61 protein-coding genes and 2 pseudogenes (1 of these 63 running past the window's edge) are annotated in these 55,532 nt (G+C 60.7%); 27 read left to right on the plus strand and 36 right to left on the minus strand.

Annotation, left to right across the window (positions count from 1 at the left end; genetic code table 11):
* From B7O88_RS16055 to B7O88_RS16065, 3 genes are all read right to left on the minus strand, one after another.
* The coding region (locus B7O88_RS16055) for a transposase (RefSeq protein ID WP_140418594.1) at positions 1-660 on the minus strand (660 nt) is incomplete at its 3' end.
* A gap of 654 nt (positions 661-1,314) precedes the next feature.
* Positions 1,315-2,772, minus strand: coding sequence for a DUF3336 domain-containing protein (locus tag B7O88_RS16060; protein ID WP_088277509.1), 1,458 nt, complete (start codon positions 2,770-2,772; stop codon positions 1,315-1,317).
* 52 nt (positions 2,773-2,824) lie between these two features.
* Positions 2,825-4,438 carry a wax ester/triacylglycerol synthase family O-acyltransferase gene (locus tag B7O88_RS16065; RefSeq protein ID WP_160003207.1) on the minus strand — a complete coding sequence of 538 codons (1,614 nt, stop codon included), beginning with the start codon at positions 4,436-4,438 and terminating at the stop codon, positions 2,825-2,827.
* A gap of 434 nt (positions 4,439-4,872) precedes the next feature.
* On the opposite strand from B7O88_RS16065, the gene B7O88_RS16070 reads away from it, so the two are divergent.
* From B7O88_RS16070 to B7O88_RS16100, 8 genes are all read left to right on the plus strand, one after another.
* Positions 4,873-5,988 (plus strand): DUF2855 family protein, encoded by a 1,116-nt coding sequence (locus B7O88_RS16070; RefSeq protein WP_088277513.1) that lies wholly within the window; start codon positions 4,873-4,875, stop codon positions 5,986-5,988.
* Positions 5,989-6,201: 213 nt separating this feature from the next.
* A complete protein-coding gene (locus B7O88_RS16075; protein ID WP_088277515.1) occupies positions 6,202-6,588 on the plus strand; it encodes a type IV pilin protein in 387 nt (128 codons plus the stop codon).
* Positions 6,589-6,593: 5 nt separating this feature from the next.
* Entirely contained in the window at positions 6,594-7,148 is a 555-nt protein-coding gene (locus B7O88_RS16080; protein ID WP_088277517.1) for a type IV pilus modification PilV family protein, read from the plus strand.
* Positions 7,149-7,150: 2 nt separating this feature from the next.
* The gene (locus B7O88_RS16085; RefSeq protein ID WP_235005824.1) at positions 7,151-8,125 is read left to right on the plus strand and encodes a PilW family protein; all 975 of its coding nucleotides are present in this window, start codon (positions 7,151-7,153) and stop codon (positions 8,123-8,125) included.
* Positions 8,094-8,267, plus strand: a complete 174-nt coding sequence (locus tag B7O88_RS18200; protein WP_235005823.1) for a hypothetical protein — start codon at positions 8,094-8,096, stop codon at positions 8,265-8,267. Before B7O88_RS16085 ends, B7O88_RS18200 begins: the two co-directional genes overlap by 32 nt.
* A gap of 11 nt (positions 8,268-8,278) precedes the next feature.
* The gene (locus B7O88_RS16090; RefSeq protein WP_088277519.1) at positions 8,279-8,761 is read left to right on the plus strand and encodes a pilus assembly PilX family protein; all 483 of its coding nucleotides are present in this window, start codon (positions 8,279-8,281) and stop codon (positions 8,759-8,761) included.
* Between the two features lie 20 nt (positions 8,762-8,781).
* Positions 8,782-11,892 (plus strand): pilus assembly protein, encoded by a 3,111-nt coding sequence (locus B7O88_RS16095; RefSeq protein ID WP_088277521.1) that lies wholly within the window; start codon positions 8,782-8,784, stop codon positions 11,890-11,892.
* Positions 11,889-12,410: a GspH/FimT family pseudopilin gene (locus B7O88_RS16100; RefSeq protein ID WP_088277523.1), complete on the plus strand. Its 522-nt coding sequence runs from the start codon at positions 11,889-11,891 to the stop codon at positions 12,408-12,410. The genes B7O88_RS16095 and B7O88_RS16100 overlap by 4 nt, the downstream gene beginning before the upstream one ends.
* A gap of 443 nt (positions 12,411-12,853) precedes the next feature.
* Here the strand turns inward: B7O88_RS16100 and B7O88_RS16105 are convergent, their stop codons facing one another.
* The 32 genes and pseudogenes from B7O88_RS16105 to B7O88_RS16265 form a co-directional block, all read right to left on the minus strand.
* Complete coding sequence (locus tag B7O88_RS16105; protein ID WP_088277525.1) at positions 12,854-13,483, minus strand: hypothetical protein; 630 nt, start codon at positions 13,481-13,483, stop codon at positions 12,854-12,856.
* Between the two features lie 28 nt (positions 13,484-13,511).
* Positions 13,512-14,303 carry a DNA adenine methylase gene (locus B7O88_RS16110; RefSeq protein WP_088277527.1) on the minus strand — a complete coding sequence of 264 codons (792 nt, stop codon included), beginning with the start codon at positions 14,301-14,303 and terminating at the stop codon, positions 13,512-13,514.
* Between the two features lie 26 nt (positions 14,304-14,329).
* Positions 14,330-14,466 (minus strand): annotated as a pseudogene (locus tag B7O88_RS16115) (Com family DNA-binding transcriptional regulator); the annotation flags it as partial.
* Between the two features lie 134 nt (positions 14,467-14,600).
* Positions 14,601-17,924: a LamG-like jellyroll fold domain-containing protein gene (locus tag B7O88_RS16120; RefSeq protein WP_088277531.1), complete on the minus strand. Its 3,324-nt coding sequence runs from the start codon at positions 17,922-17,924 to the stop codon at positions 14,601-14,603.
* Entirely contained in the window at positions 17,921-18,151 is a 231-nt protein-coding gene (locus B7O88_RS16125) for a hypothetical protein (RefSeq protein ID WP_088277533.1), read from the minus strand. Before B7O88_RS16125 ends, B7O88_RS16120 begins: the two co-directional genes overlap by 4 nt.
* Positions 18,148-18,369 (minus strand): hypothetical protein, encoded by a 222-nt coding sequence (locus tag B7O88_RS16130; protein ID WP_088277535.1) that lies wholly within the window; start codon positions 18,367-18,369, stop codon positions 18,148-18,150. The genes B7O88_RS16125 and B7O88_RS16130 overlap by 4 nt, the downstream gene beginning before the upstream one ends.
* 11 nt (positions 18,370-18,380) lie before the next feature.
* A complete protein-coding gene (locus tag B7O88_RS16135; RefSeq protein ID WP_088277537.1) occupies positions 18,381-19,424 on the minus strand; it encodes a phage BR0599 family protein in 1,044 nt (347 codons plus the stop codon).
* Positions 19,411-20,607, minus strand: coding sequence for a hypothetical protein (locus B7O88_RS16140; RefSeq protein ID WP_088277539.1), 1,197 nt, complete (start codon positions 20,605-20,607; stop codon positions 19,411-19,413). Before B7O88_RS16140 ends, B7O88_RS16135 begins: the two co-directional genes overlap by 14 nt.
* Positions 20,604-23,522, minus strand: a complete 2,919-nt coding sequence (locus B7O88_RS16145) for a phage tail length tape measure family protein (RefSeq protein WP_088277541.1) — start codon at positions 23,520-23,522, stop codon at positions 20,604-20,606. The genes B7O88_RS16140 and B7O88_RS16145 overlap by 4 nt, the downstream gene beginning before the upstream one ends.
* Before the next feature lie 292 nt (positions 23,523-23,814).
* Entirely contained in the window at positions 23,815-24,327 is a 513-nt protein-coding gene (locus B7O88_RS16150; protein WP_088277543.1) for a DUF6631 family protein, read from the minus strand.
* A complete protein-coding gene (locus B7O88_RS16155; RefSeq protein ID WP_088277545.1) occupies positions 24,327-25,064 on the minus strand; it encodes a phage tail tube protein in 738 nt (245 codons plus the stop codon). Before B7O88_RS16155 ends, B7O88_RS16150 begins: the two co-directional genes overlap by 1 nt.
* 3 nt (positions 25,065-25,067) lie before the next feature.
* Positions 25,068-25,271, minus strand: coding sequence for a DUF7210 family protein (locus B7O88_RS16160; protein ID WP_088277547.1), 204 nt, complete (start codon positions 25,269-25,271; stop codon positions 25,068-25,070).
* Complete coding sequence (locus tag B7O88_RS16165; protein WP_088277549.1) at positions 25,268-25,705, minus strand: phage tail terminator protein; 438 nt, start codon at positions 25,703-25,705, stop codon at positions 25,268-25,270. Before B7O88_RS16165 ends, B7O88_RS16160 begins: the two co-directional genes overlap by 4 nt.
* A 2-nt stretch (positions 25,706-25,707) precedes the next feature.
* Complete coding sequence (locus B7O88_RS16170; RefSeq protein WP_088277551.1) at positions 25,708-26,220, minus strand: gp436 family protein; 513 nt, start codon at positions 26,218-26,220, stop codon at positions 25,708-25,710.
* A complete protein-coding gene (locus B7O88_RS16175; protein ID WP_088277553.1) occupies positions 26,220-26,567 on the minus strand; it encodes a hypothetical protein in 348 nt (115 codons plus the stop codon). Before B7O88_RS16175 ends, B7O88_RS16170 begins: the two co-directional genes overlap by 1 nt.
* Positions 26,568-26,624: 57 nt before the next feature.
* Positions 26,625-27,551: a phage capsid protein gene (locus tag B7O88_RS16180; protein WP_088277555.1), complete on the minus strand. Its 927-nt coding sequence runs from the start codon at positions 27,549-27,551 to the stop codon at positions 26,625-26,627.
* 30 nt (positions 27,552-27,581) lie between these two features.
* Positions 27,582-27,965 carry a DUF2190 domain-containing protein gene (locus B7O88_RS16185; protein ID WP_088277557.1) on the minus strand — a complete coding sequence of 128 codons (384 nt, stop codon included), beginning with the start codon at positions 27,963-27,965 and terminating at the stop codon, positions 27,582-27,584.
* A gap of 6 nt (positions 27,966-27,971) precedes the next feature.
* On the minus strand, positions 27,972-29,183 hold the full coding sequence (locus B7O88_RS16190; RefSeq protein WP_235005822.1) for a peptidase: 1,212 nt from the start codon (positions 29,181-29,183) through the stop codon (positions 27,972-27,974).
* A gap of 210 nt (positions 29,184-29,393) precedes the next feature.
* Positions 29,394-29,879 (minus strand): phage virion morphogenesis protein, encoded by a 486-nt coding sequence (locus B7O88_RS16195; protein ID WP_088277559.1) that lies wholly within the window; start codon positions 29,877-29,879, stop codon positions 29,394-29,396.
* 110 nt (positions 29,880-29,989) lie between these two features.
* Entirely contained in the window at positions 29,990-31,246 is a 1,257-nt protein-coding gene (locus B7O88_RS16200; RefSeq protein ID WP_088277561.1) for a phage minor head protein, read from the minus strand.
* On the minus strand, positions 31,246-32,691 hold the full coding sequence (locus tag B7O88_RS16205) for a DUF935 domain-containing protein (protein WP_088277563.1): 1,446 nt from the start codon (positions 32,689-32,691) through the stop codon (positions 31,246-31,248). Before B7O88_RS16205 ends, B7O88_RS16200 begins: the two co-directional genes overlap by 1 nt.
* On the minus strand, positions 32,691-34,076 hold the full coding sequence (locus tag B7O88_RS16210; protein ID WP_088277565.1) for a terminase large subunit domain-containing protein: 1,386 nt from the start codon (positions 34,074-34,076) through the stop codon (positions 32,691-32,693). Before B7O88_RS16210 ends, B7O88_RS16205 begins: the two co-directional genes overlap by 1 nt.
* A 168-nt stretch (positions 34,077-34,244) precedes the next feature.
* On the minus strand, positions 34,245-34,790 hold the full coding sequence (locus B7O88_RS16220; protein WP_088277569.1) for a phage protein Gp27 family protein: 546 nt from the start codon (positions 34,788-34,790) through the stop codon (positions 34,245-34,247).
* Positions 34,791-34,792: 2 nt separating this feature from the next.
* Entirely contained in the window at positions 34,793-35,086 is a 294-nt protein-coding gene (locus B7O88_RS16225) for a VpaChn25_0724 family phage protein (protein ID WP_088277571.1), read from the minus strand.
* A gap of 7 nt (positions 35,087-35,093) precedes the next feature.
* Entirely contained in the window at positions 35,094-35,396 is a 303-nt protein-coding gene (locus B7O88_RS16230) for a DUF2730 family protein (RefSeq protein WP_088277573.1), read from the minus strand.
* Positions 35,386-36,003: a lysis protein gene (locus tag B7O88_RS16235; protein ID WP_088277575.1), complete on the minus strand. Its 618-nt coding sequence runs from the start codon at positions 36,001-36,003 to the stop codon at positions 35,386-35,388. The genes B7O88_RS16230 and B7O88_RS16235 overlap by 11 nt, the downstream gene beginning before the upstream one ends.
* Positions 36,000-36,632, minus strand: coding sequence for a transglycosylase SLT domain-containing protein (locus B7O88_RS16240; RefSeq protein WP_412779081.1), 633 nt, complete (start codon positions 36,630-36,632; stop codon positions 36,000-36,002). Before B7O88_RS16240 ends, B7O88_RS16235 begins: the two co-directional genes overlap by 4 nt.
* A 53-nt stretch (positions 36,633-36,685) precedes the next feature.
* Positions 36,686-37,039 (minus strand): putative holin, encoded by a 354-nt coding sequence (locus B7O88_RS16245; protein WP_088277579.1) that lies wholly within the window; start codon positions 37,037-37,039, stop codon positions 36,686-36,688.
* Positions 37,040-37,145: 106 nt separating this feature from the next.
* Entirely contained in the window at positions 37,146-37,637 is a 492-nt protein-coding gene (locus tag B7O88_RS16250) for a hypothetical protein (RefSeq protein WP_088277581.1), read from the minus strand.
* 24 nt (positions 37,638-37,661) lie between these two features.
* Complete coding sequence (locus B7O88_RS16255) at positions 37,662-38,081, minus strand: hypothetical protein (RefSeq protein WP_088277583.1); 420 nt, start codon at positions 38,079-38,081, stop codon at positions 37,662-37,664.
* Positions 38,082-38,124: 43 nt separating this feature from the next.
* On the minus strand, positions 38,125-38,727 hold the full coding sequence (locus B7O88_RS16260; RefSeq protein ID WP_088277585.1) for a hypothetical protein: 603 nt from the start codon (positions 38,725-38,727) through the stop codon (positions 38,125-38,127).
* 3 nt (positions 38,728-38,730) lie between these two features.
* Positions 38,731-39,135: a helix-turn-helix domain-containing protein gene (locus B7O88_RS16265; protein ID WP_088277646.1), complete on the minus strand. Its 405-nt coding sequence runs from the start codon at positions 39,133-39,135 to the stop codon at positions 38,731-38,733.
* Positions 39,136-39,232: 97 nt separating this feature from the next.
* Between B7O88_RS16265 and B7O88_RS16270 the strand changes: the two genes are divergently transcribed.
* The 15 genes from B7O88_RS16270 to B7O88_RS16340 all read left to right on the plus strand — a co-directional run bounded on the left by B7O88_RS16270 (position 39,233) and on the right by B7O88_RS16340 (position 48,952).
* Positions 39,233-39,445: a DNA-binding protein gene (locus tag B7O88_RS16270; protein WP_200818478.1), complete on the plus strand. Its 213-nt coding sequence runs from the start codon at positions 39,233-39,235 to the stop codon at positions 39,443-39,445.
* Between the two features lie 10 nt (positions 39,446-39,455).
* The gene (locus B7O88_RS17850; RefSeq protein WP_140418595.1) at positions 39,456-40,025 is read left to right on the plus strand and encodes a hypothetical protein; all 570 of its coding nucleotides are present in this window, start codon (positions 39,456-39,458) and stop codon (positions 40,023-40,025) included.
* Between the two features lie 100 nt (positions 40,026-40,125).
* The gene (locus tag B7O88_RS16280; protein ID WP_088277589.1) at positions 40,126-40,611 is read left to right on the plus strand and encodes a hypothetical protein; all 486 of its coding nucleotides are present in this window, start codon (positions 40,126-40,128) and stop codon (positions 40,609-40,611) included.
* The gene (locus B7O88_RS16285) at positions 40,604-40,918 is read left to right on the plus strand and encodes a helix-turn-helix domain-containing protein (protein WP_088277591.1); all 315 of its coding nucleotides are present in this window, start codon (positions 40,604-40,606) and stop codon (positions 40,916-40,918) included. Before B7O88_RS16280 ends, B7O88_RS16285 begins: the two co-directional genes overlap by 8 nt.
* A 9-nt stretch (positions 40,919-40,927) precedes the next feature.
* Positions 40,928-41,902: a hypothetical protein gene (locus B7O88_RS16290; RefSeq protein ID WP_088277593.1), complete on the plus strand. Its 975-nt coding sequence runs from the start codon at positions 40,928-40,930 to the stop codon at positions 41,900-41,902.
* Between the two features lie 14 nt (positions 41,903-41,916).
* A complete protein-coding gene (locus B7O88_RS16295; protein ID WP_235005821.1) occupies positions 41,917-43,683 on the plus strand; it encodes a DDE-type integrase/transposase/recombinase in 1,767 nt (588 codons plus the stop codon).
* On the plus strand, positions 43,677-44,867 hold the full coding sequence (locus B7O88_RS16300; protein ID WP_088277597.1) for an ExeA family protein: 1,191 nt from the start codon (positions 43,677-43,679) through the stop codon (positions 44,865-44,867). Before B7O88_RS16295 ends, B7O88_RS16300 begins: the two co-directional genes overlap by 7 nt.
* A gap of 1 nt (position 44,868) precedes the next feature.
* A complete protein-coding gene (locus B7O88_RS16305) occupies positions 44,869-45,198 on the plus strand; it encodes a hypothetical protein (protein ID WP_088277599.1) in 330 nt (109 codons plus the stop codon).
* Positions 45,198-45,644 (plus strand): hypothetical protein, encoded by a 447-nt coding sequence (locus B7O88_RS16310; protein WP_088277601.1) that lies wholly within the window; start codon positions 45,198-45,200, stop codon positions 45,642-45,644. The genes B7O88_RS16305 and B7O88_RS16310 overlap by 1 nt, the downstream gene beginning before the upstream one ends.
* Entirely contained in the window at positions 45,628-46,242 is a 615-nt protein-coding gene (locus tag B7O88_RS16315) for a DUF3164 family protein (protein ID WP_088277604.1), read from the plus strand. The genes B7O88_RS16310 and B7O88_RS16315 overlap by 17 nt, the downstream gene beginning before the upstream one ends.
* A gap of 1 nt (position 46,243) precedes the next feature.
* Positions 46,244-46,957 carry a DUF2786 domain-containing protein gene (locus B7O88_RS16320; RefSeq protein ID WP_088277606.1) on the plus strand — a complete coding sequence of 238 codons (714 nt, stop codon included), beginning with the start codon at positions 46,244-46,246 and terminating at the stop codon, positions 46,955-46,957.
* Positions 46,954-47,547: a gp16 family protein gene (locus B7O88_RS16325; RefSeq protein WP_088277608.1), complete on the plus strand. Its 594-nt coding sequence runs from the start codon at positions 46,954-46,956 to the stop codon at positions 47,545-47,547. The genes B7O88_RS16320 and B7O88_RS16325 overlap by 4 nt, the downstream gene beginning before the upstream one ends.
* A 169-nt stretch (positions 47,548-47,716) precedes the next feature.
* Complete coding sequence (locus tag B7O88_RS16330; RefSeq protein ID WP_235005820.1) at positions 47,717-48,214, plus strand: hypothetical protein; 498 nt, start codon at positions 47,717-47,719, stop codon at positions 48,212-48,214.
* Positions 48,211-48,582: a Mor transcription activator family protein gene (locus B7O88_RS16335; RefSeq protein WP_235005819.1), complete on the plus strand. Its 372-nt coding sequence runs from the start codon at positions 48,211-48,213 to the stop codon at positions 48,580-48,582. Before B7O88_RS16330 ends, B7O88_RS16335 begins: the two co-directional genes overlap by 4 nt.
* 37 nt (positions 48,583-48,619) lie before the next feature.
* A complete protein-coding gene (locus B7O88_RS16340) occupies positions 48,620-48,952 on the plus strand; it encodes a hypothetical protein (protein WP_088277612.1) in 333 nt (110 codons plus the stop codon).
* A gap of 779 nt (positions 48,953-49,731) precedes the next feature.
* Here B7O88_RS16340 and B7O88_RS18085 read toward each other — a convergent pair.
* Positions 49,732-50,235 (minus strand): RNA-guided endonuclease InsQ/TnpB family protein, encoded by a 504-nt coding sequence (locus B7O88_RS18085; RefSeq protein ID WP_200818477.1) that lies wholly within the window; start codon positions 50,233-50,235, stop codon positions 49,732-49,734.
* Between the two features lie 84 nt (positions 50,236-50,319).
* Here B7O88_RS18085 and B7O88_RS16350 point away from each other — a divergent pair.
* From B7O88_RS16350 to B7O88_RS16365, 4 genes and pseudogenes are all read left to right on the plus strand, one after another.
* Positions 50,320-50,916, plus strand: a pseudogene (locus tag B7O88_RS16350) (class II glutamine amidotransferase); the annotation flags it as partial.
* Between the two features lie 93 nt (positions 50,917-51,009).
* Positions 51,010-52,335 carry a nucleotide sugar dehydrogenase gene (locus B7O88_RS16355; protein WP_412779080.1) on the plus strand — a complete coding sequence of 442 codons (1,326 nt, stop codon included), beginning with the start codon at positions 51,010-51,012 and terminating at the stop codon, positions 52,333-52,335.
* 94 nt (positions 52,336-52,429) lie between these two features.
* Positions 52,430-54,370, plus strand: a complete 1,941-nt coding sequence (locus B7O88_RS16360) for an acyltransferase family protein (protein ID WP_160003206.1) — start codon at positions 52,430-52,432, stop codon at positions 54,368-54,370.
* 115 nt (positions 54,371-54,485) lie between these two features.
* Positions 54,486-55,532: the 5' portion of a glycosyltransferase family 4 protein gene (locus tag B7O88_RS16365; protein WP_088277618.1), read on the plus strand. Its footprint extends 36 nt past the window's final position; 1,047 of the gene's 1,083 nt are visible here — the first part of the coding sequence; the start codon lies at positions 54,486-54,488; the stop codon falls past the right edge of the window.

Raw genomic sequence — 55,532 nt, forward strand, 5'->3', positions numbered from 1 at the left:
GACGTAAAAACGGTCTTCTGCCCAGCGCCGCGGGTTATCAGCCACATACTCTGCGATACGCTGGTACTCTTCTTCGCTACGGATGAGGTGCTCGTAGAATCGGGGTTGCCACAACGCGTCAGCCCCCAGCAATCCGCGTGCCCGTGCCTCCCGCGTAACTGCAGCCTTGAATGAGCGGATAAGGGTTGGAAAGGACCCGGCTACCGGGGCGCCAAACGCTTCCTGCGTTGGTGCAATCGCTGGCTCGATGATTTGCAGTACGCCATGCAGGTGGTTTGGCATCACCACCACATCAAGCCAGTCCACGTGCGACGCGTGCTGAGCGCTATTGTCCCAGACAGTGCGGACCAAGCGACCCAGTTCATTGAGCAGCATCTGGCCGTCAATGATTTGTCCGAACAGGCAGCGTCGACCAGCGGTACAGAGGGTAACAAAACAGACCGCCGGTGCCCTGTAATCGTAATAACGCAGACGACACGAGCGCCGAACCGGTCTGCCTTGCAATCGCGTGCGCATGGAAATTCCTTTTCCGTCTGCAATCTTCAATATTTGTGCAGCGGCCACAGCATGCTGTGGCCCTACGCAATACGCAAAAATACAGGCCAACGGTGGCCATACCACCATCAGACCGCGCGCCTGACACCCGTAGGGACGCGACATGTCGCGTCCGCAAACCCGAACACATCAACCAACATATGCACAGGCAACCAGCCGAACCGCCCAACGTTGCCATCACCACCATCCATGGCACCGCGATGCACCCGTAGGAACGCGACAGGTCGCGTCCGCAAACCCGAACACATCAACCAACATGCGCAAAGGCAACCAGCGGAACCGCCCAACGTTGGCATAACCACCATCCATGGCACCGCGATGCACCCGCAGGGACGCGACAGGTCGCGTCCGCAAACCCGAACACATCAACCAACATGCGCAAAGGCAACCAGCGGAACCGCCCAACGTTCGCATCACCACCATCCATCGCGCCGCGATGCACCTGTAGGGACGCGACATGTCGCGTCCGCAAACCCGAACACATCAACCAACATGTGCAAAGGCAACCAGCGGAACCGTCCCGCGTTGGCATCACCACCATCAGACCGCGCGCCTGACACCCGTAGGGACGCGACATGTCGCGTCCGCAAACCCGAACACATCAACCAACATGCGCAAAGGCAACCGGCGGAACCGCCCAACGTTGGCATCACCACCATCCATGGCGCCGCGATGCACCTGTAGGGACGCGACATGTCGCGTCCGCAAACCCTCCGGCACAAACCAGAAACCCGGTCACCGTGCTGTCAAAACGTGACCCTATTTTTCCCAACCGCGTGTGTGCAGGATGGCATCCAGCGTCCGGCTGACGGCGGTGCAGTTGCGGACCATTTCGATCTTCTCCCAGGTGGAGCGCTCGCCTTCATGGATCAGGCGGTGCATCGCTTCGCGGCTTGGCGGTGCCAGCAGCCGCAGCGGGTGATCCCAGCGGTTGCGCAGGAAGATATTGATATCTGCCGTATATTCCTGTGCCAGCACGCCGTAGGTCAGATGTTGCATCAGACTGAGCACCGGCGACTTGATTCGGACGTTATCGCGGCTGAAGCGCATCGCTTCGGCGGCACCGATTTTCAGGAAGCGCGCCTGAAAATGAGCCAGATTGCGCAACCGGTTGCGCGGCGCATCCGGGTCGGGCGTGATGGCAAGCGCCGCCGGGTTGGTCATGCTGGAGATGAAGTGATTGACGCCGTACAGGCGTGCCAGACGCTTGGCCGGCAGATCATCGGCAAAGGAGCCGTCGATCCATTTCATACCCGGCAGGTAGGGTACCGTCTCGCCCGCTGCGTTGCGGCACATCAGCGTTACCGGCGGGTAGATGCCGTAGATCGCACATGAGGCTGTAACCGCAGAGCGAATCAGCACGTTGGGCGAGGTGATAGCGTTAAGCAGACGCGGGGCCTGCTGGGTCGACAGCCCGGTAACAGTGATATTGAGCTTGCGACCGGTCAGCTCAAACGCTTCCTGAAAGGTCAGATCCGGGATGATCTTGGCCAGGTAGTCACGCAGGTTGTCGGCATCCATCGCCCGACCGCCACCAAACAGGCTGAGAGAAGGCCGAATCGCGCTGGTCTGTTCTACTTCATGATGCAGGTTGTCGAGGCTCAGCCGCTCGCGCAGCTCCTCATCAACGTGGGTACAGGCGGTGGCGGCAAGGATAGAACCGGCGCTGCTGCCGGAGATGATTTCGGGCAGCAGCCCCTGATCGAACAGCGCCTTGAGCACACCGGCGTGGAAGAAGCCAAGTACGGCGCCGCCACTCAGCATCAGCGCGGTCCGCCCGTTGCAGTGGCTGGCACGCAGGAAGAAATCCTGCTTTTCAGCCAACGAGATGATCTTGTCATCCACCTCGTTCAAGTCGTTAAGCGCGCCGCACAGTTCGTCAATGTAGCGGGTAATGAGATTCTTGGTCCCAAGCCGGGCCTTGTTATACAGCGACGGCTTGCCCATGCCGCCGAGGTTGCCATGAACGCCCTCGTTAAGCACAAACAGCAATTGGTGGTAATCCTTGCGAAAACGCAGATCGCGAAGAACATCCAGGCGCTGACGAATCGAACGGTAGTCATAGCTCTCGCACGCGTCATCCTGCTTCCAGTCGTCCAGTCCCTCCTCGTGATCCCAGGCAGCAGCCAGCTCACTCCATTGCTCATAGCTTTCTGCCTTTTCCATCGACTGCAGCAGCGCCTTGCCCCTGCCACGCTGAAAGAGATTGACCACCATATTCCACTCCCATGGCGCCCGCAGGCGCCTCACCAATAGTTACCTTGCAGCGTCAGGCCGCGCCTGCCGACTTGGCGCCCTTCGTTTCGGAGACAGTCGACTCGGACGCCTTGGCAGCAGGCTTCGCACGGCCTGCCGCAGCCAGCTTGGGTTTTTTCTCCGCATCCGGCTCGGCATCCGCCTGTTCATTGGTTGCCGGTTTCGGCGCTTCGACCCGCGCGGGCATGGAGGCCGCCGTGGTTTGTTCCAGCTCGGCCAGCAACGCGCGGTATTCCTCTGTCGACGCCTGGATGCAGCTCATGTAGAAATCCATATCCGAGACGATATTGCGGTCTGCCAGAACCCCGACATTAAGATCATCGTAGATACCGGTCAGGCAGTGACTGATGCCCATTCCGTCGCTGACCGGTGCCAGCGGAAACACGTTGACGATGCGCGCACCGGCAAAATAGCGCGGCACCAGACCGGGAATCCCGGGCACGTTGGTGATCAGGGTATTGACCAGCGGCACTGTGCTTGCCAGCCGCGACTTGTTCTGCAGCCAGGCACCCAGGGCACGTACATAGGGCGGCATCATGTCGCCGACGGCGTTATTGAGGTCGCACAGCACGTCACGCGCAAGCGGCACCCCGCGCGCCGTACGACGGCGCACCGCGGACAAACGCTCAAGGGGCTCGCCGATGTCGGTTCCGATGCCGATAAACATCGCCGAAATCAGATTGCCGCAATCCTTCATCGCTTCACTTGGCCGGACCGACACCGGACACATGGCCACCAGCGATTCGCTGGCGGGCAACTGGTTGTGATGCGAGAGATAACGACGCATGCCCCCGGCGATGATGGAGATAACCACATCATTCAGCGTGGCGCCCGGGCACAACTGCCGCATGCGCTTGAGCTCGGGAATATTCCAGGTCAGCGCACCGTAGGAGCGGTGGGGTGATATCTGTACGTTGAAGATGGTGCGCGGTACCCGACGCTGTTCCGGCTTGGCTTCAGACCGCAAGCGGCGAGCCAGTTCGATACTCTTGCGTCCGGCGGTCAGCCCGGCGCGCATGCTGCGCCACGCCTGCCCCATCATCCGCGGCGTCGTGCGCGACCACATTTCCAGCCGGGTCGGCGCCCGCTCGGCCACTTCAACCCGGTCACGCCGGCCATACTCGTGGTCTGCGGTTTCTTCCATCATTGCGGTTGTCAATTCAAGGCTGGCCTTGCCATCCACATAGGCGTGATGGAACCGAATCAGCACCGCAAAGCTGTTCGGCGGAACGCCCTCCACGTTGTTGACCCCTTCAATAATGTAGATCTCCCAGGGCGCACGCTCCATATCTACGCTGCGCGACATGGTCCGCGCGGTGAAGATGCAGAGTTGCCGCCAGTCACCCGGCTGCGGCAGGCCAACATGGCGCACGTGATACTCCAGATCGAAATTCTCGTCATCCAGCCAGTACGGGTCATCAAGCTGGAAAGGCGCCTTCTCAAGTCGGCGACGAAAGTACGAAGTCGTGTTCAGGCGATCGGAAACGTATTGCAGGATGTCCTTGTGACGCACCAGGCCACCAGGGGCAGTGCTCTGGTCGCATAGCCACAGGCTCCCAATCATCATGGGTTGGTTGGGCGCCTCAAAATAGAAAAAGTGGGAGTCCATCGGGGTCAGCTGCTTCATGGTAGAGATCCTCATACCGATTGGGTGTATGCGCCACGTACTACACAGATCAGGCTTTGAACACGGATACCAACAAAACGAATCAAAATAGAAAAACGCACCACCTTTATAAATAAACAGCGAACGCTTTTAGTTGATCCAAAACAGGATAATGCAATTTTGTGACCAATAAGTCACAGAAAAATGCGACCGTTTCTACGACGCCAAATACCCTTATTATTGTGACCCGCATGCCAGACGCATTCCGTTGAAAAGCGAAAAAATCAGAATGCATATCGAGGCAAAATGTAAAAGTGATCATTGCAGTGCAGGACATCGATGAGCACCCCAATCGTGCCCTCTTATCAGGCGGCATTTGAACGATGATTGAACGCTGACCGTGCAGCGCTATCGCGGCAAGCTAGGGTCTGACATCACTGCCCACGGACCAGACCATGACCACCACTTGCACCAGCCTGCTGGTTAACAAAGGCAACATCCACGAGTGCACGCTGCAGGAGGCGCCCAGACTGCAAGAGCAAGACCTGCAGGATGGCGAGGTGCTGCTGGACATTGACCACTTCGCCTTCACAGCAAACAACATTACCTACGCAACGCTGGGCGACCGATTCGGCTACTGGGACTTCTTCCCCGCCGAAGCCCCTTGGGGCCAGGTGCCGGTGTGGGGGTTTGCCGATGTCAGCGCCAGCCGTCACCCGGACATTGCGGTTGGCACGCGGGTCTATGGATACCTGCCGATGGCCGGACAGCTGCGCGTGCGCCCAGGCAACCTCACCGCCAGCAGCTTCACCGACACAGCAGACCACCGCAGTCACCTGGCGCTGGCCTATAACCAGTACCAGTTCACCGCCACCGATCCGGCCTATCGCCCGGAACTGGAAGCGTTGCAGATGCTGCTGCGCCCGTTGCTGCTGACCTCATTCCTGCTGGATGATTTTCTGCAGGAAAATGACTGCTTCGGCGCCGAGCAAATCATCCTGACCAGCGCCTCCAGCAAGACCGCTCTGGGTCTGGCATTCATGCTTCAGCACCAGCGCGCCAGCAGAGACGGCAAGCCCCAACGCATCGTCGCCCTGACCTCCGCGGGCAACGTCAGCTTTGTCGCCGGGCTCGGCTACTACGATCAAACCATCGCCTACGACCAGCTCGACCAGCTCGATGCATCGATCCCGAGCGTGCTTGTCGACTTCGCCGGCAACGGGGGGCTGTTGGCCGATGTCCACACCCACCTGGGTGACAACCTGACCTTCAGCTCGCTGGTTGGAGCCGCGCACTGGGATCAGCGCAAAACGGAAAAGAACCTGCCCGGCGCCAGGCCCGAAGTCTTCTTTGCCCCCGGTTACTGGGCACAGCGCAGCAAGGCACTGGGCCCGGCCGAGCTAATGCAGCGTTTTGCCAGTCTGTGGATGCCGCTGACCCGATCGGTTGGCAGCTGGATGGAAATCAGAACAGCGGCAGGTGGGGAGGCTATCCGTCAGGGCTATCTGGATACCCTTAATGGGCTGATCAGGCCGGAAACAGGAATGATAATGAAAACACTTAGCAGGTAGCATGCCGCCTGGCCCCTTTTGCCACCCGTCTGGGTGAAAATGTGCATCAGATCGCTGGCAGTTTTATGCCAGCCGAACCATACTTGACACGGTGGATTAACTCGGCGTCTGTGATATCAGGATGAAATCGGTAGAGATGCCGCTTGGTGACCATCCCTGCAAGGCTGCGGGGCGGGAGTCGAACAGTACCCGTTATACGGAGCATTCAGGCCCATGAAGGCAGTGAAAGGGTTCACGCTGATCGAGGTGATGATCACAGTCGTGATCGTCGCCATCCTCGCGGCGATCGCCTACCCCAGCTATCGCCAGTACATCATTCGCTCGGACCGCGCGGCAGCGCAGTCAGTAATGATGGATATCGCCAATCGCGAACAGCAATTTCTGATGGCCAATCGGGCCTACGCCAGCAAGGCAACCGTGACTGCCTCAGGCTTCTCGCTCGACAGCGACCTGGCCAGCAAATACGACTGGGATATCACTGTCGGCACAGACGACGTGCCTTCGTTCACCATCACCTTTACGCCCAAAGGCTCCCAAGCCAGTGATGTCACCCTGACGCTCAACCACCAGGGGGTCAAGACCCCTGCTGACAAGTGGTGACAGCCATGCCGCTCGTCATTCGCCACCGTCAATCCGGGCTGACCATGATCGAACTGCTGGTCACCGTCGTCATTCTGCTGGTTGGCCTGCTCGGCCTGGCTGGCCTGCAATCGCGTCTGCAGCAGTCGGAAGTAGAGTCCTATCAGCGGGCGCAGGCGCTGATTCTGCTCAATGACATGTCCAACCGCATCATGGCCAACCGCAACGCGGCCGCAGACTATGTCACCACCGCCGTCGGCGCCGGTGCCGCCTGCCCCGCAGCCGGCAGCACACGCAGCAGCCAGGACATCAACGCCTGGTGTCAGGCGCTCAGAGGCGCCGCCGAGACCATCGGCACCAGCGAAGTCGGTGCCATGATTGGCGGGCGCGGCTGTGTCGAGGATCTGGGATCTGACACCTACATGGTGACCGTCGCCTGGCAGGGCATCATCCCGCTGCAAGCGCCTCCGGCCAGCGTCAGCTGCGGTCAGAACGCCTATAACGACACTGCCGCCTGCGCTAACGACCTGTGTCGTCGCACCGTGACCACCCTGGTGCGCATCGGTAACCTGGAGCCTTGAGCATGACCGCCAAACACAGCGCCAACCAAAAGGGTTTCAGCCTCATTGAACTGATGGTCGCGGTCACCATCAGTCTGTTGATTTTTGCCGCGGTATTGCGTCTGTTCCTGGATATCGGTCGGACCAACGACGAGCTGTCCAAGACCAACGAACAGATAGAAAACGGCCGGTTCTCGATCCAGCTGCTGCAGCTGGATCTGATGCATGCCGGTTTCTGGGATGGCTATATTCCCGAGTACGACGACCCGGCCGCCACTGGCGGACTCCCTCCTGCGGCCACAGCAGCGGTGTGTGACTGGGAAGACACAGACACCTACAAATACGCCCTGCTCTCCACGCCCATACAAATTTTCCCCGACGTGCCAACCGGCTGCGGCGGCGTGATAACCGACAAGCTGGCCGATACCGACGTGATCGTTACCCGCCACGCCGATACCTGCGTGGCTGGCAGCACAGGCTGCGAAGCAGACACCGCTGGCGAGCTGTATATCCAGGTCTCGCGTTGCGGCTCAGATACCGCGCGCTATGTCCTCGGCCAGACCGGAGATGCCACCTTTGACCTGCTCAAGCGGGACTGCAATCCCGCGGAGCTGGCCAGCAAGCGCCGCTTCGTCTCGCACATTTACTACATCAAGGACGAGGGCGGCGTACCCACCCTGATGCGCTCAACGCTTGAGGATGACGGCGGAACACCCACATTCTCCACCCCGCAGGCTCTGATCGAGGGTATCGAATCACTGCGCGTGGAGCTGGGTGTCGATGACTTCAACAGCCAGACCGGCGAGGCGGTGAACTACACCACCGGCGTGCGCGGTGATGGCGTGCCGGACCGCTACCTCAACACAGTCGACGATTGCGCCAGCGGCTGCACTATCGACGACCTGGTCAACGCAACCAGCGCCAGCGTCTACGTCCTGGTGCGCAGCACCCAGGCCAGCCCGGGCTATGAGCTATCAGCTCGGGCCATTCACGATTGATGCCGCCAACGACAACGTCAAGCGCCACGTGTTCAGCACCAACGTGCGCTTTCACAATATTTCCGGGCGCCGTGAAGTGCCTGCCGCGTTCACCGGCAGCAGCACCGAAACCGATCCCCCGGCTGAAGAACTGACTCCCTGAGGAGCGACCGCATGAAACGCATAGGTTCAACATCTCAACGCGGCGCCACCCTTCTGGTGGCCATGGTAATGCTCGTTCTGCTCACCCTTATGGTCAGCAGCGCCTTCACGCTGAGCACTACCAACCTGAAAGCAGTCAACAACATGCAGATGCGTGAAGAGGCCATGGCGGCAGCCAACAGTGCCATTGAGCTGGTGATCAGCTCGGCCTTCACTACCGCGCCCACAGCGCAGGATATCAATATCGACCTGAACAACAACGGCGCAGCCGACTACACCGTCAACGTCGCCACGCCCCAGTGCGTCAGCTACACCCTCGCCGAGTCAGCTTCTGAGAGCAGCGTGACCCTGGGAGTCATGTCTGACAAGACCTGGGACACCCTCTGGGACATAACGGCAACGGTCAACGATGCAGCAAGCGGCACCAACCTGACGATGCGCCAGGGCGTTCTTGTACGCCTTAATGATGCGCAGAAAACCAACCTTTGCTCCTGAGTAAGAGCCTGGAGATCGCCATGAAAACGCGCGCAATGAAAGGGTGGCTGATCAGTGCCCTGCTCTGCCTCAGCCTGCCGACTCAGGCAGAGGATATCGATCTGTTTGTCGGCGTGCCGCCGGATGCAGCAGACGACCTGCCAAACGTCCTGTTTGTGGTCGACAACACTGCGAACTGGGGCAATGGTAATACGCCACAACCCTTCACCAACCTCAAGGCGGCATTGAGCAGCACCTTTGCCGGGCTGCCGACCGACAAATTCCGGGTCGGCATCATGATGTTCAATGAAACCGGCAACCCGAACAGCAACGTCAGCGGCGGCTATGTGCGCGCGGCCATCCGCACCATGAACAGCACCAACAGCGCCACGTACGCGGCGATGATCAACAGCCTTGATCCGACCAACGATAAGGGTAATGGTGCTATCGGCAGCCTGGTCATGGCGGAAGCCTGGTATTACTTCACCGGCAAAAATGCCTACGCAGGCACAGAAAAGGAAAAGGCCGACTACAACGGCAACACGCGCAGCAACCTGAGCGCAGCCTCCAGGGCCGTGTACGCCCTGCCGGGTAACGCACTGAACAACTTCAAGGCCGATCCCAAATACAACAGCCCGTTGGCTGCCAACTCCTGCGCCCGCAACTTCATCATCTATATCAGTAACGGCGCTTCCACCGACAATAACTCGGTGATCAAGGAGTCCAGCCGCCGCTTGGCTCTGGAGCCGGGCAGCGATACCCGAACCATCCCGCTCTCACCTGCCGGCTTGCAGGACAACCCGATTGACGAGTGGGTGCGTTATATGAGCGACAGCACCCTCGACATCACCACCTACACCATCGACATCAACCCCGCGAGCACGGGTCAGGGTCCTGCATGGAGTGCGGTTCTGCAAAGCATGGCAGACGTCAGTGGCGGCAAGCGCTTTGAGGTGCAGAGTAATAACGGCGGTGCACCTGCAGCAGACGACATCAAAAAGGCGATCGAGACCGCCCTGTCCGAAATCCAATCGGTTAACAGCGTATACGCCTCGGTGAGCTTGCCGGTCAGCGTCAACACCCAGGGCACTTATCTGAACCAGGTCTTTGTCGGCATGTTCCGTCCGGCCCAGAACGCCCTGCCGCGCTGGGATGGCAACCTCAAGCAGTATCGTCTGGGCTATCCGGCCGGCAGCACCCAGCTGGAAACCCTTGATGCTGCTGGTGCCTCTGCCATTAACAGCTCCACCGGCTTTATCGCCGAGTGTGCCCGCAGCTACTGGACGCCCAGTACCGCAGATACATATTGGACCAATATCGAAGACCAGCAATGTCTGCCGGCCGAAACTGCCGGGATAAGCGCAGCCTCCAATACACCCGACGGCAATATGGTCGAGAAGGGTGGTCAGGGCTACAAGAGTCGCGGCACCAATCCGGCAAATCGCAACGTTTACGTTGAGGACATCACCGCGTCGACCACCGACGACGACCTGACACCGCTGACTTCAACCTCCCTCAGCGCTGCCGCTGTGGGGGCAGCGAACAACACCGAGCGCAACCTCATCCTCGACTGGATCCGCGGCTTCAACAACCGGGCCTCCGATGACACCGATCTGGACAGTTTTATCAGCAGCCTGACCGCCATGCGTCCGTCCGTGCACGCAGACGTGGTGCATTCCAGGCCGGTAGCCATCAACTTCGGCACCGACACCCAGCCTGACGTCACCGTGTTCTATGGCACCAATGACGGCTTGCTGCGCGCAGTTGACGGCGACCGCAATGGCGGCGAGGAGCGCTGGGCATTCCTGCCCCGAGAGTTCTACCCGCACATCAAGCGCCTGCGCGACAACGCTCAGCAAATCTACTACCCCGGGCTGCAGATTGAAGAAGAAGGCAACCGCAAAAACTATGGTTTTGACGGTCCTATCGTCGCCTATCAGGCGAAAGATACTCCCACCGATCCCACCCTCGGCACCGCCTGGATCTTCGCATCCATGCGCCGCGGCGGAGAATCGATTTACGCCTTTGATGTGATCGACCCGGAATCACCAGTACTCAAGTGGCGCAAGGGCTGCTTCAACGGCACCTGTGACACCGGCCTGGGCGATCTTGGCCAGACCTGGGCAGCCCCGACCATCGTCAAGGCTGCCGGCTATGAAAGCGGGCAGTCGCCGCTGCTGCTGGTCAGCGGTGGCTATGATCCGTGTGAAGACGCCTTCCCGCATACCTGCAGTGCCAGCAACAAGGGCAACGCGGTCTACGTCATGGATGCCGACACAGGGGCAGTGCTCAAGTCCTTCGAGACCACACGAGGCGTGGTAGCCGACATTACGCCGGTCACCAACGGCAACGGCATGCTGATGTATGCCTATACCGCCGACATGGGCGGCAACGTCTACCGCCTCTCCGGCCAGAATGGCGCACCTATCAACGATACCCTGCCGGCCAACTGGGTCCTGACCCAGATCGCCTCACTGGGTTGCGACACCGCCACCAGCACCTGCAACAACCGGAACCGCAAGTTCCTGTATGCACCAGACGTGGTACTGAAAAACAACACCTACTATCTGCTGCTGGGCTCCGGCGACCGGGAAAAACCACTCGGCGATGCATCAGAAGTCGACAACTACTTCTTCATGGTTCAGGATCGTCCGACCGAGCCCACCTGGCTGACATCGGAAAACGCCAACTGCGGCGTCAACCGGCTGTGCCTCAACTCGCTGACGCCCATCGCATCAGAAGCAGACCCCAGCGCCGAAGCACTGGCCAGCACCAAAGGCTGGTATCTGTACCTGAACGAAGGCGAGCAGGTTGTCACTTCGGCCATCACCGTGTTCGGCATCACAACCTTCAGTACCAACCAGCCGACACCGGCAGAACCTGGCGAATGCACCAACAACCTGGGCACGGCACGCGTCTATAACGTGAGCTATGAAAATGCAGCCGCTGCGAACGACACCCGTAGCGCCCAGATCCCGGGCGGCGGCCTGCCACCCTCACCGGTCGCCGGCATGGTCCAGCTGGATGATGGTACGACCGTGCCGTTCATTATCGGTGGCGATGCAGACTCACCGCTCGCCGGCCGGGAACCGGAAACCCCCGGCACTACCGCGGTACCCAAGAGCCGGATCTACTGGAACCTGGAAGAATGAGCGCGCTCAATGCCAACCGCCCGACCCTGGCTGCCCAGCGCAGCCGCGGGTTCACCCTGATCGAGCTGATGGTCACCATCACCGTCGCAGCGGTATTGCTGACCATCGCCCTGCCCTCGTTCGTCAATACCACACTGAACAGCAAGCTGCGCGCCACAGCCAATAATCTGTCAGCGGCCGTCATGCTGGCGCGTTCCGAAGCGATCAAGCGCAACGCGGCTACCCAGCTATGCCCCTCGGATAACGACACCAGCTGCTCGGGCGACTGGGAAGACGGCTGGATCGTTATCGCCAGCGACAACACCGTCGTGCACCGCGAAGGCCCGGTCCCCGAAGGCTTCAAGGTCAACACCACTGCAACCACGCTGAGCTTCGATCCGAGCGGCGTCGGCTCAACGGCAGCAGACTTCACCATCTGCCGCGCCACCCCCAGCGTCGGCTCCCAGGAGCGCGTGGTCTCAGTCACCGCTACCGGCCGCCCCTCCGTCACCCGCACGGAAACCGGCAGCTGCAGCTGATTACCTGATCCCCCGCACGGCCACGACATGTCGTGGCCCTACGAAAACAGAAAACACCGCTGCAATACCTGAGGGTCTCGACTTGCCCCGCCCGCAAATCACACCAAACACACCACCACAGCCGGTGACCTAATCTCCCGTAGGGCCACGACGCCTTGCCATCCGTCATCCTCGCGCAGGCGCACTGCTGTCCGGAATAAATTTGATCGTTCCCACGCTCCGCGTGGGAATGTCCCGATAGGGCGCTCTGCGCCAATCCCAGACGGCTTCCCCCCCCCGGGCACGGCATGCTGTGGCCCCCATCACCGCAACGCTGCTCAACATTGTCGTCGCCCAACAACTCGCCTTTCGCCTTCTTGTAGCGGCGCGCGATATTTGACGCGGCGGTGCGCGATATTTGGAACTCTTGGCAACTTGCTCACAGTGAAACGGAATTTCAATATCTAGCGACCGCCGAGCAGCTTGCTAACGACCTCTCCCGCTGGGGTTCTAAGTGTGATGGTGCCACCGTATCCCGCCTGATCACGGAAAAGGCCCAGAGATACCAGACCTGTCAACGACATAAGATCCTTGGTGTCAGAGGAGACGTAATGGACGCCTTCGTCCATTCGATGCGCGTAGTCCGTTGTGATAGATCGAGACCCTATGCGCAGCAGAAGCTCGGCTTCTTCCGGTGATATGTCGCGAACCGCACGGGCAATGAAGGCGGACTGTTCAAGCGGGATATCTACATTCAAGCTATTCGTTATCGCGAGCCGAAGGAACTCAAGCTTGCGCCTGTCCAACGTATGAAGAGCACTGGCCACAGCGTCCCCAATCAGTTGGTACTGGGCATCACTCAGCTCATCGAGCTTTTGCTCAAGCCCACTCAGATCGTTGCTGACATCATTGATGAACTTGGCTAGACGCTCCTCGTGCCGGCGCGCTGCGAGCGTGCCTGTCAGGATCGGGAGGAACACGGCAGCTCCAACTGATGCCCCAGCAGCCACCGCTGTTGCCGCCGCCGTGACTGCCGGGTGGCCTGCAACCTGCTCCAGTACGCTCGCCTTGTAGTCGTCCTTGTTGATCGCCATGCCTGCTGCCCTCACTTGGTGTGAGGGGTCAGAATAGCCCAGCAGGCTCGGCGCTGATATCCCAGCTGAAGATGAGAACCTCCGATGCGTTGCTGCCTTTACCACCTCCAACCGTGTACTTGATGTCGGTCGCTTCGATGTGGAAGTCGGCGAAGCACCGGCGGATGTTGGGGTGGTCGTTGAGGCTGATGATGGCTTTGCCTTTGAGTGATTTCAGCATCATGGCCATCTCTTCGTATTGCTCGAAACCGAATGGCACGCCGTACCCCTCGGTCTCCCAATACGGCGGGTCGCAGTAGAAGAAGGTGTGTTCCCGGTCGTACTTGCGCATGCAGTCCTGCCAGGCCAGGTGCTCGATATAGGTGTTGCTGAGGCGCAGGTGGGCGGCTGACAGGCTCTCCTCCAGCCGCAGCAGGTTCAGGCCCGGCGGGGTCGTGGTAGCGGTTCCGTAGCTCTGGCCGTCGACGCGGCCACCAAAGGCGCTCTGCTGCAGGTAGTAGAACCGCGCCGCGCGCTGAATGTCCGTGAGCGTTGCCGGGTTGGTGTCTTGCAGCCATTTGAAAACCTGGCGGCTGCTGAGTGCCCACTTGAACTGCCTGACGAACTCCTCCAGATGCACCTGGACGACGCGGTACAGGTTGACTAAGTCGCCGTTGACGTCGTTCAGCACCTCGACGTCGGCCGGCACCGATCGGAGGAAGTACAGCGCTGCACCTCCGGCGAAGGGCTCGACGTAGCAGCTGTGACGGGGAAACAGCGGGAAGATGCGATCGGCAAGACGTCGCTTGCCGCCGATCCAGGGGATGATGGGCTGTGCCATGTAAACCTCCAGTCGGCGCTCGGGGCGCTCACCTTGAGGCTCATGGCCTTCTTTGGTTGAGTGTCCCGCAGCGGGGGCACTTGATCTCGATGATGCTGCCCTGGCCGACCTTGGCCAGGAGCCGCGAACAACGACCACAACGTAGCTCTTTCAACATCTGCAAAGCCTTTTCAATTCTGATAGCCTTGCCCCGCACTCGCGAGTGTGGGGGGCCTTGGCTGGCTTGCAGCTACTTCTGCTTGTTAGCGTCCGGGTCAGGTGTTGGCGCACCTGGCTCGGTCGCCTCTTCTTTTGCAATCAGGACAAACCAGCGGCAGCGGCATGCTCGGCGATCTGAGCGGCGGATAACCGCGTGTTAAACCACGCCACCTCACACACCTTGCCTCGCAGTGTTGCCACGGACCCTCCAGGCCAACCGCTCAAATTACTTTTACCTATATGCAGGTAACGTGTGCCAGCAGAGTCTACTGATATCGCCCCCAGCGTGCCGACGGAGCCCCCATCGATATAAAGCTCAGATCCCTCTTCAGCGTTTTCACCAAAGGTAAAGTGGGCGATATGGGGCAAGCCGTCATTTATTGGCTCCGGACTGACAATAGTAGTCACCGAGCCTGACCATATGGTCCCAACAAGATGGCCAGAACTGTTCACGTACAGGCCCCTGTCCTTGCTTCCAGAAGTGCTGGTGGTGCTTGTAAGTTGATGGGGTGTGACAATCGTCCCAGCGGGCGCGCCGCTGTCTACCTGAAAAACGACCATCAATGTGGCGGACGCAACAGGCAATGTGAATGCCGAATTAGTTATGGCATAGGCCGAATCAGCTTTGAACCTGATACTAGCGTCACCCTCCTCACCAACCAAACTAGCCTGCTCCAAGTCGTAGCTCGAACCAGGCGTTCCAAATATCACTCCGTTCCTGGCATTCCCTGATGCATCCGCCAAGGCTGTTCCGCTTGTAGTGTCCATCCGCAACCAAATGAAAGGATTGTCTGCTGCGACAGACTCACTAAACACCAGGTCAGAAGCGCCACCAAGGAGCAGGGTATGGCTGAATTTTTGGGCGCTGGGTAGACCGTCACGCACTGCCCAAATATCTATTCGACCGGATCCAGCGCCACTAGTAACCCAGGTCGTGCTAGTCGTCGTCAGACCATCAGCCGAGTGATCGAGCACACCATCAAGGTAGCAACGTACGCTCCATGTGGTGCCTGCTTCTGGGCCGACAGAGGTCATACTTGTATCAAACAGCTGATCTGATTGAATGACTCGGTCTCGAGCAGACCATGTGAGCAGAACTTCCGTAGCAGCCAGCTCTTGCGGATAGTCTTGGCCATTGACTTTAACTCCGGCAGGCGGGTACGGCCGATAGTGCCGCTGATCCAGCTCGACAGTCAGCACCGTAGCGCTGGCAAGGGGCAGTTCGTCAATAGTGGTCCGGGTGAGCAATGCAGCGCTTACGGTCTCGCCGTCCAGATACTGCGCGCTGTCTGTTGATGCCCAGTCACCACAGAACCAGATCCGGCTGTTTGCATCGTGCTGCCACGGCACTGTGTCTGCGCAGCCCCGCCCCAGGGTTATAGTCAGCGCCTCCTCGTCGATGGCGTCTACGCGCACGATCTCGTCGTCCCACAGTGCCCAGCTGCCCACATCAACAAGGTCAAGCCTCGACGCTGCAGTTAGGGTGAACGCTGTATCAAGGTAGCCTGCCGCCTCGACAATCAGCGCCGACGGACACCATTCCCCGGAGCCTGTCTCGGTCAGCTCGCCCCCTTCTTGAGCTGTGTAAAGGGTATAGTCGAGGCCGCTGGATGGTTCAGTCGCCATAGCCATGATCACGCCCGTGTCATCGGGATAAACCGCAAGGTCGGCTGCAGACAAGTTGGCGACAACTTCGACGTATGGCGCCTCAATAAGGCGCTGAGCAGGTGGCGCTGCCGGTGGAGTGTAGAGCGGTGGCGTCTGACTTGGCTGGGACTCTACATAGGTTGTTTCAGGCATCGAGTAGACGTCCTCGACAACCTTCATCTTGATTTGCCCGTCCTTGACGTTCCCGTAGTCGATGTCACCCAGCACGACAATCATGTCGGCAACACCATCCTCCGGGGCCTGTAATCGGACCTTCTGTCCCTTCCTCAGGCGCCAGATGTCATTGCGCCGATTTGTTGTCAGCGTACCCTTGGTCAACGGTGTGGAGCGGGCGGAGAGATCTCGCGCCTGGACCCGCAGTGCGAGTGACTCAACGGGAATTTCCGGGTATTGGATGGTCTCCGAGATGACTTGGCCAGCAGCATGAACCGCACCACGCGACTGCATCGGCGGCGTGGACTTCTTGACGTTGTTCTCGACGTCGTACCACTCAACAACCAGTTCATTGACTTGCTCAGTAATCGCCGACGGCTCAAGTGTCAAAGACTTGATGTCATCGCTTTCGATCACCGGCAGTGACTCTGGATCGTCTGTCCGGCGGATGAGGTCCAGGTAGTACTGACCGTCCTCACGAGACTGGGTCAGAGCGCCGCCGATTACATCCAAAATCCGCTGCTGAAAGTCCTCAATGTCTTCGTCGAAGTCATAGGTTGTGCAGACCCCAAAGCCCTCTTCATAAAGCGTGTCAGCAGCTGCTCTGAAGGATGCATCGTTAATGAGTGCCGTTGGCTCTCCTTGCATGTCTCTTGACGCAATCGAATCGTAGAGGACATGTGCTGGGTTCATTGCCAACAGCTGGTACTCACCCTGATCTATGCTCAATGCAGCGAAGATGTTGGTTTTACTACCAGCCGGGATCGAGTCGAGAACTTTTAATGCAATGACATTTCGTGGCCCGACCAGTGAGCCTGGCACGACTGCAGTACCAAGAAAGTAATCGTCGGTTGGGGCTATAGGGATAGCCTGGCCATTAACCCAAAGCCAAGCGCCATCATCGTGCGCGACCCTGATATTCAGTGGCAATCCGGCAACAGCGTCGAAAGTGCGACGGAGCCAGATGCCTTTGCCTACATAGCCTGCCGATATGTAGGTTCCGACGCCAAACCCACCGTAAGAAGTGGATCCAAAACCACCTCTCCCGCTTGGCCACGCAGAGTCGTCATAGCTTGGAGAACTGTAATCAGCGTCACTACCAGGTGCCTCGACTCGATACTTCCATCCATCCTGGTCGTAATCGAAGTTTGCTTGCAGCAACTGAATCTCCGCCTTCTCCGGGTACCACGGCACATCACCATCCCACCCCTTCAAAATCCGGCGCACTTTAAACTCGGCACGTTTGGGATACGGATTCATCGCGCCCCAGGGCCCGCCCCTCCAAACAGCCAGCGCTTTACCGCGGTATGAGGGTTGGTCGCTGCCGAGCTTTGCCGCCAGATAGTCGTTCGGCTGTTGATCGGCGTCGCCCAGCTGCAGATCCATGTAGCCCTGCAACCCGCCTTCCTTTTTCTTGCCGCCCCACAGGTTGAGTGCGTTGACGTAGATCCGGCTTGTCTCTGTGACGATACCGCGCCAGGCAGTGCGGCCGCCTGCGCGGAACTCGAGCACGGCATCCAGCCGGCCCAGGGAGAGTGCGAACGCCTGCAGGTACTTGTACCAGTAGCCGACCGTTTGGGTTTTGCTGCCGCCACCGCTCATGCCTGACGCTCCTGCTCGATCCGCTCTGACTCATGCGCCCACTCAACCAACGCCAGGGCGAGACCATCGCCGGTTGCCAGGAAGTCCTGCTCATCAATGCCGCCATGGCGGAAGGCATACCAGTCCAGGTTGTGACGCTTGAAGAAGTCGCGGGCCTTGGTATTGCACCAGCCCGGCTTCTTGCCTGTACCTGGGATCGTATGCAGATGCTTGAGGGTGATTTTCACTTCTTACCTCCCTTGGAGCGGATCGGGATTGTGCCCATCTTTTTGAACGCGATCAGCGACGGCTCTTTGATCCAGACTGTGCCGTACACCTTGCAGAGCTTTACCCCTTCCTCTGTAGTAGGCGTGTTGCCTTCCTGGACTGCAGGCTGTTCTTGCTTCGGCCGGAGTGCGTTCACAATCGCGACTGCGAGCATCAGGCCCAAAATCAACCCGAACATGACTTATCTCCTCACCACACCGGGTCGCCGCTGTAGGGATTTTCCAGCGGCATGTGCAGGTTGCCGCCGTAGTTGATTTGGTTCTCCAGCTCGACGCAGGCGGCCCATGTATGGGCACAGCCGGGGTACGCAGTGACGACCAGGTCGACGGCCAGGTCCAGCGCGCCGTAGTCGATGGTGATGGTGTCGCCGGTGTGCTCGCGGATGGTGCGGATCTCGGTCGCGCCGTCTGCGCGCACCCACTCGATGAAGCCGCCGGCCAGCCGCCCGCTGGCGTAGGTGGTGAACTCGGCTGCGGTCAGGGTCAGGCCGCTGAGTGCGGTCAGGGTGGCGTCGAACTTGAGGGGCGCGGTGTAGGCGATCAGCTCAAGCCCGGCGAGCAGTTGAGCGTCCCAGCTTTCGAGGGTGATGGTCTGGCCGCTATGGCTGACGATCGGGATCTGGTGGAGTACTTCCTCGGTATCGGTCCACTCGATCCGCCCGCCTGCCATGTTGCGCGGCGCGTCTGCAAACTCAGCTGCTGTAATGTTCAGCGTCAGCTCGGCGACGTCGGTCAGGGTACCCGGTACCGGGACGGCGTCCGGGTCCAGATTGCACAGTCCGGGGCCTTGGCTGTAGACGACCAGGTCACAGCCAACCGTGAGTCGGCGTGGGGAGCCAGTGCGACGACCGCGCGTCATGGTCGGCTCGCATGTCAGCTCCAACAGGTCATCCTTGAACACGCTGCCGACCACGCGGCCCTGCGCTTCGACGAGGGTATCGGTCTCGCCTACGTGCCGGCACAGCACTGTCAGGGTGATGACCTCGCTGGGAGAGTACGGCAGCCAGTTAGCGGCAACCGCGGCTGTGCGCGGCAGCTCGACCTTGAAGGACCGGCGACCCTTCTCGCTGCCTTGCCGTACCTGCGGCGGCTTGATCGGCAGAGGTGTGTACTCGTCCTCACCGAGCGTCTGGTTGCGATCGGCCGAGGTGTAGCACCAGGTGATGGGCCCGCGCGCGAAGCGATAGAACAGCACCGGCTTGGCGCCGAACCAGGAACCCTCAAGCAGACTCACGTTTCACCCCCAGAAAATCCAGTTTCACCTCAGTCAGGCCGTCGCCGTCGGTCTCGTGCAGCAGCTCGACGCGGTCGCTTGCAAGCTCGCTCAGCGCCATGAACGAAACAACCAGCACCTGGTGAGGCTCGACGGCGCGGCCGAGGGCTGAGTCGATTGTCAGGGTCTCGTTTGCGCCGGCTTCGGCAGCGGCAGTAATGCGGCGGTACAGCACGGTGCCGTCAGTCAGCTCAATGCGGATGTCGCGGCGGCCCGGCTGGGTGCGGCCAAACAGGCTGTAGCCGGCCCACTCGATGGTGATGGTGGTGGCCACCGCCGTTACCGGGGCGACGATCAGAAGATCCTGCGCCCAGCTCGGTACCCACACATGGCCGGCGCGGCCGCGCAGGCCGTACAGCAGCGAGCGCATGGCGGCCAGTTCGGCGCGGCTGCCCAGCAGGCAGCGCAGGGACTGCTCACGGAAGGCTCGGCGGGGGCGATCGATGATGGTGATGGCCCCTGTGTCTTCATCGATGACGTTGGTCATACGAGCGAAGCTGCTCTTCAGGTCGTCGCCGGTGTCCGGTCGCATGTCGAGCACGGGCCAGCCCTGGTACATGGTGGCAGGCAGCACGGCTGGCCAGTCGCTCGGCTCCTCGATCCGCATGACGACAGACCGGGTGCCGGCGGTGTCAGTCCATGCCGCTTCCTCGGGCTGGCGGTCGAGACGCGCAAGGCGCACCGGGTACAGGCGCGCCCCGGCTGGCCAAGCGCGATCGGTCGGCAGACCGGTTGTGATGTAGTCCTCGCCCACGTCCTCGATCGCGGCCAGCCACCAGTTATTCACCGAGGCCCAGACGACAACCAGGCTATCGGCGAACAGCTCAAAACCGCCTGTCTTGCAGGGGATGGTATCGACGCCAACATCGAGCGCCGGCAGCAGCTGCACGTCGTGCCAGATCGGCAGCAGCCAGTAGTTGGAGCCGTGGTCAGCGAGGATCATGTCCAGGACGCGGCGGCTCTGGTCGTCTGCGATCACTTCAAAGGTGAACTGGCGGCGCGGGCCGAGGCGCAGCTCGCGCTTCTGCTTGGCACCGGTGCGGGCCTCGATCACGTCCGTCAGCCACTCCAGCTGCTCGCGCACCCCAGCGTCCCAATCCGGCGGCACCGGCCACAGTACGTACCCGTCTTCTAAGTAGCTCATGTGGTCAGCGCGCTCTGCATGGCGGTGGCGTTGTTGGCGGTCATTTGAATCAGCACGTCGGTGAAGCCGGGTGAGCTGCCGAGCCGGCTCGCAACCTCTTCAATGTCGAAGAGCGCGGCGAACCTGAAGTTGTTGGCGACGTTGGCAGTCAGCGCGCTCTCTTCAGACATACGGCCACCATCAAACACCGGCGCCGGCGCTGCGGGTGCCGGGGTGCCCGCAAGCCCTCCAGTCGAGTGGTAGACGGTGCCGGCCCAGTCGTCGAGGGCGGTCATGCCGCGCTGGTTGAAGTCTTCAAGGAACGACAGCGCGCCGGGCTGTTTAACGACAGCCGCGCGGGTGATGAACTCCTCGTCACTCAGCCAAGCGGGGATGCTGTCGCTGGTATTGGTGCCGGCACCGCGCACCTGGCCACCTGTGTTGAAGGACTGCGCCATCGCCAGTGCTGCCAGTACAGCAGCGATACCGATCGCGGCAGCGGCACCAAAGGAGCCGATCGACGCGGTGGTCGCGGCGGGTGCCCATGCCGATGTGGTGGTCGCGGCGGCGCCTGCTTGGCCGGTCGCAGCGGTGTTAGCTGCGGCAACCGATGAGGTTGCTCGGGCAATGTCTGCGGTCTTCTGGGCGTTGGTGACCGTCTGAATCGACATGATCTGCTGGGTAGTAAGCTGCTGAATGCCCTGGACCTGTTCGGCCGCGCCCTGAGTGAACAGGTTCATCACGCCCTGGGTGGCCATGTCGGCCAATTGCTCGCTCGCCATTCTGGCCATGGATTCGGCAATGCCCAGCACCAGCGACTCCAGCGCATCGCGCAGGGTCATGGTGCCGTCAGCCAGGCCCATGATTGCCTCTTCCAGCCCGCCCTGCAGGCCGTCGCGGAATGCGATCGCCAGCTCGTCGCTGATGACCTGCATGTTCTCCAGCTCGGCCCGGATACGCTCGACGTTCTCCAGCGCTGCCGGGTCGCCTGTTGCGATGGCCAGCTGTTCCATCAGCGGCAACAGGTTTTCAACCTCGGCCGCTTGCTCCTTGTGCAGCTCGACAATCCGCCGGCGGGCTTCGCCCTCGGTGATCAGGCCGGTTTCCAGCTGCGCCTGGATGGTTTGTTCCTGGCGGCTGGTGGCGTCGAACATCTGATCGATGATGGCCTGTGTTTCATTCAGCCTGGCGCGGGCCTGCTCGATGTTGATCAGGCCGTTGATGATATCGACCCCAGCTTCATCGCCTCGGGCCTTGAGGCGCTTCATCAGCTCGCCATAGCGCTGCTGGATCTCGATCTCCAGCGCCTCTGCCTCTTTGCCCTGGGCGCGCAGAATCTGTGCCTGCAGGCCGGCGAGCGTACCCGCATCGGCGGTGACCGCCAGTCGTTCTTCCTCTGCTGCCAGCAGCGCCGCTGCGGCCTGCGCGCGCTCCAACAATGCGCCGGCTAGGCCCTTCTCGGCGATCTCGGCTTCGCGGGTCTTGGTGGTGTTCAGGCCGATCAGGGATGCCTGGCGTTCCAGATTGGTGACAAAGCTTAGCTGGCTGCTAGCCAGCTTCTCGGCAGCCTTGCGCTGGGCATCGGTAGCGGTCGCGTTGGCCTTGGCCTGGTCGAGCTGGCGGGCTTGGGTGAGCAGCAGCTCCTGGTGCTCGGGGATCAAGTCGCCCAGTTCGCCGGATTCAATGGCGTAGCGGGTTTTGGCTTCCTCGGTGATCAGGCCGATGGTCTCGGCCTGCTTTTTGAGGTTGTCCAGTAGTTTCTGGGCTTCGGCATTGAGCACCGGGTCTTGGACCGGGGCCGCGATACCACCCGTTGACAGGTCGGTGCTCGGGCCTTCTTCAGCCGCGTCAGCCAATACACGCTTGATACGAGCAACCTCTGTGCGGATCTCATCTTCGCTCACCCAGCTGACAATCCCGTCAGGCCCGAAGAAGCGAATGCGCTCACCGACATTGAACAGCGACTTGTCATCGAGCAGGTTCTGCAGATCATCAAGGCGTGTTTTTAGGGCTTCGGTTTCCTTGTTGCTGATGTCGGTGCCCAAGCGGTCCAGGAATAGCAGAAAGTTGCCGCCCTCAGCCGCTGCTGATGCCAGCGCACCGGTCAAGCGAATCAGCGTGCTAACTAGTTTGTCCGCTCCCTGGGCTGTTGCCGGGTCAGCAAGGATTGCCGTCAGCCGCTCGATCTCCTGCGAGCTTTCCTTGAGCCCGGACTTGCCTTCCAGAAGGTCGCCAAAGGCATTTTTCAGCCCCTGAATGGCACCGCCAAAGCCGTCACGGGCAGCACGCGCGCTGCCACCGTACTGGCCCTCAAGCACCTCAAGGATCAGGTTCTGCGCTTCAGCCATCCGGCCTGATTCAGCCAGAGCCTTGACCATGTTGCCCTGTTCTTCGGTGAGTGTTGCCCCTACGCGGTTCAGCGCGGTAATGCCGCGCACCGGGTCTTCCAGGGCTTTACCGAGCATCGTGGCGGATGCGCCAAGGTCTTGCTGCATGGCGGTGCTCAGGTCGAGCACCATGCTCAAAGCGCGAGGGAATACGTCAGCACCAATCTGCTTGAAGCTGAGCAGCAGCGACTGGGCCGGGATGATGGCCTCATCACCGTAGGTGGTGACCTGCTGCAGCGCGCTGGCCATGCTTAGCAGTTGGTCCCGGTTCAAGCCCGCTGCGCCGCCGGTTGCCCTGAGCGTCGCCTCAAGTTGCTTGGTGACGCGCTCTTGCTCAACGGTTGCGGCGATCACGGCCTTATAAACAACTCCACCGGCAAAGGCCGCAGCGACCTTGCCGAGAGTGGCGCCGAGCTTCTCCATGTCGGAGTTCGTTCGTTTAGCCTGGTCGCCGGCATCATCCAGCTCATTTTCCAGCTGATCGAGCTGCTGCATGGCCTGCTTCATGTCAGCCCGGATGCGCATCGCCAGTTCGAGTTTCTTACTCATGGAGTGCCTGATTGCCTGAGGGTTTCAGGTTCAGGGTGCCCGGTTGCTCGCTTGGAGTAATTTGAACGAGGGCAAAAAGAAAGCGCCGAGGTGCTTGGGGCACTCAGGGCGCTGAAGGTTTCCTTTAGTCCATCTTGACGGCGTCCTGCCGCCTCCCTGGACTCGGCCTACCGCAACAACTTCTGCAAGTGGTCAGCGGCTTTTTTGCCACCGCCGACTGCCAGGTTCATGTCCTGCATTCGGCCCGCGCGGTCCAGCCGGTCAACGGCCAGGGCGCGCTCGTAATACAGCATCAACTGCCGGCGGGTGTAGCGTCCGAGGTCGCACTCTCGGTGGCCGTGCCGGATGAGGGTGGCGTAGATGTCGCCCCAGCGGTTTTCCCGGCCTTTGCTTGCACCCTGGCCACCGCTACCCGGCTGATCGCGGTGCGCCAGTAGAAAGGGCCATTCACCATCCACCAAGCATCCGCAAGCCTGGTGCCATCTGTTTGTTTCAGGCTCGCCACAAAAGCGACGTCCGTGTCACTGGCCGCGGCCAGCAACTCCTGAAACTGGTCAATGTGGTTGCCCATCAGGTCGAGCACTTGGTCGTTGGTAGGCTGAGTCGTCAGGCTGATCAGCGCTTCCATATCCTTGAGCATGGGCTCAATGATGGGTCGCATGCGCAGCCCTTCAATAAACCCGTACTCGCGCACGACCAAATCACGGCCACCGATGTTCTTCACCGGCAGTTCAGGGTGCAGCACCTGCAGGTCATCTGCGCCTGGCTTGCCGGCCTTTTTCTTTGGCTTCGCGCGGGTAGCCATTACGCGGCTTCCTCGACGAAGCGGCCGAAGCCGCCCAGGACCGAATCAGTCAGCTTGGCCACGTCGACCAGTGCCGACCCGCTGAGCGGCAGGTTGCCGTACTCATCGGTGATCATGTTCAAGTCACCCGGCGGGTTGAAGATGGTGCGGTACAGCTCAAACACTGTGCGTTCGCCGTTCTCGGTGTTGATGCCATCAAACAGCAGCCAGCGCTCTTTCGGCTGTTCGGAGAACATCGCCATTGAAACGGCGTTGCCGTAGCTGTAATCCGCATCGATCTGCGCGGCCTGCGCAGTGAGGAACTCGACCAGGCCGGCGGCTTCCGACTCGATACGGTAGTCGGTGTTCAACACCAGCGGCGTGCCGTCGTTATCCAGCACCAGCGAGCTGACAAAGCGCTGTCCCAGGCGAATCACGTCACCCACTGCGAGCGGCATCGGCAGTTCCTCACCAGTAACCGTGGCGCCGGCCACAGACACCTGCTTGGCGTAGAACGCCATCGCAATGTTGTGCCGCGTCCACTCGTCCAGCGTCATGTTCACGTTGACGGTCTTGGCACCAGCAAGTCGGCCGATCTGCAGGCGGTTGCCGGAGAAGCTTTCGTTCTTATCGGTGCTGGTGGTGTTGATCTGCAGCTGCAACTGGGGGGCGTTGCCCAGCCAGGTGAACGCGAGCGGCATGCCGGCAGCTGAGCGCGCAGCCGTCCAGATCTTGCCTTGAAAGCTGAAAAGGCTCATGGGTTACTCCTTGGCTTTGGCCGAGATGGCCTTTACGTCAGGCGCAGCAGGCTCATCAAAAGCCACCACACCCTGTGAAACCAGCCACGCCTTTTGCCGGGTATTGACGTCAATCTTGTCGCCGGCAGCGCACGGCTCACCCTTGTGGGTGTGTGGCTTGAGCAGCGTCACTTTTACTTTCTGCTGCGGTTGCTTCTTGTCGGTCACGGGGCACCCCCTATGAAATGTTGCGTTGAATACACTTCGGCCCAGAGCAGCGTGCTGCGGTCGTAATCGAGCACGTCACCTCGTGACCATTGCACCGGTCGTGCCCCTGGCACCTCCGGCGTCCAGCCCATCAAGCGGCCGCGCACCGCACCAAGAATCGGCCGCAGCTCCTTCAATGTGCGCTCACCGCGTTGGTCGCCGTAATTGCGCACTGCGAGCACCACGCCAAAGGTGACGATGGCGCGCTGCCGGCCACCCGGCTTTACCTGCGCGTCGTCGGCCCGCTCCTGGAGCAGCAGCACATAGGCCGACGGCATACGAAAGTCTTTCAAGCTGGTCACCGACGCGTACTCGGCGGCGCCCTGAATGCCGTCCAGCTGTTCCAAGCTGTCCAGTCGATCGATCACCGCTTGAATGTCGAACGGCTCACTCATGTTCAAAAGTCCCTCAGCGTGTCGCGGCTGAAGGTGCGCGGCGGTGCCGAAACAATTGGCGCGCCGCTAGTGGTCGGCGTCAGCGGGTCATCCGCACCCAAGCTGAACTGGCCGCTGGCGACCTGCTGCAAAAACTTCAGCGCGTCGCGGTAGTCGCGCACGATCGGGTCGTTCTGCTCACCGCTGATACGGTCCTTGTGCAGGTGGTAGCGGGTAATCGCCCGCGCCCAGCCCGTCACAATCGGAAACTCGGTGGCCAGCGGCAGGCTGTACCCGCGCCGAGCCAGGTAGCCGTTAATCGATGCCTCGGCGGTTGCCAACGCATCCTCAATCACGGCCTTGGTTGCTTCGGCAATGGCCACCTCATCAGCTGGCCAGGCGGCCAGATCCTGCCCGCGCAGCAGCGCATCAAGCAGCTCGGCTTCAACCTCCCGGTACTGCCGAGGGGTGGCCACCTGGGCCAGCTCGACAGCACCCGGCCGGTCGGCCAACTGAGCGAGGGTGATATAGGCCATTACTCAGCTTCACCAAATTGCACGGCACCGATGGCCAGCAGCGGTTTCGCCTGGTCATAGGTCAGCTCAATGGGCTCGCCCATGCCATACGGCACACCGTCATGCTCCAGGCGCTCACGGTTCACTACCAACACCACCATATCGGCCTGCTCGCCGTTGGCCTGGTCTTGCACCGGGGCCGGCGGTACCGGATCGGCAGCCGGCTTGTCGTCTGCAGCAGGCGCTTCTGGCGCTGGTGCTGCCTGAGCCTCGGCCTGCTCTGCAACGGGCGCATCCTGCTGGGTAGCGCCTGCGGCCTCCTTCTCGACGGGCTCAGCCGGTTTTGCGGTGGCTTTCTTCACTGCCATGTTGGTCTCCCTGGGGCGACAGCCGCCGCCCGGTCAAAGGGTGGGTTGGCCTGCCGCTTAGGCGATGGCGTTCTCGAAGAAGAAACCCAGATCCGGCGCGGTGATCAGCTCTTTAACCGACTCACCAACGCGCACCATCTGCCCGCCGCGCAGCCCGATGTTTTTGTCGAACGAGGATGTCGCGATACGGCCACCAAACTGCGCGGTGAAACCGAAGGTGGTCCCGCTGTTGGCGTCGGCCAACTGGTCGCGGTAGATGAATGAGGCATGGTTACCCCACACGCGGGACAGGTTTGCGGCTTGGCCAGGGCGGGCAATGTTGAGGCGCGCCTCACCGACCAAAATGGCCTCCAGCTCCAGCATGTCGGCCAGCCACTGCAGCGGCACCATGCCTTCATCGCCCAGGGTGCCATTGAACGCTTTCACCACCTTGGGGTGACGGCGCAGCTTGGTGGATACCGCACGGCCCAGCACACCAATGGTCGGACGCATCACCACACTATCCAGCGCATCGGTGATCGCGGGCAGCGGGTTGCTCTCCTCGTGGCTCCACTGGCTCGTGCCGGAGAGCGTGGTTTTGTTGCCCGCTGCATAGTTGGCGGCATTGAAAACGGCATTGGAGGTTCGCACCTCACGATCCAGCAGGATCAGATTGGTGGTCTGCTCAGTGGCCTTGCCCAGCGGGTCGTAGTTCGGCGGCGCGTTTTCGATATCGCGCTGCGGTACCGGGGCTTCCAGACCGTGGTCTTGGGTTGCGCCGGTTTCATCGGTGGCCGAGAAGTCCACCTGGTTGATACGCGACTTACGACCAACCTTGGTATCCGGCACAGTGAAGCCTTCAGCTAGGTCATGTTTGAGGAACTTGAACTCCTGCGCGCCTACCGGCACGCGCGGCAGCACCTGGTCGGCAATCAGCCGGGTGTTGCGGTACGCGATGGCAATGGCGGTGAGCGCCGGGTTAATCGGGAACGGGGCATTACTCATGTCAGGTACTCCTGATGTGGCCGAGGCCGGTTAAGGGGCAGTCGCCGGGATGAAGCCAGGCGCGACCAGGACGGACGCAATGTCGCCTGCCACGCCCGAGACCTCGGCGTACCCAACAATGAAAGTGTCAGCCGCTGCCGGCAGCGCCACGGCAACAGCACGGCCGTTGGCGTCGGCGGTCAGCGGCGCGCCGCGGGTGACGTTGCCACCAAAGGTGACGCTGGCCGGGCCACTGCGCACAACGTCTACGGTCTCGCCAGCGGCAGTCGCAATGTCGGTGGTTACGCCCAGCGGCATGGTGCTGCCATCATCGGCCTGCACGGCCGCGCCATCGGCAGCGCCGTGGGCGGCAATCAGGTACGCACCAATGGCGGCGGTCGCGGTGAACGGGGTAATGAGTCCGGGAATGTTCATAGCCGGTTAGGCTCCCTTGGTTACGTGGTTGACTGCCTGGCTGATGCTGATGTTGTTGCCAGCCTGGCGTTGCTCGGATTGATACGCTGTTGCGCGGGCGGCAATTGCGTTGGCGTCCTGGTCGTCGACGATGTCGCCGCCGCCCGACTTCTCGGAGAAGTCCACCTGCTTGGGCAGATCGCTCAGCAGCGCGCGCAGCACCTTGTCTGCCGGCTCGCTGATGGTCTGCTCGCCCTCGGCGAACTCCAGCGGGGTATCGGCGGGCAGGTTCAGCAGCAGCGAGACGACCCGCGCTTTCTGACGAGGCAGCAGCTGGCCGGAGGCAACCAGCCCCTCGGCAAACTCGGCCGCTTCGCTTTCCTTCTCTTGAGCCTGGGCGGCAGCAATACGCGCCTCACCCTCGGCCACCTTGCGCTCACGCTCGGCGAGCTGTGTTTCGCGATCATCGTCGGCCATGGCTGGCTCCTGAGTTGAGACCGCGCCGGCATCTGCCGCCGACGGGTCCGTGTTCCCCGGCTCCGGTGCGGCAGCGGCAGATGCTGCGGCGCCTTCATCACCTTCAGGGGTTGGGGCTTCGCTGGTGGGTTGTTCTGACTCAGAGAACGCCACGGCGCGCTCGTCGCTGTTGCGGGCGCTCTCCTCAATGGACTTGATCTGCCACTGCGGGATGATCAGGTCGGCTTGCTCGGCACCTTCGCGCTCCACAAAGAAGTCACGCAGGCGGCGCAGAATGTCGGCCATCGCCGTGAACGCATACGGCGGCTCGGCAAACTCCAGGGCTAGCGCGCCGTCTTCCTCGGCGAACTCCAGCGAGGTATCGGGAATACCTTTGATGGCCGGCGGCATAGCGCCCAGAAAACCGATATGGCGCAGGTAGTGTTTGCCTGGTGTGGGATTGCCCGGCGAGTCCGGCAGGTAAACCGACGCCGACCGCTTCTTGTACATCTTGCGGTTGGCTGCCTCGGCAAACTCCGGCACGACCTGGTGCGGCTCGGCAAACAGCATGCCGGCGCGCAGCTCGACGCTTTTTGCCCAGCCATAAGCGGGGCCGTTCAGCTTCGGGTGACCAATGACAAGAGGCGCCTCATGCAGCTTCGGATCGTAGCTGTCGACGATCTCCTGCAGGACGGCCTCGGTGAAGTCCACCGCGCGGCCGTCCAGAGCGACGTGCTGGCCGGCGGGGAGAATGGGCAAGGTGGCGCGATGTGATGTGTTCATGGGGCCAGACTGCGCCCCGATGGCGGGAATGTAATTTGTACCAGGGCAAAACTTGAAATTAGCCCATTGGCGGCAGATACGTCAGCGTAGCCCTGAACGAATGCCCGTAAACGCGTTTATAAACGCTATTCCTGCGCTGCAAGGGCATTCACTCGTTGAACGGTAGCGCACAAGGGCCTCAAAACGCTCACAGAGGCCCGTTTGCGGCCATCAGCTCAAACGGCGTTTCAGATGGTCACGGCACAGCTCGATGATCTCATCGGCGTCTGAGTCTGATACGCCGAGGAACGGGCGGGCTGCAATTGTGCCCCATGGGATCGGCGCGCCGCGGGAGGTCTTGCCGAACTGCCCTTGCTTGGCACCGAACTGGTGGGTGGCACCGTAGATGCGATCGGTACCGACGAACAGGTCACCGTCCTGAATCTGGTACGAGATCTGGCGCGCTAGGTGCCCCGAGCGCTGCAGGATCTTGCCGGGGTTGGGTTCCTTGTTCGCCAGGTAACGCGGTGACAGCGCCTGCCAGGCTTGGCCATCCGGGCCGCGCTCATCACGGAAACGGTCGCGGGTGCTGTTGATCAGGTGCTCGCCAATGTCCCGCTGCAGGCGCTGGGGCTCCTGCAGCAGCTGCAGCGCCTCGCGCAATGCGGCGATCGCGCTCTGGCTTTCCAGTTCAAGTTCTACTCTTGCGCCAGCCATGGTTTATACTGCCCCCAGACTGTGAGCGTTCTGGCGGCCGGGAAATCGCCAGCTCCGGCTCGGGCCTCTGCGGAGTCCTGCACGGTGGAAGTGGCGTCCACCCTGAGCGTTCACAGTTGCCCCTCCAGCAATACCAACTTCCCGTTGTCCACATCCTTGCGCACATTCTGCCAGTCGATCAGCGAGCCACTGCGCACCGCGTTGGTCCGCTCGTTTCCCTTCAAGCGGTAGTTCACCACTACAACCAGCTTGCCGGCCTCTCGGCGCTCAGCCGGGAACACATACAACAGGGTGTTAGCAGCGACGTCCAGGAGCACGGCCTGCGGTGATGCCAGCACGGCCGGCAGCTGCGCCAGCTCGTCCACGTTCAGTGCCTTGGGTGCGCCAGCAGCGGTGGCGGCCGTTGCCTTGCTGCCGCGCAGGGTATGCAGCACGCTGGCATCGTTCATGGTGATTGCTGCAGTGGCTGCAGCCACGCCAGCCGTTTGCATGCCGGTGACCACATTGGGGCTCAGCGCCCCCACCACCAGCTGGCGGCCACGCGGCTTGCCGTCGTCCATCACCTGGGTAAGCATGCGCCGCCAGTCACTGGCCAGCGCCTGCTGCACAGCAGGGTACAGCACCAGCTCGCGGCTGGTGGCCGCGCCCAGGTCCGCCGGCAACGCCGGCACTTTCTCCAGTACGTGCTGCACTTGCTGCTCAAAGGCGCTGCTACCGGGCGCGTAGTTCCAGCCAGCGTCGATGCCCTCTGGCACGCTGACGCGCTCGCGCTTGTGGATGATCTGGCGCTCGTTCAGCGGTGGTGCCTGATCCGGTCCGCTCTTGCCTAGGCGGTCCAGATCCCTCTGGTTCAACGCGCGCACGCCGCACTGGCAGCCCCAGCCATTGGGCGGGTAATGGGTTTGCCACCACGGGTCATCGGCAGACAGCACCAAGCCGTCCCAGGCTTCATGCTCCGGCCGCGGGGTAATCACGGCGTCTGAGTGAACGTACATCCAGAACGGCCGGTCTTCCTTCACCGCCTGCAGCTGCTGGTAACGGCCGGCTGCATAGCTGGTGCGCAGGTTGGTTTCGTAGATCACCCGCGAGCGCCAGCCACGGCCGCCCTCTGGGTCCCATCCGTAATTGTCCAGCACGGCGTAGAAGTCAGCTCGGAAGCGCTCCAGGGTGTCGCCCTCGCGCAGGTTGCGGTTCAGCACTGCATGAATGTCGCTGACCATGTCCAGGCGGTGGCCACCGGCAACCACAAACGCCTGGTCGTGTGCTGCCTGACGCACCTGGGCATAGTCCACGCTCGGCAGTTTGCGCTGCAGAAACTGGATCTGCTCGTCGAACGGCAGGCTGCCGTAGGTGGCCGGGGTCGCCATTAGCGCACCTCGTCCTCAATGTCGTTGCGCCCTGCCAGGCCGGCCAGAGCCAACGCCTCGGTCATGCGGGTGCTGTACTCGTCCAGCGACAGGTTCGGTGCCAGGCGCAGCAGCTCATCACGCATACGATCAGGCGATGCGCCGGCCTCGGCCAGCTCGGCCAGCTGCTGCGCCCAGCCATCCACAGCCGGTTGCAACTGTTGCTCGGTGCGCTCCAGCATCGCAGACGCCGGGTCGCTCGGCTCACCAACCTCGGCAAACTGGGCCGGGGTGGTAGGCGGTGCAGGCTCGGGCTGCTCTTCCAGCTCGACGCCGTAAGTGGTTTCGACGTACTGGCGGGTCGGTTTGAAGCCCGTCATGCGGCTGACTTTCTCGTCCCGATCAGCGCGGCCGTTCAAGTCCTCTGGCTCTTCCACCACGCGGTACACGCGCGGCGGTACCGCACCGGGGAAGTTCCACTCCGTCAGCCAACGCACCGGGCCATCGTTGAATGACTCGCACACCAGATCCGCATCGGCCTTGATCAGATCCAGGCGCACATCGCCCTGCAGGTCATCATTGCCCAGGCGGCCGGGCGTGCCTTGGCTGCTGGCGGTCTGGCCGACGGTGACCTTGGCTATCGCGGCGTCCATGGCCTCGTACAACGTCTTGTAATCAGCGGTGCCGTTGCGGGCTGCCTCCAGCAGTTCCAGCGCCATGCCCTTGGGGATCAATACAGTCGAGTCAGTGCGGATGGCCTCGCCAGCCTCCAGCAGCTTGCGCTTGTCCTCGTCGGTGGCGGTCGAGGGATCAAACTCGCCCTTGGCGGTCGGCATGCCGTACTTATCCAGGAAGATCAGCCAGAACTTGATGCCGTTGCGCTTGAACAGCACCGGCCAGTAAAGCCAGTGGGCCAGGCCCATGCCGTATGGCTCGTCGTCGTTGTCTGCGCCGGTTGCGTAGTGCCAGAAGTACGGGGCCGGGCACGGCACGCCGTTCATCATGTTGTTGGGCGTCAGCAGGCGCAGCTCGCCTTCGGGGCTGTAGCGGAAGCGGCGGCGGTTGCGCACCTTGATCGCTTCCCAGGTGATGTAGTTGTCGTCGCGGCCATAGATGATTTCGGCCACCGCGTAGCCGTAGAAAACGCCATACAGCATGCGCTCCGTCACCCGGTCCCAGCCGATGCGGTTCAGCTGCTCGCGCAGATGGTCGGCCGCGGCCTGATCGATCGGGCGATCGCCGCCCGCGTCGACCTGCCACTCGCGGCTGACTACGGCGCGCTGGCGCTGCTGCCACATGGACTTTACCTGCCAGTCGCTCAGCAGCTCCTCGTAGATCTTGACGTCTGCGCCGACCTTGCGCAGCAGCGGGTCGGCCGGCTGCGACAGCGCGCCCACCCAGGGCCGGGTGATGTCCATGCCGTCGCCGCTGGTAGCGATCTGTTGGCCGAGTGTTGGCTTGTCCATCAGTAGTCCTCAAACAGGTTATTGCCGCCCACGGTGCCCCAGCCACGGCTGGTGACCTGGCCACCTGAGCCGGGGGCGTAGCGCTCCAGTTGGCGGGTCTCGGCGCGTGTGCCGGATGAGCGATAGTCGATGACCATGGGTTCAACGCCTGCCGCGTTGATAGCCAGAAAGCCCGCCCAGGTGCGGTCGGCGTGGCCAGCGCTGTCGGAGTCCGCCACAAAGCGCGGCGCCCCGGTGGCGCTGGTGACGCGCTGCAGCTTGTGCAGGTCGGCGCGCAGGGCGTTGTTGCCTTGGGGGATTCGCAGCTTGCGGTCCTGGAAGTGTTCCTTGCCCTGGGTGGCCAGCGTCAGCTTGTTGGCTGCTGTGAATAGCACGCCCTCCACGCGCAATTCGCCATAGCGGCGCTTGGCGTCCTCAACCGGCTTCTCGCCCATGCCGGTCTGGTCTTTGCAGCAGCGGATCACGTTGTAGCGGCGAAACACGTCATCGAGCAGCATGTCCTGCTCGGCAAAGCTGGCGCGGCGGCGCTCGATGATCTCGCGGGTCCAGAGCACATCGCCCACACGCTCGAGCACCCAGATCACAAACAGGTCATTGCGGGCGGCGATATCCACTCCCACATAGCAGGGGCCACCCTGGTAATGCTCAGGCAGGCCGGCAAACTCGTGCTCACAGCTGGTGATCAGATCAAAGTCGAGCCAGGCGCTGGATTCATCCAGCCACTGCAACTCAAACTCCTGGGCCCACAGGTCGGCGTCACCTGCGCCGATGCGCAGCTCATCGATGTTGCGCGGCAGGCCGTCAGCCACGGCCTGGTAAATATCGGTGGTGTGCCTGCTCCAGCCGTCATCCTTGCCGGTCATCAGGTCGTAGAACTTGTTGCCCTTACCATTGGGGGTGCTGATGACGCGCAGCTTGAGGCCAGGTTTGGAAATCACTGGAAACAGGGCTTTCCAGATCGCGCGGCTGTCCTGGTGAAAGGCGAACTCATCGAGCAGTACGTTGGCCGAGAAGCCCCGCGCGGTGTCCGGGTTAGCTGGCAGCGCGGTGATCTTGCTGCCACCGGGCAGCTCTACTTCCAGCGCCTTGATGCCCGGCTCCCAGTCGTAGTCGTATGCCTGAAAGCCCGCGCTGAGCGCCTGCAGGTGCAGCTTCACACCTTCGTTCATCGCTTCACGCGCCTGCCGCTCGCCACGGCTGAGAATCACCCAGCGGCGGCGCTGGCCAAGCGCCTCGGCGCGTGCGCAGTCCAGCGCCAACTCCAGCGTGCTGGTAAACGTCTTGCCGCACTGGCGGGCAAACATGGCGATCTTGAAACGGCTGTCGTCGTTGACCCAGCGGCGCTGATAGTCGTAAAGCGGCAGTGCTGGCTGCAGACTATTCATCGGCGGGTTGCTCCTGCTCTTCGGACTCGATGGACGTGCAACGGAACACTGTCTTACCAACGAAGAAAGCACCCAATTGTCGGCACTCAGTAGCGACAGTCATGTGCGCATGCACCCACCCGATGAACCAGCCGACCCAAAGCAGGCCGACAACAGCCAGTAGCTTGCTCATATCCCGTACGCCGCCTTGATGACTTTGTTGAGTACGTCCTGGTCAACTTCACCAGTGCGGCCCAGCTCGTCCAGCTTCTCGCGCTGCTCCTCGATCAGCCGCTCCCTTGCCTCACGCTCAATTGCTTTGCGTTCTTCACGGGAGACCTTGCCGGCCTGCAGCACGTCTTTGGCGGCACGGGCCAGTTTGCGCACGTCATCGATGGTGGTTTCGTCATCGATCTGCGCGCCCAGGGCGGCATGGGTGGTCAGCGTCTGGATGGACTGCACCATCAGCGCGCCAGCTTTGTCGTTAGGGTTTTCGCCCAGTTCCTCCACCAGCAGGCTGGCCATGGCCTGCTGCTCGCGCAACCGCTTGGCCATCTCGTCAAAGCTGACTTTGTAGCGACCAACAGCTGAGCGGCTGGGCTTATCTTCCTGGGGAAACTGCTCGTGCAGATCCTCGATCAGCTCATCGAGCGTCAGACGGTTTTCACGCAGCCGACGCTCAATGTGTGACCGTACCTCTGGGGCCAGCTTCTCGATGCTTGATTTACGGCCCATGATCAGGCCCCCGGCGGCTTGATGCCGGGCACTTTGGCGCGGCCCACGGCAACGTCAGATCCGCGCTCGGTCAGCTTGACGATAAGCACCGAGTCAAGGTCCTCGACAGTCAGCAGCCCTTGCTCACCCAGCCAGTGGATCTCGGTCTTCACCTGGTCGCGGCTTGCCTCAAGGCCGTAGCTGGTAAGCGCCTGGGCCAGTACCGAGCTGTTGCTGCGGTATGCCGGCATCTCAGACAAGACGCGCAAGATCACCAGGCGCTGGTGCTCCCGCAGGAAATCGGCAAACTTGCTCATTCGGCCCTCACTTATTGTTCAGCAGGTAGTTGTTGATCCGGTCCAGCTGTGCGGATAAAGGGGCAATGCTCTGCTGGATGCCATCCAAGCGAGCCTGTACCCCCTTCATGTCGGCGTGCAGGGCGTTCACCAGGGTTTGGTCTGGCATGTGTTTCATCTGCTCCTCAAGGGTCACCACGCGGGTGCGCAGGTCGCCCAGGTCAGATGCGTTGGCGGCGTCGCGTGACGTGAGATAGGCGTAGATCCCAACGCCCCCCATGATCAGCCACTGCGCCACGCTGAATGCCAGGCGTAGCTCGTCAGTTCCCATCGGGCTCTCCGTAAAGGTCCAGCAGACCGTTCAGTTGTCGAAGGTTGGATTGAGCCCAAGCACCGTAATCACGGGCGTGGGCGAGGATGTCGGCGGGTGTAACACCGCTCTCCAGTAATTCGGCGTCAGCGCCGGGGGCAGGCTCGGGCGCTGCTTGAGCTGCGGGGTTAGAGGGGCTTGCTCCTGTGGCGGGCAAACTGGCTGTGGCTCCGAGGGCGGCGTTGTAGTCGCGCAGCCAGCCGCGAGTGAACACGCAATGAGGAATAGCAACCGGCTCAGCTTCAGGCGCGGGCAGGTACACGGTTGTGACTTGTGGAATGCGATTGGAAATTTGCTCATTGAGTGCCTCAATCCGCTTGTTTGCGGCTGCTAGATCTTCTTCTGCAGCGGTTGTGCGGGCGACCTGCTGTTGGTACGCCTGCAGGTGCTCTTTCGCTGCTTGCGCGCGCTGATCGGCGTATGCGCGCTCAGTGGATTGCTGCTGTGCCTCGGCGTTGGCTGTCGCCTCTCTGACGCCTCGGTCATAGCCACGCTCCTCAACTAGGTGAAGCAAGCCCGCGATGGCCAGCCCGCCAGCAACTGTGCCGATCAGCACAGCCCGGGTCATAGCGGATACCTCTCAGCGCACACACCAGCCCCCCAGCCAGCAGTCACATACAGTGGCTCCCAGCGAGTGAGGATGTTGCGGGGGTAGTTGCGGTTCTCGCGGAAGTTGGCAGCCGAGCGGCCTGCGTTGTACCGCTCGACAGAGTTGAACCAGGTCAGCGGATCGGCCCCGGAAGCCGACGCCAACCGGCGGTCGCGGTTGATCCACCCGAGGCCGCCGTTGTAAGCGGCCAGCGCCATTGCCCACTTCTCGCAGGGGCTCGCGGCCTGGATGCGTTCGAGGTGCCACTGGTTGTAAGCCACCATGGCTCTGAGTGCCCATCCGGGATTGAACGGCTGGGCCGGCCCCACGCGGCGCGGGTAAATCGCAGCCATCCACTCAGCGGTGGCCGGCATAAATTGCGCCAGCCCCTGCGCACCGGCATGGGACGTGACGCCGGGACGCCACCCACTTTCCTGCTGAATCTGCGCAGCCAAGGTGGCGACCGGCGCATCAAGGCCAAAGCCATGCTGCGCCACCCTGACCAGGTCACGCCGGTATTGCTCTGCAGCACGGGGCACCTCCTGAGCGGCAACGGGTTGGCAGTTAGCCAGGGCAAAGATGACCACCCAGATCAGCAGCACGGTCAGGCTGAACAGGCGGCAGTTGCCTCGGCGGTCGATACGGTCTCGGGCCTGCATGGTCACAGCCCCAGTGTCAGGCCGAGTACACAGGCCAGCACAATCAGCGCCCGGCGCATGCAGGCGGCAGCAAAGGCGATGGTGTAGCGGTAAGCCTCTTGCGCCTCGGTACTGCCACCGCCGGGGCAGCTGCGATCCGGCAGGCACTCATGCGGGCGGGCATAGGGGAACAGCGCGCGGTCAAGCCAGTAGGCCAGCACCACACCAAGGGTCACCAGGGCGACCTTGTAAGCGATTACCGGCATTTGCTCAGGCGCGGCCAGCGCCAGAGCAACCAGGAGGAACACAGAAACCAGAATCCAGAGGGTTAGCCGGGGAAAGCGCGATCCGGCGTTACACGCGGGGGAACCATACATGGGTAACACTCCTCAACCTGCACAATGGCGTTATTGCCAGGGACAGGTCGATGGTGTCAGGTCGAGTTGTTAGAGTCTTTTGAACAGGGGCAAAACAAGTGCAGCACTAGGTAGCGCTAGACACAAAGGCCTGCAGCCAATGCATAGCATTCGGCAGCCGCGTTAGCCCCTCCTGGGCAAGCCGCGTCACCATCGCCTCAAGCCCCTTTGCGGGGAGGTTAGTCACTGTGGCCTTGAGTTGCTCTTTGACGCTGCTCTCCGCATCAGCGGCTTCAATTTGAGCCAGTATAAGGTCACGGACTGTATCTGCATGAAGGCGAACAGTAACAACACCCAGAATGGCAGACAGGCCGCCATCTGCCTCTATGAAGTCGATCCCCTTGGCGGTTATCCCTACCAAACTGAGCTGCCGTGGATCTCTACTAACAGAAAATGACCCAGTTACTAGATCATGCTCTCTTAGGTAGGTCAGATTGCGGAGAAGGTGAGCCCCAACAGCGTGCATCTCAACAGCAAGCTGCTTGACGTCACATCTACCTGGGTAGATTCCTTTCAAATAAGTTAGCGTTTTTTTTTGTAGCTCCCTATCGTTCTCCATCACTCCTCCCTAGAGCACATTGAGTCACTGTCTGCAAAGATCGCTGCCCGGCGAAGCCTTGCAATCAACAAACCGCACATCACCCTTGCGGTCCCGCATGTAGGCGTAGTCCCACTTGGACATGCCTGCCAATTCGTACAGCACTCGGTTTGCGTCAAAAAGGTTCTTTGCAGTAGTTACTCCATCTCGCGGCATAGTGGCGCCCGGCGGGTAGAAGTAAACCGCCGTCATCTGGCCCTGAGTGTAGGCAGCAGAGTCAGCTCTAGCGCGCAGGGCTGATGGCGTCGCAGATGACTGGTAGGTGAAGGTAAAAATCCGATCATTGGCTGGGCTTTTGAAGTAGCCACCTTGGGTGACCGCTGATGTTGATCGGTCGCTGCCACCGCTACCACCGAATATCGCGCCAATCACGATCAGCGCCACAAGAATCAATATAATGCGCATCGCAAATTCCCTCTCGTTAATCCAGTTACCTTACAAGACCAGCCTAGAACATCAACCCAAATAGAAAACCGACAGCCCCGATGACAAAGCAATGAATTGGGTACTGGCGCAGCAGCGCTCCATACGGCATACGCTCAGCCTGCTCGCCAGCAGCCTTGGCTTCGCTCAACAGCTCACGTTGGCGCTGCTGGTACTGCTCCATATGCGCGACAGCTTCTCGCAGCTTCTCGCTCGGCATCCCGTGCAGATGGACATCACCGAGGACAGACAGGCAGAATCGGCTCAGCTCATCAGACGCCTGCTTGCCACGCGAAAGCTCATTTAATCGCGCCCTCAGGTTCTCGCGACGCTGTTGCTCGTAAAAGTTCTCACGGAACCGCTCCAGTGCATCAACAGCGTCCTGGTACTGGCTGCTGCGAATTTCCCTAACGGTCCTAACGCCCACGGCCACATGCACCACCGTAACCCACAGGTGCCGAGCCGATTGGTTGCACTCGTCCGCGATCAATGAAACTAGCCCGCGCAGGGCGTCTCGCTGGGCTTTAACCAGTAGGTCATCTTTCGACTCGGGCGCGAGGTTCACCTCAATCAAATCACGCCCCGCAACCCTGTTTCTTTCCCCCTGCACATCTACTGCGTTGCTCACGTACTACTCCTTACCATGCAAATCCCTGCCCGCCGCGCGGTTGTTGTTGCCTTGAACCACCACGCCACCGCTTGCCCTTGCGGGCTTCTTTGCTTTCCCACCTGTCAGCAGATCCGCGAGCAATGCCTTTCGCTTCGTTACTGGCATCCCCCGGTAGGAATCGAGCAGTAGCTGTTCCTCAGCACTTAGCGATTGGGCCGCCGAGTCTGATCGGCGCTCACCAGTAACGACAAACAACACATCCACGCCTTCCTTTGCCCACGCATTCAGCGCTAGCGCGTTCGGCGCCGCCACGCCTTTCTCCCAGTTGATCTGGGCGTGCTTAGACGCGCTGGCCAGCTCGGCAAAGCTGGTCTGGCTGTAACCCAGGCGCTCGCGTTCAGAGCGAAGTCGCTCGCCAATGTCCATAAATATCAACCTTAGCAGCTTGACAGGTAGATAATTATCTACCAACATAACCACAACAAACGCCAAACATCATTCAGCAACCAACGGAGCCACTGCCATGGCAAACCAGAAGGTACTGACCCCGGAACAGGTCAAACAGCGCTTCAAGCAGCGCGGCATCACTGTCACCAAATGGGCCGAAGAGCACGGTTTCAAGCGCAATGCGGTTTACCGCGTGCTAAACGGCTTTGATAAAGCTCACTACGGCCAAGCGCATGACATTGCCGTCGCTTTGGGCCTCAAGTCCTCCGACACATCTGTCGCTGCCTGAGGCCACCGCCATGACCCTCAAGCTGCAACCCGCATTTGGCCCGGCCGAACCGATCGACGCCTACAGCCGCCTGCTGGACGTTGTTATCGCCAGCTCGCCTGTCTCGCAGGCCGGTACTCTCAATGCCCTGCATGACGCCATTACCCGCTACCAGCACAACGGCGCCATTCAGCGCATTACTACCGGCGAGCGCCAACTGGTAAACCAGCTACAGATACTAGCCGTGGGCGAGCTGCTGACCGCCGGGCCGGATGCCCAAGACGATGAAGCCCGCAATGCTTATGGCTTTACTCATCGCGACCGGTCCTTTGGTACAGCTCTTGCGCTCGCCGAGACTCACGTGCCTCGGCCAGCTGGTCAGCCAGATACCTCATCAGCTGCTGAGCGTGATGCTCAAAGGGTTGATCAGGCCAGCGAGCATTCAGAAGAGCAGATTGCATCTTCTCAGGCTCAAGCTGCCGCTGGATCTCAATCTGCGCTGCCAGGTACAGCCAAGCCTTTGCCATACCAGCCATCTGCCCTTCAAGCATCAGAAGGCGGTCGTGTTGGTCAGCCATCGGGTAAGCCCTCATGCAAGTGAATGTACATCAAAAGGCTATCCCCGTTGAAACGCTTTTGCCCATAGGCAAAAACGGTATTTGTTTGGAGCAGCCGCGCAGCAGACGCTTCGGGGGTTTCCAATGATCCGCCGAAATTGGAAAACCGCCCGGCCCACCTCGCTGCTGCATGCGATGGAGCTGTGCAAGCAGTTCGCCCTGGTTAAGCACAACATGAGCGAACAGCGCATTGCTGAGCGCATGGGGTTGCCGAACCACTGGGCACTCTACAAGTGGCTCGCCAACGGGCGCATGCCGGCGGTGATGATTCCAGTCTATGAGGCGGCCTGCGGCTGCCACTACGTGACCCAGTGGCTGGCGGCAAGCGCCGGCAAGCTGGCGATCGATATGCCGACGGGCAAATCCTGCGACGCCACTGAAATCCATGAGCTGCAAGTGCTGCTGCATGCCACCACCGGCGCGTTACTGGCCTTTCATGCCGGCCAGCAGGATTCCGACCACACCCTGGCCACCATCCAGTGCGCGATGGAAAGCCTGGGCTGGCACCACGGCAACGTGGCCCAACACAAGACCCCTCAACTCGACCTGGGAGACCACGACCATGAGTAAGGAATTTTCCCGCACCAGCGAGAGCGGTGCCCGCTGCCTGCGCGTGATGAAGGTGCTGCGCGGCCACTCCCTCAGCGGGCTGAGCAACAGCGACATTGCCAAGGCGCTGAACATCCCGCCGAGCGCGGTCACCCGCTGCATGAATACCCTGATCGCCGAGGGCTTTGCCACCAAGCTGGACACCGGTCGCTTTGCGCTGAGCACGGCCACGCTGCAGATCGCCCAGGCACACGCGGATGAAATGACCCGCGCCACGAACCGCATCCACGAACTCAACCAGCGCGTTGCCGCTGGCAGCCTCTACTAAGGAACGACCATGGCCCGTACAAAAACCACGACCACCGAGCCCGTTGATGTTGCGCCGCTGAATGAGCAAACGCTGAACCAGTTGCAGAACACCGGCAGCGCCCTGATTGCCGAGCACAGCGAAGAACGCGATCTGGTCAACCAGCTGTTGGGGCAAGTGCAAATGGCCAACTCATTTGCCCGTTTTGCCGACGTCGTCAGTTTGACCAAGCTCAAGCACATCAAGGAAACCAAGATGTACCGGGCGTTAGCGGGCAAAAAGGGTGTGGACCCTCACGGAAACGAAATTGCCGACGTCGGCACTTTTGATGGGTTTTGCCAGGCACTCGGCCTGTCTCGCTCGAAGGTTGATGAAGATCTGGCAAACCTGAACGCATTTGGCGAGCAAGCGCTCAACCAGCTTTCAGCGCTGGGGGTTGGCTACCGCGAGCTGCGCCAGTTCCGCAAGCTGCCCGATGACTCCCGCTCTGCTCTGATCGAGGCCGCCAAGACTGGTAACCACGAGGCGGTGGAATTTCTGGCCGAGGAGCTGATTGCCAAGCACCAGACTGAAAAGGAACAGCTGACCAAGGAGCGCGATGACGTCCGCCAAAACTATGAAGCGCAGGGGGCACGGTTGGCTGATCAGTCTCGCGAACTGGAGGACGCCAAGGTCGAGCTGGAGAAGGTCAAGCGCCGCATCCAAACCATGCCCCCAGCGGAGGGGTTAAAGGAGATGCGCATGGAGGTGAGTGGCATGGCTATTGAGGCTGAAAGCCTGCTCACCAACAAGCTGCGCGTGGCCTTTGAAACCATGGTGAACGCCGGCGCGGAAGCCGGCCAGGACCAGCGCGCCTATCTGGCCAACCTGCTGCGTCAGATCGAACTGAACATTCTCGCAATCCGCGAGGACTACGACCTGCCCGACAACGACGACCCGGACGCCACCGACTGGATGGCACCGGACGCGCTTGAGCGTGCGCAAGCGGCGATCGAGGGCAACTGACCATGAGCGCCGTTATGACCGAACGCCTGGTTGCTGTGGCGCAAGCCATTCGCGCCGCTGGCCATGGCGGCAAACAGGCCATTTATGAGCAGGCGTGTGGCGAGCTGGGTATCTCCCTAGCCACGCTGCACCGCAAGCTGCGGGAACTGACAGTGAAAAAACCACGCAAGGTACGCGCTGACGCGGGCAGATCTGACCTGACCTACGATGAGGCGCTGCTGATCGTCGGGGCCGTCAAGGAGACCACCCGCGGCAACGAGAAGGTGATCTGGGCGCTGATGGACGCGGTGACCGCACTGCGCGCCAACGGCCTGGTACGCGCCGAGCGGGTGGACCCGCGCACCGGCGAGATTACTCCGCTGAGCGAGAGCGCCATTCGCCGGGCGATTCGCGGGTATGGGCTGCATATCGACCAGCTCACCGCACCTGCGCCCCATGTGGAGATGCGCAGCGAACACCCGAACCATGTTTGGCAGATCGATGCGTCGCTGTGTGTTCTCTACTACCTCAAGCCATCGGCCAAAGCGCAGGGCCTGCACATCATGGACCAGGGCGAGTTCTACAAAAACAAGCCCAAGAACCTGGCGCGCGTAATGGCTGACCGGGTGTGGTCCTACGAGATTACCGACCACGCCAGCGGCTGGATCTACGCCGAGTACGTGATGGGTGCTGAGAGCGGTGAGAATCTCTGCAGCGTGCTGATCAATGCCCTGCAGGAGCGCGGCGGGCCGGACATGCTGCACGGGGTGCCACGTATCCTTTATATGGATCCAGGCAGCGCCAACACCAGCGCCATGACCATGAACCTGTGCAAGAGCCTGGGTATTGAGGCCATCGCCCACGCACCGGGCAGTGCCCGCGCCACCGGCCAGGTGGAGAACGCGCGGAACATTATCGAGCGCAAATTCGAGGCGGGCCTGCGCTACCGCCCAGTCGCGGATCTGGCGGAGTTGAACGCCCTGGCAGCGCAGTGGCGGGCAGTGTTCAACGCGACGGGCAAGCACCGCCGACATGGCATGACGCGCACCTCAGCCTGGATGCGCATTACTGAGCAGCAACTGATTAAGGCCCCACCGGTTGAGGTGTGCCGCGAGCTGGCCATTGCCGAGCCGGTGGAGCGCAAGGTCAAGCCGAGCATGCGCATCTCGTTCCAGGGCGCTGAGTACTCGGTAAAGGATGTGCCCGGTGTGATGGTGCACGAGAAGGTGCTGGTCACCCGTAACCCATGGCGCAGCGATGCGGCCCAGGTGGTGGGCACCAACGCCGCAGGGCACCAGGTGATCTATGTAATCCCGCGCATCGAGAAGGACGAATACGGCTTCTCCGAAGGCGAACACAGTGTCACGTTTGGCGAGTTTGCCAGCCATGCCGACACCTCGGCGCAGAGAGCCAACAAGGCAATCGAGCAGCTGATGACCGGCACTACCTCTGCTGATGAGGCGGCCGCCAGGCGCAAAGCCAAGGCGCTGCCGTTGGACGGCAAGCTGGACCCCTACAAGCCGCTGGCCGACGCCAACCTGCCGACCCACCTGCCGCGCCGCGGCACCGAACACAAGCTTGCTGGCCCTATGGTGGAGCTACCACCGCTGAGCCACGTTGCCGCTGCCAAGCGGCTCAAAGCCATGCTGGGCGAAAAATGGAACGCCGAGGCCATGGCAACCCTGAAGGAAACATACAAGGACGGCGTTCCAGAGCCCGCGCTGGAGGCTTTCGCCGAGCTAATCCGCAACCCAAAACCACAGCGTCCGGGCCTCCGGCTGGTGGGAGGTGATGCATGTTGAAACTGAAATCAACGCTGGAAGAGATCGAGCAAAAGCAGGCTGATTTGGCGCGCTCGCTGCAATTGAGCCCGGCCACTATCGCCCAGCTGATCAACCACGGCCAGTGGCCAAAAAGCCTTGACCGGACTGAGCTGGAGCAGCGCATCCGTGACTGGCTGCTGAGTAACGGCGCCGCCAATGACGCCATTGGCGACGTGTTTGAAGAAATACAGGTGGACCAACCGTGCGCTAACACGGCCGATCCGCAACCCCCAGAAGAGTCCGACCAGGAAAACAACCAGGAGTCAGAACCGATGTTAAAACGCAAACAGACCCTAATGCCAGCCGCTCGCAAAGCCTTTGCTCTGCCGCGCGACCCATTCGACGACCTTACCTGCGCTGATGATATGTACGTGTCCCAGGACATCCGCTATGTCAGGGAGTGCATGTACCAGGTAGCGCGGCATGATGGTTTTCTGGCTGTGGTGGGCGAATCAGGCGCGGGTAAATCCACGCTGCGCCGTGAACTGGTCGCTCGCCTTGAGGCTGAAGACGCACCGGTTGTTGTGATCGAGCCCTATGTGCTGGCCATGGAAGACAATGACCAGAAGGGAAAAACGCTGAAGAGTGCCCACATCGCAGAGTCGATCATGGCGGTGGTCAACCCGACCGAGATGCCGAAGTCATCGCCAGAGGCCCGCTTCCGCCAGATGCACCGCGCGCTGCTGGCAAGCGCGGAATCCGGCATGCGTCACCTGCTCATTATTGAGGAGGCGCACAGCCTGCCAATCCCAACCCTGAAACACCTGAAGCGCCTGCGCGAACTGGAGCGCGGATTCAGCAAGCTGCTGAACATCGTCCTGATCGGCCAGCCCGAGCTGCTCACCAAGAAGCTGCACGAGCGCAACCCCGAGCTGCGGGAGGTGGTGCAGCGCATCCAGGTGGTCGAGCTGGAGCCGGTACCGCTGGCCGAGCTGGAAACCTTCCTGCGCTTCCGCTTTGGCCGGGTGGGCGTGGACCTGGAAAAGGTGATCGACGCCGAAGGCATCCGCGCGATCGGCGAGCGCCTCCAGCACAACGTCGGCAACAAGACGCTGAGCGTGCTGTACCCGCTGGCCATCGGCAACCTGATGATCGCCGCGATGAACCTGGCTGCGGACCTCGGTGAGCAGGTTGTCACCGGCCACATCGTGATGGAGGTGTGAGATGGGTGCGCTGATTCCGTTTATTGAGAAACGTCCAAGCAAGGTTTTTACCGAGCAGGTGAAAGCCTCGCTCGCCCTGGCCAACCAGGTCGGCCGAGAGCTGAAAGCGCACGGCTGCAGCGTAAAGTTCACATGCATAGATGGCGTCCAGCCACTGCTGGTGGTCGAGTGCGAGCAACCGCTACACATGATCCGCGTAGGCCGCAGCGGTATCGCACTGGTACCTACCCCCGGAAATTTCAGCCGCTGCCGCTCGTTCCTGTTGGGCTGTGAGGTCGAGTGGCTAGTTGGCGTACCGCCGGTGGCTGGGCGGATTGGGTGGGTGCATTGATGAGCAACAGCGATCAGATCCGGCAGCTGCAAACCCAAATCGACGAACTCACCGAGCGCCGCGACAGAGACGCGAAGCTGATCCGCGTCCTAAGTAACGGCCAGGCGTACTTCCTACACACCCTGACGGCCCCAGGGCTGGCAGATGTGATTCGGGAGCGGATCGAGCAGATCCGTGTGCACGGGTACTCAGCCAACCACGATGCCGATCACGCGTGTGACGAACTCGCCGCTTTCGCTGCGGTGTATGCGATGCCGGAGGCGTGTCGTGACTGGGATACCCGTTCCAGCGGATACGGAAACAACCTACTGGAGGCCCTGACGCCTGAAGACTGGACGCCGAAGTTTGGGAGCCGGCGCAGTGATCTGGTGAAAGCCGCCGCACTTCTATTGGCCGAGATTGATCGGCTGGACGCTATGGAGAAAGAGCATGACAGCACACATTGAAATCCCGGCCGGCTTCGTCAAAAACGCCGCAGGCCATTTGGTACCCGAGCACCAGGTGCGCGACCAGGACAAGCTGCGCGACAACGTGGCCCGCGATCTTGCCGCCCAGGCCGTGGCCATCAGTGAGTCGATGGCCGCGTTCAAGGCCAAAGCGCTCGCCGATATCGAAGACCTGATCAGTATTTCGCTGGAGCGCTACGGCGTTAAGCTGGGCGGCAAGAAAGGCAACGTGTCGATCACCACTTACGACGGCGAGTTCAAGATCGAGCGCGCGCTGGCCAACCGCCTCAGCTTCACCGAAGAGATCCTTGCGGCCAAGGAGCTGATCTATACCTGCATCCGTAAATGGAGCGCTGGTGCTGATCGCCACCTGATGGCCCTGGTCGACCGCGCGTTCACCGGCCGTAATGGCGAGATCCGCACCAATGACGTGCTCGACCTGATGCGCCTGGAAATCGACGACGAAGACTGGAAGACCGCAATGGACGCCCTGCGGGATTCCATCCAGGTGAATGGCAAAGCGGTCTACATCCGCGTTTACCGCCGCATCGGCGACGACCGCTATGAACAGATCAACCTGAACTTGGCGGGGGCTTGATATGGACCAGGACCGCGCACTGGAGAAGATCAAGAAGTGCCTGGAAATGGCGAAGCGCAAAAACGCCAATGCCAATGAGGCCGAGATCGCACTGCGCCAGGCTCACAAGATGATGGAGGCCTACAACGTCGAGATGGGCGACGTGCTGGCGAGCATGGCCTGTGAAGTGACGATTGAAGCTGGCTCTGAAGGCCAGCCGCCGCCCTGGCGGGTTGAGCTGGCATACGTCTGCGCGCATGCGTTTGGCACCCGGATGATCATCACAATGGTTCGGGCAGACGTATTCAGCTATGTCGGGGGCTTCATTTTCGTCGGCTGTGGGGCCGCTCCAGAGTTAACGGGATACGCCTACCAGGTACTTGAACGTCAGTTGCAGAAAGCTCGCCGCGAGTATCTCGCCCTGCCAAACAACAAGCGCTGCAAGCGCTCGACCAAGGTTTCCCGTGGGGATCAGTTTGCTACAGGCTGGATCAGGGCGGTGTACCACAAGGTCGACGAATTCGCTGGCGTTGATGACAACATCGCTGACGCAATCCAGGCCTACATGGATAAGCATCACCCAGACCTTGGTACCCACAAGATGAAGCGGCGCAAGCAAAAAGGACGCGACGTGGGAGCGGGCGATGCTGGCTATCAGGCAGGCAAGACCGCCCAGTTGCACACGGCAGTTGGCGCGTCGGCTAAGCCTCTGGCTATCGGAGGGCCTAGCGCATGATCAGCCGTGCCAACACCGCCAAGATCCACATCGCCCGTCAGCAACTGAACTTGGACGACACCGCATACCGCGCGCTGCTCGCCCGCGTCGCTGGCGTCCGATCGTCAACGGAGCTGGGGCCGCGGCAAGTCGGCGCTGTACTGCGCGAGTTCGAGCGCCTCGGCTTCAAGCCCAGGCTCAGCAGCAAGGCAAAGGGCAAGCCGCACAACTTCAAGAAACTGGACACCGAGATCACCAAGATCGAGGCGCTGCTGGCCGATATGAAGCTGCCCTGGACATACGCGGATGCGATCGCCAAGCGCATGTTCGGCATCGAGCGCTGTGCCTGGCTGAAGAAGCCCCATCACTACAAGGCGCTGATCGCGGCCCTGCACGTCGAGCAGCAAAAGCAGCACCTCAAGGCCGAGTTGGATGGCCTGCTGGACGAGCTGGGCTACCAGGGTGCAGAGCGGACAGCGGTATTGGAAGACATGCCGCACGGCTGGGAGCGCAAGGTTCCAATGCTGGAAGCAGTGATCACTGCTTTACGTAAGGAACGGCGCGAGAAGGAGTCCTGGGCCGACATCGATAAAGATGTGGGAGATCTTTGATGACGCTCATCGCTACGCTGTACTTCCTTAAGTGGGCTGGTATCACCGGCGTCGGAAGCGCCATTGTGCTCGGCGTACTGGATGGTTTGCGGGACGCGGGGATATGGGGGCGATCCTCATGCAACTGACCTGCCCATGCTGCGGTGAGCAGTTCCCGCTTGAGGCTGGCATGGCCGACGACGAGGGAAAGCGCCTGGCGGCCCTGTTCGCAGGTATGGAGCCAAAGCTCGGAAAAGCAGTACTCCAATACCTGCGGCTCTTCAGCCCGGCCAAGCGATCGCTGCGCACCAGCAAGGCCATTCGCCTGGTCGAGGATCTGTTGGCCCTAGTGACGCCGGGCACCGTCACCCGGGATGCCCGCACCACTGATACACGTCGCGCAACACCAACCCTGTGGGCCATGGGCATCGAGCAGATGCTCAGCGCTCGCGAGAAGCTGACCCTGCCGCTGGATAACCACCATTACTTGCGCGCAGTTGTGTACGGCCTCGCGGGTGATGCCCAGGCAACAGCAGCAGCGGCCGAGGCCGACCGCTCACGGCGGAGCAGCAACGGCCCAGGACGCCCGGCGGACTACTTCGAGAAGCTGGCCCGGATCAATGGTGACGAGGCATTGAAGCTGATCACCCCAGAGCAGGCCGAGAAAATGAGGAGTGAGTTGCAATGAGCAGAAGCCCGCACATGGAGCAGCAGCGCCACGAGCTGCTGTCCGACATCGCAAAACACACCGAGGTGGTGCTCAAGGATCACGGCATCGAGCAGGACGTTGCCGAGCAAGCCGGCACCGCCCTGGCCGACTGGCTGGCCACCCACTGGGGCGGCCAGATGGTCACCATCCCGAAGGACTACTTCTTCAAGTTGGCTGCTCGCGATATGAATATCTACCACCAGTTCAACGGCAACAACCATTCAGAACTGGCACGCCTTCACAAGATGAGCGTTCGCGGAATCTACAAGCTACTGGACCGCGTACATAAAAGAGAGATCGACCGTCGCCAATGCCGCCTGGACCTCGACCCAGATCAGTCGAATTAAAGTAGACTCCAGATCAACTGGTTGAGGGACGTTACCTATGGGCAGATCACTGTCACTTGAAAAGATTCCTAGCGAGATCCGAAACAGCTTTTTGGCACTGTGTGCTGACCAGCCGGGGCTTACCTTGAACGATCATGTGGACTGGTTTTCTGAGCAGGGTTACAAGGTCTCAAGGTCTGCGATCCATCGCTACATTACAGCCCATATCCAACCCGACTCCGAGGCTGAGTCTTGCGGGGAACTGCCAGAGCAATGGAGCATTCGCCTCCAGTGCCTGACCATCGCGGCAAGCTATGCCCAACCCCAGAATAAAGAAGAGTTGCTCGCGGCTGCGGAAGAGCTGCTGGCTTGGGTTAAGGCTTCCAAATAGCCGCTCCAATATTGAAACGCCTTTTCAATTTCCCATCCCACTAAATCCAGGCCACCCGCGCTATATCCCACATTTATCGCGCTTATGGTGGTTTTAATATCTCACTCCCTCACACCTTCTCGGCGAGCCAAAGGGGGGCCGCTTGCCCGGCCCCCCTTGGCAATCCCCCCGGGCACCCGGCTACGTGGCCCTTCGGGTTCGCTGCGTTGCTCGGTCTGGCGGGGATGGGCGAAAACTCGTCGCTTTGCTCCGCAGACACCTCGCCCATCTTTTTCCCGCCAGCCCTGCGCTACTCGCCCGCGTAAACGGGGATTGGGTCCGTGCGGGCTTCACGTTTGGTTGTCGATTCCTGCTTAGGGCCACGACACGCCGTGGCCGCCACACCAAACACCACCCACCGGCCCGACCGATAACCAAACGCCGCAACCACACGACATCGCACGCACGCAAACTGCACCAAACACGGAACCAAAACCAGTCACCTAATCTCCTGTAGGGCCACGACATGTCGTGGCCGCCACACCAAACACCACCCGCCGGCCCGACCGATAACCAGACGCCGTAACCACACCTTCAGGAACACCACCTGCCCGCCCGCAAATCACAACAAACACACGCCGCAGCCCGTGACCTAATCTCCCGTAGGGCCACGACATGTCGTGGCCGTCACACCAAACACCACCCGCCGGCCCGACCGATAACCAAACGCCGCAACCACACCCGCAGCAACACGACATCGCACGCCCGCAAACTGCACCAAACACGCAAACCAAAGCCAGTCACCCAATCTCCTGTAGGGCCACGACATGTCGTGGCCGCCACACCACATAGCCTGCCCCCGCACACAATCCAACAACCCACACAAAACAACGACTTCCAGCTTCTAGCCTCAAGCTTCTAGCTTTCACCGCCCCCCTTCCCAGTGCTACCATCAAACTCCAACCCCGAAACACGGCCAGGAGCCCGCGTTTCTTGAAGGTCGGGAATGAAGCCCTCTTCTCGAAAAAATTCTTGTAGGCGCGGTCGAGGTGCTTGAGCGCGTGCTGCAATGGATGAACAGGGGCATCTTTCAGCCACGGGGTTTGATCTCCGTTGCGCCAGGCGGTCAAAAGCTTGGCCATCGGCACGTACTGAATGTAGTTCCCGCCAGCCTCATGATTCTCCTTTTGGATTGCCAAAGCTTTGTTAAAAACGAAGCGCGTCATGCCGGCGAATTGCTGCAGCTTGCGCCGCTGCTCGCCGGTTGGCTCGATTCGGAACTTGTATGCCTGGCGTCTGATCATGATTTAACTGTATATACAACCAGCATTTAAAACAAGGCCGGTTACACCGGCCCCGCTATCCTTCCCCTACCTGAAGGAAGGGGTTTGTCGCGATTTTTGATCAAATCCGAGAACGTCATCTGCCATATCCGCCAGGCCAATGTCGGCGGCGTCAGCCTGGCCAACACCCACCCGTTCACCCGCGAGCTATGGGGCCAATACTGGGCCTTTGCCCACAACGGCCAGTTGACCGACTTCACCCCGTCAACCGGGCCCTACACCGCCGTTGGCGATACCGACAGCGAACGCCTCTTCTGTCACCTGCTAAACACCCTGGCAAGCCGCCACACCGCACCGCCTGCGCTCGAAGACCTGACCCACACACTCAGCGACTGCTGCGCCCCACTGCTCAAGCTTGGCGTCTGCAACCTGATGCTCAGCAATGGCGACTGGCTGTTCACCCTGTGCACCAGCAAACTCCACTGGATCACCCGCCGCGCACCGTTCGGCCCGGCACAGCTAAGCGACCTGGAACTGGAAGTCGACTTCAAACAGCACACCACCGCCAACGACGTCGTGACCGTCATTGCCACCGAACCGCTGACCAGTAACGAACACTGGCAGGCCTATGAGCCAGGGGAATGGATGTTGTGGCGCAATGGCGAGATCGTCCACAAAGGCATGCTGCCAACCGGGCAGTGATCGGAAGCACAGCCCCCATAGATCCGCCTTGCCCGGGCCCCGGGCTTTTGCAATCATCGCCAACTGATACTCACGACAGGGAAAGCCCACCGAATGCCCACCTCGCCCCAAACCAGCAGCGCCATGGCCAGCCTGCGCAGCCGCATCCAGTCAGGCCAGTGCGTGATTGGCATCTACGGGCTGGGCTACGTCGGCCTGCCACTGGCGCTGCGCTTTGCCGAGGTCGGCATCCGGGTCATCGGCTTTGATATCGACCCAGCCAAGGTCGCCAGTCTCAACAGCGGTCAAAGCTATATCGAGCGCATAACGGCCAGCGAAATCCAGCGAGCCAGAGCCGCCGGATTCACCGCCACCAACGACTTTGCCCTCACCCGCGAGGTCGACGCCCAGATCATCTGCGTCCCGACCCCGCTGGACAGCCACCATCAGCCCGACCTCAGCTACGTCACCAATACCGTCGACGCCATACTGCCCTACTTCAGGGCGGGACAACTGATGAGCCTGGAGAGCACAACCTGGCCGGGCACCACCGACGAACTGCTCGCGCCCCGGCTCACTGAGCGCGGTTTTACCCCCGGGCTGGACTGCGCGCTGGTCTACTCCCCCGAACGTGAAGACCCGGGCAACGCGCACTTCACCACCGCGCAGATTCCCAAGGTTATCGGCGGCATGACGCCACAATGCCTTGAACTCGGCACCGCCCTCTACGAAAAAGCCATCGAGCGCCTCGTGCCCGTCAGCACCACCCGCGCCGCCGAAATGACCAAGCTGCTGGAAAACATCCACCGCGCGGTCAATATTGGCCTGGTCAATGAAATGAAAATCGTCGCCGACCGCATGGGCATCGACATCCACGAAGTCATCAAGGCCGCCGCCACCAAACCGTTCGGCTTCGTGCCCTACACACCGGGCCCGGGCCTCGGCGGACACTGCATCCCGATTGACCCGTTCTACCTGACCTGGAAGGCCAGGGAATACGGCGTCAACACCCGGTTTATCGAGCTGGCAGGCGAGATCAACCACTACATGCCGCACTGGGTCGTGCAGAAAGTCGCCGACGCCCTCAACAGCAAAAGCAAAGCCATCAACGGCAGCCGCATCCTGGTGTTGGGCCTCGCCTACAAAAAGAATATCGACGACACCCGGGAATCCCCCGCAGTGGAAATCATGTCACTGCTGCAGGACAAAGGCGCCATAGTCGCCTACGCAGACCCGCACGTACCCAGCTTCCCGCAGAAACGGGGTTACCATTTCGACCTGCAGTCCGTCACCCTGACCGCCGAGACCATCGCCGCCTACGACTGCCTCGTCCTCGCCACCGACCACGATGCCTTCGACTACAACGCCCTGCAACAACACGCCGGCCTGATAGTCGACACCCGCGGCCGCCTGCAGGGGGAGAATGTGGTTAATGCGTGAGAGTAAGCGGTAGACACCAATGGCAACATGAACCTATTGGCCTTACCTTCCACGCAAAATTGAAGCGCAGCCAACTAACCTGCAAGGACGTACCTTGAGTCAGCACATCAAGCAACTGCCGTATAACCCAAGCATTCAGGGCCTCAGAGCTGTAGCCATCCTTCTGGTTCTGGCTGCACACGCCGGAGTGCCCTTTCTTTACGGCGGGTTTATCGGAGTAGACGTCTTTTTTGTTATCTCCGGCTATCTGATAACGGGCCTGCTGATCACCGAAATTGAGAGGGAAGGAGAGCTATCACTATCACGCTTTTATGCCCGCCGACTAAAACGGCTGATGCCCGCATTGATGCTCATGCTGATCGTCTCGGCAGCGGCAATATTTGCCTTAACGCCCGTCGCCGAACACCCCGCCCAAGCATCGGCCGCAGCAAGCGCCGCAGCCTGGGTCAGTAATTTTTACTTCATTTTTGCCGAACAGAACTATTTCGAGAGTACTTCTCTGGCGAATGCCTTTCTCCACACCTGGTCGCTCGGGGTGGAAGAGCAGTTCTATCTGCTTTGGCCCCTGATAGTCATCCTGATCTGCACCCTTGCGAGCAAGTACCGCCTGCCGTTACTGCTGGCCATAAGCCTGCTAAGCCTGGCCTTATGCATGTGGCTTGCCCACAGCAACCCGGTCCAAGCTTTCTATCTAATGCCTGCACGCATCTGGCAATTTGGTTTCGGCGCAATCACTTGGCTGCTGGCAAGACGGTCAGCACCGCCCTCGTCCGTCGCCACTACGATACAGCTTGTCATAGGGCTTGCCGCCATTCTCGTCAGTGCAGTGTTAATCGGCGAAAGCACACGCTATCCAGACTGGATCAGCCTTGTTCCAACCCTGGCAACATCGCTCTGCCTGCTTGCGGTATCACCCGGCGCCAGCTGCACGGCCACAACGCCATTAGCTCGCGGCCCACTAAAATACATTGGCGATATATCGTATTCACTCTACCTGTGGCATTGGCCTGTGCTCGTCGTCGGCCAGCACCTGATGACAGAGAAGACAGCCTACTCCCAGGCAGCACTGGTACTGACCGCATTCCTTCTTGCACACCTATCGTACCGATTGGTTGAGAACCCCATTCGGCAATACCAAAACGCAAGAGTCAGCCCCAAATGGCAAATCGTCGCCAGCCTTGTTGTTATCGTGCTGATCAATGTGCAGCTCATAAAGTGGCACAACAGCGCCACAGACCAAATCGCCGCCGAGGCCCCATCTGTTCTTGCCTTAGCCCGTTCAGACGCTCCAGAAATCTATCGCTATGGCTGCGATGACTGGTATGCATCCGCACAGGTAAAAACCTGCCACTTTGGCTCAAAGGAAGCCCCCAAGGTTGCTGTAGTTTGGGGGGACAGTATCGGGCTACAGTGGTTTCCTGCAATCAAGCAGGCACTTGACCTGGACAGCGGCGAATGGCGACTGGAAGTGATCACAAAATCCTCATGCCCAATAGTGGATCAGCCCATTTTTTACCAACGCATTGGGCGTATTTACACTGAGTGCAGCGAATGGAAGAAAGGTGCCGCTGCATACCTGAGTAAACTACAACCAGATCTAATTTTAATCGGCTCTGCGGGCAGCTATGATCTGACCACCGAACAGTGGGCAGAGGGAACCATACGGATTATTGAGGGCCAGCTCTCGTCGGCGAAGCAAATAGCAATAATCGCTCCAACTTACGGTCTTGCCTTCAACGGTATCACCTGCCTTGAGGAACACGGAGGCCTAGAACAAGTCCGGACGTTACCGCAAGATACTTGCACCTCGCCTGCCGATAACCCGCAAAGAGCAACTGCGATGACAGGATTAAAACTGGCCGTGGACTCACTACCCGGCGCAACCTTGATAGACCTGAACGACGCAGTATGCCCCGGCAAACGATGCGCAGCTCTACTAGATGGAGCCATTGTATTTAGAGACAACCAGCACCTCACCGCCAGTTTTGCGGCAAGTTTGGCGAACAATATGAGAGTCGCACTGGGCATGCCATAGCGCCAGACATATAACCCTATCGGTACAACACAAATACAGAGCGAAGGCACACTTGGATACTCCACGACGCCGCATACTCATCATCACCCGCAACCTCCCACCTCTGGTGGGCGGCATGGAGCGGCTGAACTGGCACATGGCGGATGAGCTGTCCAAATACGCGGATGTGAGAGTAATTGGGCCGAGCGGCTCGGCCGCTCAAAAGCCCGATAACGTACACATTGCCGAAGCGCCGCTTAAACCCTTACCGCTGTTTCTGATAGTCGCGTTTGTCAAAGGCCTTTGGACTGTCCTGCGCTGGCGGCCAGATACCATTCTTGCCGGCAGTGGGCTAACCGCGCCAATAGCATGGATCCTTGGCAAGCTCGCCGGAGCCAAGTCTGCCGCTTACCTGCACGGCTTCGACATCACCGTGGCCCATGCTATCTATCGAAGACTGTGGCGACCGACCTTCAAGCGGCTGGATCATGTCATCGTCAACAGCACCCCCACAAAGCAGCTAGCGCTGGACGCAGGCGTGAACGAGGCACAACTGAGTATCGTGTTCCCGGGCGTCAGCCTTCCTCAAGCCCCGCAGCCCACCGAACGCATCGCCGAGTTCAGGGAAAAGCACAGCCTGACGGGAAAGAAAATCCTGCTCTCGGTTGGCCGCCTTACTACCAGAAAAGGTCTGCGCGAATTTGTTGAACTGAGCCTGCCTGCAGTTGTAAACGCAGAACCTGATGCAATGCTTGTGGTGGTCGGAGAAGCGCCCAGAAACTCACTCGGCGCAGGCATTCAGACCGTCGAAAGCATTCAGGCGGCTGCAGCAAAGGCTGGTGTCGGTGCAAACATCCTTTTCCTGGGCGTCATCACCGACCCAACTGAACTGGCCACGGCCTATGAAGCAGCTGACGTGCATGTGTTCCCGGTGCGCCACATTCCGGATGACCCTGAGGGCTTTGGGATGGTCGCGATTGAGGCTGCTGCGCATGGGTTGCCGACGGCCGCGTTCGCTACGGGAGGGATCACTGATGCGGTGCAGCCCGGAGAGTCTGGTCTTTTAGCCGAGAGCTTATGTTATGACGAATTAACACAACACACCGTGCAGCTTTTGCAGCAGGACCAGCACCGCCAAGCGATTGTCGACTTTGCAGCCGGTTTTGCCTGGGGACATTTCGGG

This window comes from Halopseudomonas aestusnigri, assembly GCF_002197985.1.
GTDB lineage: Bacteria > Pseudomonadota > Gammaproteobacteria > Pseudomonadales > Pseudomonadaceae > Halopseudomonas > Halopseudomonas aestusnigri.

What these genes read in the sequence shown, in the direction of transcription:
- B7O88_RS16265 (WP_088277646.1), bottom strand. Translation starts at nt 39,135, where the DNA reads ATGGACATTGGCGAGCGACTTCGCTCTGAACGCGAGCGCCTGGGTTAC.
- B7O88_RS16320 (WP_088277606.1), top strand. Translation starts at nt 46,244, where the DNA reads ATGGACCAGGACCGCGCACTGGAGAAGATCAAGAAGTGCCTGGAAATG.
- B7O88_RS16175 (WP_088277553.1), bottom strand. Translation starts at nt 26,567, where the DNA reads ATGGCAGTGAAGAAAGCCACCGCAAAACCGGCTGAGCCCGTCGAGAAG.
- B7O88_RS16230 (WP_088277573.1), bottom strand. Translation starts at nt 35,396, where the DNA reads ATGGGAACTGACGAGCTACGCCTGGCATTCAGCGTGGCGCAGTGGCTG.
- B7O88_RS16065 (WP_160003207.1), bottom strand. Translation starts at nt 4,438, where the DNA reads ATGAAGCAGCTGACCCCGATGGACTCCCACTTTTTCTATTTTGAGGCG.
- B7O88_RS16195 (WP_088277559.1), bottom strand. Translation starts at nt 29,879, where the DNA reads ATGGCTGGCGCAAGAGTAGAACTTGAACTGGAAAGCCAGAGCGCGATC.
- B7O88_RS16190 (WP_235005822.1), bottom strand. Translation starts at nt 29,183, where the DNA reads ATGAACACATCACATCGCGCCACCTTGCCCATTCTCCCCGCCGGCCAG.
- B7O88_RS16295 (WP_235005821.1), top strand. Translation starts at nt 41,917, where the DNA reads ATGACCGAACGCCTGGTTGCTGTGGCGCAAGCCATTCGCGCCGCTGGC.
- B7O88_RS16210 (WP_088277565.1), bottom strand. Translation starts at nt 34,076, where the DNA reads ATGAATAGTCTGCAGCCAGCACTGCCGCTTTACGACTATCAGCGCCGC.
- B7O88_RS16165 (WP_088277549.1), bottom strand. Translation starts at nt 25,705, where the DNA reads ATGAGTGAGCCGTTCGACATTCAAGCGGTGATCGATCGACTGGACAGC.
- B7O88_RS16290 (WP_088277593.1), top strand. Translation starts at nt 40,928, where the DNA reads ATGGCCCGTACAAAAACCACGACCACCGAGCCCGTTGATGTTGCGCCG.
- B7O88_RS16225 (WP_088277571.1), bottom strand. Translation starts at nt 35,086, where the DNA reads ATGAGCAAGTTTGCCGATTTCCTGCGGGAGCACCAGCGCCTGGTGATC.
- B7O88_RS16075 (WP_088277515.1), top strand. Translation starts at nt 6,202, where the DNA reads ATGAAGGCAGTGAAAGGGTTCACGCTGATCGAGGTGATGATCACAGTC.
- B7O88_RS16205 (WP_088277563.1), bottom strand. Translation starts at nt 32,691, where the DNA reads ATGGACAAGCCAACACTCGGCCAACAGATCGCTACCAGCGGCGACGGC.
- B7O88_RS16085 (WP_235005824.1), top strand. Translation starts at nt 7,151, where the DNA reads ATGACCGCCAAACACAGCGCCAACCAAAAGGGTTTCAGCCTCATTGAA.
- B7O88_RS16285 (WP_088277591.1), top strand. Translation starts at nt 40,604, where the DNA reads ATGAGTAAGGAATTTTCCCGCACCAGCGAGAGCGGTGCCCGCTGCCTG.
- B7O88_RS16080 (WP_088277517.1), top strand. Translation starts at nt 6,594, where the DNA reads ATGCCGCTCGTCATTCGCCACCGTCAATCCGGGCTGACCATGATCGAA.
- B7O88_RS16220 (WP_088277569.1), bottom strand. Translation starts at nt 34,790, where the DNA reads ATGGGCCGTAAATCAAGCATCGAGAAGCTGGCCCCAGAGGTACGGTCA.
- B7O88_RS16325 (WP_088277608.1), top strand. Translation starts at nt 46,954, where the DNA reads ATGATCAGCCGTGCCAACACCGCCAAGATCCACATCGCCCGTCAGCAA.
- B7O88_RS16315 (WP_088277604.1), top strand. Translation starts at nt 45,628, where the DNA reads ATGACAGCACACATTGAAATCCCGGCCGGCTTCGTCAAAAACGCCGCA.
- B7O88_RS16255 (WP_088277583.1), bottom strand. Translation starts at nt 38,081, where the DNA reads ATGCGCATTATATTGATTCTTGTGGCGCTGATCGTGATTGGCGCGATA.
- B7O88_RS16305 (WP_088277599.1), top strand. Translation starts at nt 44,869, where the DNA reads ATGGGTGCGCTGATTCCGTTTATTGAGAAACGTCCAAGCAAGGTTTTT.
- B7O88_RS16150 (WP_088277543.1), bottom strand. Translation starts at nt 24,327, where the DNA reads ATGGCTACCCGCGCGAAGCCAAAGAAAAAGGCCGGCAAGCCAGGCGCA.
- B7O88_RS16235 (WP_088277575.1), bottom strand. Translation starts at nt 36,003, where the DNA reads ATGACCCGGGCTGTGCTGATCGGCACAGTTGCTGGCGGGCTGGCCATC.
- B7O88_RS16330 (WP_235005820.1), top strand. Translation starts at nt 47,717, where the DNA reads ATGGCCGACGACGAGGGAAAGCGCCTGGCGGCCCTGTTCGCAGGTATG.
- B7O88_RS16180 (WP_088277555.1), bottom strand. Translation starts at nt 27,551, where the DNA reads ATGAGTAATGCCCCGTTCCCGATTAACCCGGCGCTCACCGCCATTGCC.
- B7O88_RS16090 (WP_088277519.1), top strand. Translation starts at nt 8,279, where the DNA reads ATGAAACGCATAGGTTCAACATCTCAACGCGGCGCCACCCTTCTGGTG.
- B7O88_RS16300 (WP_088277597.1), top strand. Translation starts at nt 43,677, where the DNA reads ATGTTGAAACTGAAATCAACGCTGGAAGAGATCGAGCAAAAGCAGGCT.
- B7O88_RS16060 (WP_088277509.1), bottom strand. Translation starts at nt 2,772, where the DNA reads ATGGTGGTCAATCTCTTTCAGCGTGGCAGGGGCAAGGCGCTGCTGCAG.
- B7O88_RS16270 (WP_200818478.1), top strand. Translation starts at nt 39,233, where the DNA reads ATGGCAAACCAGAAGGTACTGACCCCGGAACAGGTCAAACAGCGCTTC.
- B7O88_RS16140 (WP_088277539.1), bottom strand. Translation starts at nt 20,607, where the DNA reads ATGAGCTACTTAGAAGACGGGTACGTACTGTGGCCGGTGCCGCCGGAT.
- B7O88_RS16100 (WP_088277523.1), top strand. Translation starts at nt 11,889, where the DNA reads ATGAGCGCGCTCAATGCCAACCGCCCGACCCTGGCTGCCCAGCGCAGC.
- B7O88_RS16280 (WP_088277589.1), top strand. Translation starts at nt 40,126, where the DNA reads ATGATCCGCCGAAATTGGAAAACCGCCCGGCCCACCTCGCTGCTGCAT.
- B7O88_RS16155 (WP_088277545.1), bottom strand. Translation starts at nt 25,064, where the DNA reads ATGAGCCTTTTCAGCTTTCAAGGCAAGATCTGGACGGCTGCGCGCTCA.
- B7O88_RS16130 (WP_088277535.1), bottom strand. Translation starts at nt 18,369, where the DNA reads ATGTTCGGGTTGATTTTGGGCCTGATGCTCGCAGTCGCGATTGTGAAC.
- B7O88_RS18085 (WP_200818477.1), bottom strand. Translation starts at nt 50,235, where the DNA reads ATGATCAGACGCCAGGCATACAAGTTCCGAATCGAGCCAACCGGCGAG.
- B7O88_RS16310 (WP_088277601.1), top strand. Translation starts at nt 45,198, where the DNA reads ATGAGCAACAGCGATCAGATCCGGCAGCTGCAAACCCAAATCGACGAA.
- B7O88_RS16355 (WP_412779080.1), top strand. Translation starts at nt 51,010, where the DNA reads ATGCCCACCTCGCCCCAAACCAGCAGCGCCATGGCCAGCCTGCGCAGC.
- B7O88_RS16250 (WP_088277581.1), bottom strand. Translation starts at nt 37,637, where the DNA reads ATGGAGAACGATAGGGAGCTACAAAAAAAAACGCTAACTTATTTGAAA.
- B7O88_RS16335 (WP_235005819.1), top strand. Translation starts at nt 48,211, where the DNA reads ATGAGCAGAAGCCCGCACATGGAGCAGCAGCGCCACGAGCTGCTGTCC.
- B7O88_RS16120 (WP_088277531.1), bottom strand. Translation starts at nt 17,924, where the DNA reads ATGAGCGGTGGCGGCAGCAAAACCCAAACGGTCGGCTACTGGTACAAG.
- B7O88_RS16095 (WP_088277521.1), top strand. Translation starts at nt 8,782, where the DNA reads ATGAAAACGCGCGCAATGAAAGGGTGGCTGATCAGTGCCCTGCTCTGC.
- B7O88_RS16145 (WP_088277541.1), bottom strand. Translation starts at nt 23,522, where the DNA reads ATGAGTAAGAAACTCGAACTGGCGATGCGCATCCGGGCTGACATGAAG.
- B7O88_RS16070 (WP_088277513.1), top strand. Translation starts at nt 4,873, where the DNA reads ATGACCACCACTTGCACCAGCCTGCTGGTTAACAAAGGCAACATCCAC.
- B7O88_RS16170 (WP_088277551.1), bottom strand. Translation starts at nt 26,220, where the DNA reads ATGGCCTATATCACCCTCGCTCAGTTGGCCGACCGGCCGGGTGCTGTC.
- B7O88_RS18200 (WP_235005823.1), top strand. Translation starts at nt 8,094, where the DNA reads ATGAGCTATCAGCTCGGGCCATTCACGATTGATGCCGCCAACGACAAC.
- B7O88_RS16200 (WP_088277561.1), bottom strand. Translation starts at nt 31,246, where the DNA reads ATGGCGACCCCGGCCACCTACGGCAGCCTGCCGTTCGACGAGCAGATC.
- B7O88_RS16110 (WP_088277527.1), bottom strand. Translation starts at nt 14,303, where the DNA reads ATGGCACAGCCCATCATCCCCTGGATCGGCGGCAAGCGACGTCTTGCC.
- B7O88_RS16185 (WP_088277557.1), bottom strand. Translation starts at nt 27,965, where the DNA reads ATGAACATTCCCGGACTCATTACCCCGTTCACCGCGACCGCCGCCATT.
- B7O88_RS16105 (WP_088277525.1), bottom strand. Translation starts at nt 13,483, where the DNA reads ATGGCGATCAACAAGGACGACTACAAGGCGAGCGTACTGGAGCAGGTT.
- B7O88_RS16245 (WP_088277579.1), bottom strand. Translation starts at nt 37,039, where the DNA reads ATGTATGGTTCCCCCGCGTGTAACGCCGGATCGCGCTTTCCCCGGCTA.
- B7O88_RS16340 (WP_088277612.1), top strand. Translation starts at nt 48,620, where the DNA reads ATGGGCAGATCACTGTCACTTGAAAAGATTCCTAGCGAGATCCGAAAC.
- B7O88_RS17850 (WP_140418595.1), top strand. Translation starts at nt 39,456, where the DNA reads ATGACCCTCAAGCTGCAACCCGCATTTGGCCCGGCCGAACCGATCGAC.